This window comes from Thermosynechococcus sp. M3746_W2019_013, from assembly GCF_015296045.1.
Classification (GTDB): Bacteria; Cyanobacteriota; Cyanobacteriia; order Thermosynechococcales; family Thermosynechococcaceae; genus Thermosynechococcus.
In genome coordinates this window covers 1-41,786 of sequence record NZ_DVDW01000005.1, presented here as the reverse complement: position 1 = coordinate 41,786, position 41,786 = coordinate 1, and the positions used below count along the sequence as shown (strand labels likewise).

The window sequence follows — 41,786 nt, the reverse complement described above, 5'->3', positions numbered from 1 at the left end:
TTTTTCGTAGGCGATCTCTTATTATTCTTGCTTTGGTGAAGTTCTGTCAACTCACTTGCGTCTAAATGTGAGCACAAAGGGCTGACCATCTAATTGACCATGACCCACCAAGTTGAGAATGGATTGCTGAGGGCCGTAACGGATCTTGAGGGTGCCATGGGCATCAGCCATACCCGAACTGGTTAAGCGAATCCGCAGATTGTAGGCATCCTGCTGAATGAGATTGCCAGAGAAGCCAATAGAGTGGCCATCCGCAAGTTGCATATTGATATCCGCCACCTTTTGCGAATCAATGACAATACTCATAAACGTTACTTTTTGCCTCGGACGGCCACTGATGCGAAATAGTCCCTCCCCTCTATCGGCGTAGAAGGTGATTCCTGTGGGTTGGATTTGCTGCGCAACTATTGCGGGTAGTTGGGGGGCGATCGCAGGGCTGAGCATCGCAGCGCTGAGGGTAAAAAGTGTTGCTATAATCATACGGTTGGCAGTTCCTGTCTATTCATGCTGATCATGACGCTCAAAAAGTGTAAGTTTTAGCCAAACAACCGGATCCTACAACCAGACTTAATGCAATAAGCCTGAATATCCTAGATGGGTTCTCGATTTACAACCGCTCAAGGGGCGTCAGCCGGGGATCAACGACCCTTTGCCCGCGTCGCGGAAAGCGAACCACCAAAGAGAGTTTCGCCCCCACATTGAAGACATGGGTAATTTCCCCTTCGCCATAGACGGGATGGACAATGCGATCGCCCACCCGCCAAGGCGAGGCAGCAGCCTTGCTTAACCGCGAGGGGGATACCTTCATGACAGTGGCCCTTGGGGGGCGGCGTTGAACATTGCCCGTGAGCAGTTCTGGGGGTAGCTCCGTCAGAAATTGCGACGGTATCGTGTCTTCCCTGCCATTGTAAAGACGACGGCTTTGGGCAAAGGTCAGAAAGAGGCGCTCCTGGGCACGGGTAATGCCCACATAGCAGAGGCGGCGTTCCTCTTCTAGGGCCATGGGATCGTTGAGACTGCGGAAGTTGGGAAACAGTCCCTGCTCCATCCCCACCAAAAAGACCACGGGAAATTCTAGCCCCTTGGCAGCATGTAAGGTCATTAGGGAGACGCCCCCCTCTCCCTCTTGCAATGTATCCAAATCTGAGGCAAGGGCAGAACTGTTGAGGAAATCGCTGAGGCTGGCCCCCTCATTCTCCTCGCTAAATTGCTGGGCAGCGTTGACCAATTCCATCAGGTTTTGCAGTCGCTCTAAGCTTTCGTCGGTGCCTGCGTTTTCGAGTTCGCGGCGGTAGCCTGTCTCTTCAATCACGGTTTTCACCAGTTCAGGGAGTTCAATATCGTCTACTAGCGATCGCAGGCGGGTCATGAGGGTCACAAACTGCTGCAGTGCCCGGCTGGCTCGCCCAGCCAACGGTGTCATGGATTCGGTATCAGCAATTAAGTCCCACAGGGAAATGCCAAGGGTTTGGGCAGCATCGCTGAGGCGCTCTAGCGTGGTTTTGCCAATACCGCGGCGCGGCACATTGATAATTCGCCGCAGATTCACGGTGTCTTGAGGATTTTGCAGCAGCCGCAGGTAGGCGAGAATATCCTTGACTTCTTTGCGCTCATAGAACTTGAGACCACCAACCACGGTGTAGGGAATATTTGCGCGAACTAAAGCCTCCTCAAAGGGGCGAGATTGGGCATTGGTACGGTAGAGAATCGCAAACCGTCCCCATTGGGGTTCGAGGGATTGACTGCCCAAGGCTTTAATCTGTTGGGCAATGAAATAGGCTTCATCGGTTTCGGTGTCGCAACATTCACAGTGAATGGGGGGACCGGCATCCTTGGTGGGACGTAGCACTTTATCAATGCGTTCACTGTTGTGCTCAATGAGATAATTGGCGGCCTGCAAAATGTTGGCAACGGAGCGATAGTTTTCTTCCAACTTGATCATTGTGCGGGTATCCTGATCGGGTAGGCGATCGCCAAAATCCTGCTGGAAATTCATCAGGATAGTGAAATCGGCACAGCGAAATGAATAGATGGATTGATCTACATCGCCGACCACAAAAATTGAGCGATTGCCCCAATTCTGAAACTGTTGAGGGGGGGTGCCATTGGTGGCCAACAGCCGAATGAAATCGTACTGGGTGCGATTGGTATCTTGGTACTCGTCCACCAGGATATGCTGGAACTGCTGATGCCAATAGTCAAGACGCTCAGGGCGCTGTTGCAGCAGATGCACTGTTCGCAAAACTAAATCATCAAAATCAAGGGCATTATTCTTGGCAAGAGCTGCCTCATAGCGACGATAAACCTCTGCTGCTACACGACCAGCGGGCGATCTCTGTTCCTGCTCCAATTGATCTGGGCTGAGTCTGCGGTTTTTGGCATAGCTAATTTTGTAGCGGATAGCGCGCGGATCATGCCTGCGCTCATCGAGATTGAGTTCACCCGTAATAATTCCCTTGATTAGGGTTTGTACATCTGACTCATCAAAAATTGTAAAATGCCGCGTCCAGCGATACCCTTGGGGATGTTGATAGGCCTCAATTTCCAAGCGCAGAAGTCGAGCACATAGGCTGTGGAAGGTGCCAATCCATAGGGGCTTGGTGTAGGTGTGATAGACGCGCGATCGCACCCGCTGCTGTTCTGCAGGGGACAGATCCAGCCAGTCTCTGCCGTAGAGCTCCTTGGCCATCTCTTGGCTAAAAAGGGCTTCAATCCGCTCTTTCATTTCGCGGGCGGCCTTATTGGTAAACGTCACCGCCAAGATATTCTCTGGTGCTACCTGACGATGGCGAATCAAATGGGTAATTCGATAGGTGAGCGTGCGCGTTTTCCCAGAACCGGCTCCTGCCACCACCAACAGGGGACCCGAGTAGTGCTCCACCGCCTGCCGCTGTGAGGGATTGAGTCCTGCGAGAAAATCACTGCTCATGATCCTGCTATGCCCATGTGCCTAGAGTTTTATGATACCTGAGGATTGGGGGACAACCCATTGGTGGCCTCCCGCGCCTTCGTATCGCAGGAGTGCTATCAAGAATTCATGGCGAGAGACCCTCAGGCGTTTTCTGGCAGGCTGCCGTCGGTGAGCTTGCTTTTGGGGACTTCCACAGGTAGAACAGATCAGTTGTTTAGGCGATGTTATTCCCCTCTCAACCTGGGAATCCTCAGGGTACAATGGGGGTTCACCTCGGCGATGATACTTTATGGACAGCGTCCACTGGCAGCAGGTTCACAACTACACTGACATCCTTTACCACAAAACGACGGGCATTGCCAAAATTACGATTAATCGCCCCCACAAGCGCAATGCCTTTCGCCCTCAAACCATTGTTGAAATGAGTCAGGCCTTTGAGGATGCTCGCAATGATCCCACCATTGGGGTTGTCTTGCTCACGGGGGCAGGCCCCCACACGGATGGTAAGTATGCGTTTTGTGCAGGTGGTGACCAAAGCATTCGCGCTGAGGCAGGTTACCTCGACGAGCAGGGGGTGGCGCGGCTGAATGTGCTGGATCTGCAACGGCAAATTCGCTCCCTACCCAAGGTCGTGATTGCCCTTGTGGCCGGCTATGCCATTGGTGGTGGCCATGTGCTCCACCTGGTCTGTGACCTCACCATTGCGGCGGACAATGCCATTTTTGGCCAAACGGGGCCAAAGGTGGGGAGCTTTGATGGTGGTTTTGGAGCTAGTTACCTAGCCCGCATTGTGGGTCAGAAAAAAGCGCGGGAAATTTGGTTTCTCTGTCGGCAATACACCGCTCAGGAGGCGCTGGCGATGGGCTTGGTGAATGCCGTTGTCCCTGTTGAGGAGCTAGAGGCAGAGGGAATCCGCTGGGCACAGGAAATCCTCAGTAAAAGTCCCTTGGCCATTCGCTGCCTCAAGGCGGCCTTTAATGCTGATTGTGATGGCCAGGCCGGCCTCCAGGAGTTAGCGGGGAACGCAACGCTGCTGTACTACCTCACCCAAGAGAGTGCCGAGGGCAAGACCGCCTTTTTGGAAAAACGCCCCCCCAACTTTCGGCAGTTTCCTTGGCGACCCTAGGGGATGCGCTACAGTAGGAACATGTGGCATTGGGAGAATTCGCCATGTGTATTTGTGTTAACTGCGCCCTGGTGGATCGCTGCACCACTTATCATGCGGTTGAAGCGCAGCACCAGCAGCCCCATTTGACCCTGACGCCAGACTTTGACCCGATTGAGCCAACAATCAATGTCAATATCCGCACCCAAGGGGAAGAAATTCAATTGGAGTGGGATGTGGTCAGTTGTGCGAGTTTCGTCGAAGAACAGGGACGGTGGGCAAAACTGCGTCCAGGAGAACTGATTCCCACTTAGGTTCACTATTCGCTCATTAGTAGCCGGCGATCGCGCCAATTCAAATTTAATGCTCTCTTTTTGCTGCACCTATGGGACAAAGCCGGCTGAGACAGCAGCTTGATCTATTTTTGCACTCTCCACAGGTAGAAATTAGTCTGCTGGTTTTGATTTTAATATGGGTACTTTTGGTGGTTATTGATCTCTTCTGGATACAGCCCGGGTACCCTAATTTTTTTGTGATGCTGTCGGATTTACCCCTGCGGCTGTGCTTTGTTGTTGAGTTATTCCTACGATTTGCGATCGCCCGCAAAAAGCAACGATTTTTCCGCCACTACTGGCTTGATCTAGTTGCGATTCTCCCCACGCCGCCCCAGTGGACACTGTTTCGTTTGCTGCCACTGCTGCGTCTGCCCCGTGCCTCAATTCTGATGAACCGCAACTTCCACTACATTGCCCCCCAGATTTCTGGTCTCTACAGTGCCCAAATTTCAGCACTGTTAATCATTGTGTTGATCATGCTCTTTGGGGGCCTGGCTTTTTATATTATCGAAGGAACCTCAAACCCAAACATCAAGACCCTTGGGGATGCCCTGTGGTACAGCTTCTTTTCTTTAGTGTCTGCCGAACCCATTGGTGCCTATCCTCAAACCCATGCCGGGCGGATCGTTACCCTAGTCGTGGTTTTGTCGGGGCTGACCTTGTTTGCCGTGTTTACAGGGGTGGTGTCTGCCTTCATGGTGCAGCGGTTGCAGTCGGTCATGAGCATTAAGAACCTTGACTTGGATGAGTTGCGCAACCACATTATTCTTTGTGGCTGGAATCGCAGTGCCCCCCTTGTGCTGGAGGAGTTACAAACCGATCCCCAAACCCGCTATGCGCCGATTGTCGTTATTGCTGAACTGGCACAGCTGCCTGTGAATGAATTGCGGACAGCGGATCAAAATCGCCTCTACTTCTATTCGGGAGACTATACCCGCATTGACGTTTTAGAGAAGGTGCAGATTTACCATGCCTCCCGTGCCATTCTCTTGGCGGATACCAGCCAGCCCCGCAGTGATCAAGACCGCGATGCCCGCACTGTTCTTGCTGCGCTGACCATGGAAAAGCTCAATCCAACGATCTACACCTGTGCTCAGCTTTTGGATCGCAATAACAATGTCCAACTTCAAGCGGCAGGGGTGGAGGATGTGGTTGTAGCTGATGAAATGGCAGGTCACCTCATTGGCAATGCAGTGCGCAATCAAGGGGCGATGGACGTCTTTGCGGAGCTGCTGACGGTACAGGTGGGGAACCAATTTTATCGGCTGCCTTTGCCGTCAACGCTGGCAGGCAAAACCTTTTGGTATGCGCAACGACACCTTAAGGAGCAGGACGATGCTCTCCTGATAGCTGTGGAACGTCGCATTGAGGGGCGTCGCCAAACGTATATTAATCCACCGATGAACTATGAGTTGCAGGTGGGGGATTACGTGGTTGTGATTGCGCGGCAGTCTCCACAGTGGGGATAAGGTCATGGAAATTTCTTCCCAAGTAGAGCTACCCTTTCCCCGTGACGCTGTCTATCGCACCTATCGCGATCGCCTGCCAGAACTGGTGAACTGGATGCCCAATGTGCGAGCAATTGAAGTACAGGCGCGCCACGAACAGCCCCAAGGCCTAGAAATGGTTTTGGTTTGGCATGGTGGCGGTGACATTCCAGCGGCGGCACGGGCATTCTTGAGTGAAGCAATGCTCTCATGGACGGACTATAGCTATTGGGACAATCGCCACTATCTCACCCGCTGGCGCATTGTCCCCCATGCCTTTACGGAGGCCGTTGACTGTCAGGGGGAAAATCAATTTATTGCCAATGGTTACTCAACGATCATCACGAGCCGTGGCCATCTCAGGATTGATCCAAAACGCATTACCGGTGTCCCCTTCTTTTTAGCAAGTATGATTGCTCGGGTAGTTGAAGAGTATTTAGGACAACGAATTGAACCCAATTTTCAGCAGTTAGCCACAAGCGTGGGATTATTTTTACATTCTCAGGAGGATTAGCCGTGAAAATACTGGCGCAAACGGACAATTCCCTGCGCTTGCGGCAGAGATCTTTGGGGAATTGGTTTATAGGCGGGATTTTTTGTCTTGTATCTATGCTAACATTGAGCCTCTTCCCAGTTGGACAAATTCACCGTCAACGCCAAACCCTGCCCTATGGATGTAGTGTCACAACAACGTATTTTGTAATCTAAGAGCGAGTGAATATTCCGCTTCCCCTCCTACGACAGGCAAAGTTGGAGGAGGATATTGACAGTGAGAGCGATCGCATATACCGCATTGTTCTTGATTGTTCTTGATGTGGCGGGCAAGTCAACCGTATTGGGTAGTGCTATCTCACAGCCGAGCGATCGCGCCGCCATAGTACAGCAAATTAACCAATTCTTAGGGGATCCCAATCAAACCGAACTTTCAGCGCGTGCGGACGATCGCTAGATAGTAGGGATCATGGCAGGGGTGTTCTTTTTTGTAGGGTTTGTAGGGATGAGTCTAATTTCCTGCACCGGTGTTTTAACGCTGGATTGAGATCGGGGCAGTGGTACCTTGACAATTCTCCATGCAAATTTTTCTGCCGAACTCACAAGGAATTGCTCTTGCGCGAAATTAGGGACATTGCCATTGATATCCATAAGGATTCTGACGGCGATCGCCTCTATCGCGTCGTGGTCCAGATGACCTCTGGCGACACAGTCCCCCTGCAACCGTACTACAGCGGTGACTATAGCAGCAAGAAAAAACTGGCTAATCTCCTGCGGGCGTTTCTCTATTTGCCACCTCTGTAAATCATCCTGTGGGTGGGGTGGTGGCCTGTTGATTACACTGGAGATGATGGCATAATGCATTCACAGTCGGTGGGGTTTTGCCCGCAATTATCACTATGCAACCAACGGATCCAACAAAGTTTACTGATAAGGCATGGGAAGCCATTGTTCAGTCCCAGGATGTGGCACGGGAATATCGCAGCCAATACCTGGAAACAGAGCACGTCATGATTGCCCTACTGCGGGAAGAGGGACTGGGTCAACTGATTCTTGAGCGGGCGGATATTGACACCGAATGGGTGCTCAAGCGGCTGATGGATTTTGCTAAGCAACAGCCGCGCGTTCCCGCAGGCAGCGAACTCTACTGTGGTCGCAGTTTGGATGCGCTCCTTGATGAGGCCAATCGCCTCCGCCAAGAGGAAGAGGATCAATTCATTTCCATTGAGCATCTTTTACTGGCTTTTGTGGGCGATCGCCGCATTGGTCAACGTCTTTTCCGGGCCCTAAATTGCGATCGCGAGCAGTTGGCTGCCACCGTCAAAGCCATTCGCGGTGCCCAAAAAGTTTTAGATCAAAACCCCGAAAATAAATACGCTGCCCTTGAAAAGTACGGTCGTGATCTCACCGAAGCTGCCCGCCAAGGCAAACTGGATCCCGTCATTGGCCGCGATGAAGAAATTCGCCGCGTTATTCAAGTTCTCTCCCGCCGCACGAAAAATAATCCCGTTCTCATTGGCGAACCGGGTGTTGGTAAAACCGCCATTGCTGAAGGTCTTGCCCAGCGGATTATCAACGGCGATGTGCCAGAATCCCTAAAAAATCGGCGCTTGATTTCCCTCGACCTGGGGAGTCTGGTGGCGGGTGCCAAGTTTCGCGGTGACTTTGAAGATCGCCTCAAGGCTGTTCTTCACGAAGTCACCCATTCCGAAGGTCAAATTGTTCTTTTTATTGATGAACTGCACACAGTTGTTGGCGCTGGTGCCAATCAAAACTCGTCGATGGATGCCAGCAACCTACTTAAACCGATGTTGGCGCGGGGAGAGCTGCGCTGCATTGGCGCCACCACCCTAGATGAATATCGCAAATACATTGAGAAAGATGCTGCCTTAGAACGCCGCTTTCAGCAGGTGTATATTGGCCAGCCCAGTGTTGAGGATACGATCTCAATTTTGCGCGGCCTCAAGGATCGCTACGAAATTCACCACAACGTTAAAATTACCGATTCGGCATTGGTGGCCGCGGCCATGCTTTCGGATCGGTATATTAGCGATCGCTACCTCCCCGATAAGGCCATTGACCTCGTGGATGAGGCAGCCGCCAAGCTAAAAATGGAAATCACCACCAAGCCCGCTGAACTGGAAGCCCTTGAGCGGCGCCTGCGGCAACTGGAAATGGAAAGACTGTCCCTCAAACAGGAGGAGAGCCTGCCCCTCAGCCAAGCGCCACTACAGGCCACCCGCGATCGCCTGCAGCGCATCGAAGCGGAAATTGCCCAACTGCAGCCGCGACAACAGGCCATGCAAGCCCGCTGGCAAGCAGAAAAAGAACTGCTGGAGCGCATCAACAGCCTCAAGGAAGAAGAAGACCAAGTGAAGTTGCAAATTGAGCAAGCAGAGCGGGACTACAACCTCAACAAAGCCGCGCAACTCAAATATGGTCGTTTAGAAACCCTCCAACGGGAACTGGAGGCCACCGAAGCACAACTTTTGGAACTTCAAGCCGCAGGTGGCACCTTTTTGCGCGATCAAGTCACCGAAGCTGACATTGCCGAAATTGTTGCCAAGTGGACGGGAATTCCCCTGCAAAAACTCATGGCCTCAGAACGCCAAAAACTCCTGCAGCTGGAACAAGTCCTCCATCAGCGGGTGATTGGTCAAACCGATGCCGTGGCCGCCGTGGCCGCTGCCATCCGCCGCGCCCGAGCTGGCATGAAAGACCCTGCCCGTCCCATTGGTTCATTCCTCTTTATGGGACCCACAGGCGTTGGCAAAACGGAACTGGCCCGTGCCCTTGCCGAAGCCCTCTTTGATGATGAAAATGCCTTGGTGCGCATTGATATGTCGGAGTACATGGAAAAACATGCCGTCTCCCGCATGATTGGCGCACCGCCGGGATATGTTGGCTTTGACAGTGGCGGTCAACTCACCGAAGCTATCCGCCGTCGTCCCTATGCCGTGGTTCTGTTTGACGAGGTGGAAAAAGCCCATCCCGAGGTTTTTAATGTGCTCTTGCAGGTGCTGGATGATGGCCGCATTACTGATTCCCAAGGGCGGACGGTGGACTTCCGCAACACTGTGATCATTATGACCAGTAACCTGGGCAGCGAGCATATCTTAGATTTGGCAGTGGATGACAGCCGCTATGAGGAAATGCGGCAACGGGTGCTCCAAAGTGCCCAAAAGTATTTTCGCCCCGAATTTCTCAACCGCATTGATGACGTGATTCTCTTCCACGGGCTAGGGCGGACGGAACTGGCTCAGATTGCCCAAATTCAACTGCGACGGGTGGAAAAACTCCTTGCGGATCAAAAACTTCACCTGCACCTCACCCCAGCAGCGCTCGATCATTTAGTGGCGGTGGGCTTTGATCCAGTCTATGGGGCACGTCCTCTCAAGCGCGCCATTCAACGGGAATTGGAGAACCCTCTGGCCGTGAAGCTTCTTGAGGAGGTCTTTACCCCTGGCGATACGATTTTGGTGGATTTGGTGGGTAGTGAGTTGACCTTTAGTGCAGTCAGCCCTGCGGGGACAGGCGATCGCCACACCGTCAGCGCCTCCTAAAATACAATGATCAATACTCACAATGATCAATACTCAGCGTGTTCAGTTAACAGCAACTGAACTTGCCTCTGAGGATTCTCCCCAAGATCAAGCGACAATTAATCACCGTGCTGGCCGAGTTCTCAAAGCACCTGTTTGCTTTTCACCCCCAGTGCTGCGCCGATTGTGCAATCCCTTTTTGCCCTGTTATCCCTTCAGGCTTCTATTTGGCCGCCACCAATACTATGCCACCTCAAAGCGAATCCATCTTAAAAACCAAGACACTCTTTCAGCAGCTTCTACAGCAAAATCAAGCTATTCAATTAATCAAGGCTCCGCAGCCGGCACCCAACAGTGGCTTACAAGTGGAGGAGCAAGTGAAAAAAACAATGGAAAATGTATCAAAAAATTATTGAACATCGTGCTCAATCTCGTCTTAAGGAAAGTTTGACACTAAAGTCTCAGACCCCTCGAAAACTCGAGGGCAAGCTTGAGTTTTCCTCGCTAGGCGGTGCCGGTTAACCACTGGCCGCCGAGTAATCCAACTGTTGCTCCCACAGCGAGGGCGATTGCTGGATGCCATTTGAGGCGCGTAATCGCCACAAGGGAAAAGACTAAGAGCAAACTATTCAGAATGAGACTGATGGGCTGGGGATGGACAATTGCAGGAGCAAGGTTAATCGCTGCTGACAACACCATACCCACCACTGCAGGATTCACTCCCGCCAAAAATTGCTTCACCCGTTGGAGATGCTTCACCACTTGATAGTAGTGGGCGAGAGCAAACATCAATAGTAGGGATGGCAAAAATAAGGCCACGGTTGCCAAAAGGGCACCACTAATACCAGCGACACGGAATCCGGCAAAGGTGGCAATGACCGCGATCGGTCCCGGTGTCAATTGACTAATAGCCACACCATCAATAAATTCCTGCTGCGTCAGCCAATGCAACTGATCGATCAAGAGTTGTTTCAGCACGGGGATTAGGACAAAGCCACCACCAAAGAAAACAATCCCCACCTTCAGGAAGGTCAACACTAGAGTTAGCCACTGAACGGGTTGAGAAGAGGCAGTGGCCATTTGGGCAGCTTGGTGGGGTAGGGTTTGGATGGCCAGGGGTAAGCCAACGAGGGCTGATTTTTGGGAAGTTTGGAGTTTCGTGGTTTTTGTGGGTGGGCCAAGTTGGAGAATGAGACCAATGATGCCGCCACTGCCAAGGATGAGCAAGGGATTGATGCGGGTCAAACTACCGAGACAGGCCGCAATGGCGATCGCGATCGTTACCGTCGAGCGCACGGACTTTTGCCCCATTGACCAGACCGCTGCCAAGATAATGCCAATGACCACTGGCGTTAGTCCCGCAAGGGCACTTTGCAATGAGGGAATCTTATGAAACCCGAAATAGAGCCAAGATAGTAAAATCACCGCCACAACGGACGGCAGCAAAAAGGCGAGACTGCCCAACAGACCTCCCCAAAATCCATGGAGACGATAGCCAACAAAGAGCGCTGTATTTACCGGAAACGATCCTAGGATTTGGCTGAGGGCAACTCCGTGTAGGAATTCATCAATGGCCAAGAGCCGCCGTCGCTTGACAAACTCATGTTCCATGAGGGCAATCATGGCGATTCCACCGCCAAAGCCAATACTCCCCAACTTGAGAAATACAGCGGTCATTTCCCAAAGATTAAGGGGCAAAGGAGATGACTCTTCAACCTCCGACTCCGGCATGGGTTCCTCCCTGGCGATGACTATAGCTAATTGTAGTTTTTATATTATCATATAGTTAAATAATCAAGCAAGAACCTCAGTTGTGGATGAGGTCAAAAATGTGAAGTAAATCCTGACAGGCTTTTGGTACTTAATTTATATTTCTGGTTAAATTATGTTATTCACAAATTTTATTACAAAAATTTATGATTACTAAGATCATTTACTATTGGCATAAGCTACAGCAAAAAATTTAGTCAAAGCACTTTGGAATAATATTGGAATAATATTTCAGACGCTAATTAACCCTGACCGCCAGTCAAGGCTCCAAGTACTGTATCTCTACAGGATCATTGACCTTGAGTCCCAATTCAGCAGCGCGGCCACCCGCCAGTTCTAAAACCGCATCCACTGGAACCCCAGACTCATAGGTGGGGCAAGGGAGGGTTGGGCAAGGGGGGGCTTGGGGGGCGATCGCCACCACTTTGCCGTGCCGGAGAAAAATTAAGTCGAGGGGGATCAGGCAATTTTTCATCCAGAAGCTGGCCACTTGGGGCGGAGACATTGGAAACAGCATCCCGCGATCGCCCGGCAATTGGGGACGAAACATCAAGCCCAACTGCTGCTGGGCTGGCGTGCGCGCCACTTCCAATTGAATCCAGGTATCGTGAATGCGCGCCTTCGCCGTAATGGGTAGATATTGCGGAACGGCGCGAACCATTGGAGGCGGGGTTGCCGGATCCCCTTGGCTCCGGTTTTGACACCCTAGCAGAAACCCCAACGTCACCAATGCCAGAACCAGCCAGCGTAACTTAGGCTTCACGGAGAACATAGCCCACTCCTCGCACTGTGTGAATCAACCGTTTTTCACCATCGGGTTCAATCTTCAACCGCAGGTAACGAATATAGACTTCAATGACGTTGGATTCACCCAAAAAGTCATAGCCCCAGACGTTTTCTAAAATTTGCTCACGGGTGAGGACTTCGCGGGGGTGCTCCATGAGAAACTTCAGCAGTTCATATTCCTTCATGGTAAGGTCGATGATCCGCCCATTGCGCTCTGCTCGCCGCGTCAACAAATCGAGGGTCAAATTATCAAATCGCAACACCTCACTTTGAGTTACCGGTGGCTTCAGGTAGAGCTGAATCATCTGGAGAAAAGACTTGGGACTGTAGGGCAGCAATAGATAATCATCAGCCCCTGACTCCAGGACAGCGACCCGATCTTCGAGGCGATCGCTCTCCAGCATTAGTAGAATCGGCAGACTGATCCCCTGCTGACGCAGCTGCTGGCACAACTCCATACTGTTGAGCCGCCCCAAATAGCGATCCATGATAATCAAGGCAGGCTGCCATTCAGCACAGGCCAAGTGACATTCTTTTTCTGTTGTCGCAATCACTGGATCGTAACCCGCCGCCTGAAGGTCTTGCCCCATGCGTTGCGACAGGTGGTTGTCAGCGCAGACCAAAAGCAAACGAGAAGGAGGAGAAGTTAGATCCATCGGCATCGTCCTAACTAGCCAGATATTATCTTCAGCTTATGCCGTGTGGGAAAATATTGAAAAATGCGCCCGTAGCTCAGCGGAATAGAGCACTCGCCTTCTAAGCGATTGGTCGTTGGTTCGAGTCCAACCGGGCGCGTCTAACCTGCTATCGTTGATGGGGAGCGTATTGGAGTGCAAGAATCCTCGCAATGAATCCTAAATATCGCCGCGTATTGCTCAAATTGAGCGGTGAAGCCCTCATGGGCGACCTGAACTACGGCATTGATCCAAAAGTGGTGCAGGCATTTGCCAGTGAAATTGCTCAGGTGGTGCAGGCGGGAGTTCAAACCGCTATTGTGGTGGGAGGTGGCAATATCTTTCGTGGTATGAAAGGAGCGGCGGCTGGCATGGATCGGGCAACCGCAGACTACATCGGTATGATTGCCACGGTTATGAATGCCATGACCCTTCAGGATGCCCTTGAACAGATGAATGTGCCCACACGAGTGCAAACTGCGATCGCCATGCAGGAGGTGGCCGAACCCTATATTCGCCGCCGTGCCATTCGTCACCTGGAAAAGGGAAGGGTGGTGATCTTTGGGGCAGGGTCAGGCAATCCCTTTTTTACCACGGACACAACCGCGGCCCTGCGCGCTGCCGAAATTGATGCCGAAGTGATCTTCAAAGCCACTAAGGTCGATGGCGTCTATGACGCTGATCCCCACAAAAATCCTAACGCGCGTCGCTACCGTAGTCTCACCTACACCCATGCCCTCACCCATAACTTGGCAGTGATGGACAGTACAGCGATCGCCCTGTGTAAAGATAATGATATCCCCATTATTGTGTTTAGCTTAGAAACAGCCGGTAACATCTACCGCGCCTTGACTGGGGAACCCATTGGTACGATGGTTGGAGGCTCCTGTGAAATTAGCTGATGTCGAAGAGCGGATGCAAAAATCGGTTGAAGCAACCCAGCATGACTTCAATAGCATTCGCACGGGTCGCGCCAACGCGGCGTTATTAGACCGGGTGATGGTGGACTACTACGGCACTGAAACTCCCCTGCGCTCCTTGGCCAATATCTCCACCCCCGATGCGACCACGATTTTGATTCAGCCCTACGATCGCTCCACATTGGCCAGCATTGAAAAAGCCATTCAACTCTCTGACTTGGGCTTGACGCCCAACAACGATGGCTCTAGCGTCCGCCTCAACATTCCACCCTTAACCACGGAGCGACGCAAAGAATTGGTGAAAACCGCCGCCAAAATTGCCGAAGGGGGCAAAGTAGCGATTCGCAACATCCGCCGCGATGCTATTGATCACATCAAAAAGGCGGGTAAAGCCGGCGAGCTCACCGAAGATGAAGTCAAGGATTTGCAAGAGAAAGTGCAAAAGCTCACCGACAAATACATCGGCAAAATTGACGCCCTCCTTGCCGAGAAAGAAAAGGATATTATGACCGTATAGGTTAGGTGCCCGGCAGGTGCCGCAGTTCTGGACTCAGGTGCGATCGCTCCGCCAGAGCAAGGAGCAGTGGTCCACGGGAGGTATACTCCACAACACTGACACTGGCCACTGGGGCAGCAATGCGATCGCGAAACCGTCCCACATCAATACCCAGAAGGCCACAGAGCATAATCCGAATGGTGGCTTTGTGGGAAACAAGCAGAACATTGCCGTCGGGATACTCCCGTTCAATTTCTAAGAGGACGGCATTACTGCGGTAGTAGATGTCAATCCCCCGCTCACCCCCTGTGGGGGCATTCCAGCCCGGATCCGCCAGCCAGCGCACATAGTCATCGTGAAACTTGGCATTCACCTCTTCCGGAGAGAGGCCTTCCCACTGACCATAGTGAATTTCCCGCAGACCGTCGCGGATCTGCATCTGGAGACCCAGGCGATCGCACAGGGGCTGTGCCGTGGCTCGAGTTCGCACCATTGGGCTGACAAAGACTGCCTGCCAAGACAACTGGGCATAGTGCTCGGCAAACGCTTCAGCCATCGCTAGGCCAGCATCCGTCAAGGGTGGATCCAGTTCTCCACAGTAGGCATTGGCACGACTAAAGCTAGTTTGCCCGTGGCGCAAGAAATAGAGTGTTAAGACCACAACCTTGACTCCATACCGCTAGGGGCAGCATAGTCGAGGGACATAAAGCTCGTCAACGCTCAGTTGTGTCCAATACACTCAATGTAACGCCTTGGTAATAATGCCCTAAAATTTGGTCGTAGGTGTAACCCTGCAAGGCCATACCGTAGGCCCCCCATTGACTCATGCCCAGGCCATGGCCGTGACCCCGTCCAGTAATTGTAAAAGCCACTGGCACACTTTGAGCCCTTTGGCTGGCCACATTACCATATTCTGGTGTGATCGTCAGTAGGGTACTGCGCAGTCCCAACGCGCGCCGTAGTTCACTGCCAGAAATTGTGCGGCTACCGGCTGTGCCCACCACTTGCACTGACATGACTCGCCCTTGGGGGGTCAATTGTAAGGGGCGAAAGCCAACAATTGAACCAATACCGGGGAGGCGTTGCTGCAGTTGTGCGGCTGTAAAACGAACCGTCCATTGAAAGTTGGGGGAGACTTGGTCAAAGTCAGGAGTACCCCGCAGGTAGGGAATCACAGTTTGCCAAAGGTCTTCTGAATTTTCTGTGTGCCCGCCAGAGGAGGCATGAAAGAGCGCTTCAATAATTCGGCCATTGTAGGTCAGCACTTGACCGCGGGTAGCGGCAACGGCGGCTAGGGTACTGGCGGTTTCTGAACTGACCCCCCCATACACCTGATGAGTAACGGTGGCACCCACATCAAAAAGGCTGCCCGGCCGACGGCGGGCGCGATCGCGCCGAAAGAGAACAAAGGAACGGGAAGCCACTGCTTGGGCTTTGAGGGCTTCTAGCGGCCAAGAGGGATACATTTCCTTACCCACTACACTGGGCAGATACGCCTCTAAATCCACAAGATTGATGGCGAGAATCCCCTCATTGGTACTCACCAATTGCAACCGCCCGCGATACCAGCGATCGCCCACTCGCACGAGGCCATTGTCTCGAGGTTCGAGGAAAACTTGCCGGCCATGCACACCCCCTGCTTGTAGGCCAGTCCCTGTGAGGACAGCGGTAATACTCTGCTGCGGTGCCACTGTCAGGACCCGACCCACCTCATCCCGTAATTGCGCTGGGGTGGAGCTACTAATTGTTACTTGACGCACCCGATCCAAAACCGCGACCCGCAATTCCACTGCTGCGGCCGTCAGTTGTAGGAGCAAACTGATCAAGCAGCCAAGACCCACCGACTGCGACAGAAAGCGCCAAGGCACGATGAGGTAAACCATAGTTCACTCCTCAGGTAGGTGGCAATGGTAACAATGCCTAGCGGTGCTCGCGCAGACCACTCCAACCAATGGTAATAAAGCCCACTGCCAATAGAAAACTACGAATGCCTACCCTTAAACGATTCAAAAAAGCTTCCTGTTGTGCCCGATTGACCGCTTCCTGTTGTTGACTGCGGATGCGCTCCCGTGCCTGACCCGCTTGTTTGTCGAGGGCTTGGGGGTCTTTTTGTAACTGCTCAAGAATCGCCCGTTGATCGGGAGGCAGTTGATTGCTTTTCAGGAGTTGCTGCAATTGACCGCTACTGGCCAGTTGTTTGATTTGTTGCTGTTCCTGCTCCAGCCGAATTTCTGCCTGTGCCGCCTCTTGATTGATTTGGTTGACCGCCTGTTCCGTAATTTGGCCTGTAATGGATAGGTAGAGAGGAATCGCCAGCAGGCACAGTAATCCCAGCAAACTCGAGAGGACAAAAACCCAAAATCGCCAATCCTTCAGGGCAGGTTCCCCTGGCTCCGGCTGCGTAGCACTCCCAGAGACCGCTTGAATCCAAAAGCCAGTGTAGATAAAGACAAACCCAATCAAGGGGGTGGCGCCGCGGTCAATGAATTGGTTGACAACCGTGAGTTGCCACTGGCTGTTATTGAACTGGGGAGTAATAAAGAGAATACCCCACTCGACCAAAAAGGTGAGGAGTAGGATAATTCCCACCAGTTTTAGGAACTGAGCTGCCAAGGGGACAGGTCGCTTGGTTGATTTTGAAGCGGTCATGGACGGTGAGTGACTCGTCAACTACTGCATCAACCTTACTGGATTTTGGTGCGCTTGATTCATCTTAGGGGCATTGACTCGCCCGTGGGGCTGCTATCTTTGGCTACCGCAACCTTGGTATACTCCAATTGTGGATGGCGCTGATGCTGGGCGGCTTCCCCCCGGGAGTGCCAGTTCGCCATCCCTTTGCTCATTGAGGCACAACAAATCCATGGTCATTGTGGCAGTCTTAGCGGCAGGACGAGGCACACGGATGAAATCCTCACTGCCAAAAGTTCTCCACCCCTTAGGTGGGCGATCGCTGGTGGGCTGGGTTTTACACCAAGTTCAATCTCTGCAACCGCAACGGCAGTTTGTGATCATTGGCTATGGAGGAGAGGCCGTCCGTGCCGCTTTAGCGGATCAGCCCCACGTGGAATTTGTCGAGCAGCGGGAACAGTTGGGAACAGGTCATGCTGTGCAGCAGCTTTTGCCCTACCTCAAGGACTATGAAGGCCATCTTTTGGTGCTCAATGGCGATGTGCCCCTATTGCGTGGCCAAACACTGGCACACTTGCTCGCAGTTCACCAGAAACACAACAATGCGGCCACTATTTTAACGGCACAAATTCCCAACCCCCAAGGCTATGGCCGCGTGATTTGCGACAGTCAGAATATGCTGAAGCAAATTATTGAGGATCGTGACTGCACCACAGCCCAAAAGCAAAACCGCCGCATTAATGCTGGGGTGTATTGTTTCCATTGGCCCCAACTTGCTGCTGTGTTGCCCCATCTCCAGTCCAATAATGATCAGCAGGAATACTACCTGACCGATGCCGTCAATGCCCTAAGTCCTGTGATGGCAGTGGACGTGGAAGACTATGAGGAGATTTTGGGCGTCAACGATCGCGTGCAGTTGGCGACAGCCTATCAAGTGCTCCAAAATCGAATCAAAAAAGCTTGGATGCAGGCGGGGGTGACCCTAATTGACCCGGCCAGTATCACGATTGAGGATACCGTTGAGCTAGCACCGGATGTGGTGATTGAACCCCAAACTCACCTGCGCGGCCAAACCCGTATTGGCAGTGGCAGCATTATTGGCCCCGGCACCTTGATTGAAAATAGTGTCATTGGCGAACGGGTGACCGCTCGCTATGCCGTGATTACCGACAGTGAGATTGGCGAGGATACCCAAGTAGGGCCTTTTGCCCACATCCGCCAGCAAAGTGTGGTTGCCGATCACTGCCGCATTGGCAACTTTGTGGAGCTAAAAAAAGCGCAGTTGGGCAGTGACACCAAGGCCTCCCACTTGTCCTACCTGGGGGATGCCACCTTGGGCGATCGCGTCAATATCGGGGCAGGAACAATCACCGCCAACTACGATGGTGTTCGCAAACACCCCACCCATATTGGTAGCGGCACCAAGACAGGGGCTAACAGTGTTTTAGTGGCACCAGTAACCCTTGGTAACAATGTCACAGTAGCGGCGGGTTCGACCGTCACAGAAGATGTACCGGATAATGCCCTTGTCATTGCCCGCTGTCGTCAAGTGGTCAAACCCAACTGGGAACCCAAAGCTTAGCCCACTCCACAGCAGGGTTCAATGCCCAGTCGCCGCAGGAGCAGATCACTCACCGCATTGGCAACCGCAAACTCGCTATAGAAGCTTTGGGAAAAATCAAACTCTTGCAACTCCGTGACCAAGGCCAAGAGAATGCCCCCAAGATCGTGCTCCCCTTCCAGCCGCTGACGGCGGTACACTTGAGCTGCCCGCTGGGCAATCACCAGATTCACAGCTTCCGGTAAATACTCGGTATTGAGCCAATTGAGAAGGGCTGCCTCCAACCATTCCGCCTCCGCAGTGCAGTCACCACAGGGGGGAAGCTGAATCGGCGGAATTGGGGTATCCATGGCAGAGTCCTAAACTCGTCTAATGAAGTCCAATGAAGTTGATCTTATAACTTGTAACTGGCAACGAGCAATGGGCGATACTGGATTCGAACCAGTGACCCCTTCCGTGTGAAGGAAGTGCGCTACCACTGTGCTAATCGCCCTAGTTCAGCAACTTCTAATCATATCTTGGTTTGCAGGCTTTTGTAAATTGCTTAAACAAGGCTGCAGCAAATTTCATCAAAGGCTGCGGCGGGATCCGCTGCTTGTAAAATCGGGCGGCCAATGACAAGGTAAGAGGCACCGGCAGCAAAGGCAGCATTAGGCGTCAGGGATCGCGCTTGATCGCCCGTTGCGCTACCAAGGGGGCGAATCCCCGGACAAATTCTCAAGAAATCCTCGCCCCAGCGTTGTTTCACCCGTGCAGCTTCCTGCGGTGAGCAGACAATGCCCGCCAGTCCTGCTTGATGGGCAAGACTAGCCATGCGCTCTACATAGGTAGCCGGATCAAGGGGAATTTGGAGTTCCTGCTGCAGGGTGTCTGCGCCAATGCTGGTGAGCAATGTGACACCAATGAGTTGAGTGGCGCTTTCCCTGAGAGCTGCCTGAGCAGTTTTCAGACCGACTAAGCCAGTGGCAGTGTGGATGGTTACAAAGTCCACCCCATAGGGAGCGATCGCTCGTGCGGCGGCCGCTACCGTATTGGGAATATCATGAAGCTTTAGATCGAGAAAGATACGCTTCCCCTGATCCTTGAGGACATCAAGAATAATCGGCCCACTGGCGCAAAAGAGTTCTAGCCCCACTTTCCAAAATTGCACTTGGGGCAGCCTGTGGATAGTGGCGATCGCTACCTCCAAATTGGGCACATCCAAAGCCACAATAATTTTGCTAGCAACAGCCGCTTGAGAATTAAACAAGTCTCGTGGATCTCCTCAGATCATTCACACTGGACGGCGCACACAGCGCAACAACCACAGCGCCACAATAATACCCGTCAACTGAGCAGCAATCGTGTTCACCTTCGCCTGAATTACAAAAATCTCCAACGGCTCAATCAATACATTAGTGGCATAGACCGCTGCCCCTTGGGGAATGGACAACACCTTGAGTAATAACATCCCCACATTCCACTCTGCGGCGGCCACGGTAAAAATCATGCCAGCGATATTTACCCAAAGACCAATATTCAAGCTGCGGATCACGTGCTCCTTAGTTGGGCGCTTTTCTGGTTGATCCAAGCGTCGGCCCAGTTGCGGATAGCGATAGCAGCAGTAAATACTCACACCCAAAAACACTAGGCCAATAATCGCCAACACTAAGCCCAGGGTGGGACTGTTCATGCCGTTTTGCAGACGATTGATATTAAATTGGCGGCTAAAGATAACAATAATAATAATCAACAGCGAGACAAAGCCAAGGACGACCTGGATCCAAAAGCCAATCCAGCCAAAGCGTTGCAGTTCACGGCCAAGACGGTGGAGCGGTTGGGTAGTACCTCGATGGGACGGCGGGGGAGCATTACCGGGAAGACGTTCCATAGCCAAGTGAGGAAGAGGGCTTAGGCTATCATAGCGAACGGTTGTTAGGTGCCGTCAAATAGGAACACCAATCGCTCCAACTGCCTGCATAGAGTTTGGTTTGATGCAGGCCAGCGATCGCCAGCCCCAAAATATCCACACAGGCCGTTACCCCCGATCCACAATAGACAATAATTTGCTTAGCCCTAGCCAAGGGCTGCCAGTGGGCTTGCAGTTCCGCAACCGATTTGAGTCGCCCCTGCTCATTGGCGATGGCCTGCCATGGATAGTTCACCGCTCCGGGAATATGACCCGCTATCGGATCAATGGGTTCAATTTCACCGCGATAGCGACGGGGTTCGCGGGCATCCACAATCACCGTTTGGGGGTCGCCTTGAGCAGCAATCACAGCAGCGCGATCCACTACCCACTCAGGATGAGGCTGGGGCTTGAAGTTTCCCTGCCGAGGCGGTGGCACAAGGCTCGTGATGGCATGGCCCGCTGCTACATAGGTGCGATAGCCACCATCGAGGACCGCCACGCGATCGTGTCCCAACCAGCGCAAGAGCCACCAGCAGCGAGCAGCATAGGCAAACCGCGAATCATCATAGGCCACCACTAGCGTTTCTGGAGTGACCCCCATTTGGTTGAGCCGTACTGCTAATTTCTCGGGATCGGGCAAAGGATGACGCCCGCCATGTTCTTGCCGGGGGCTAGAGAGATCCTGCTCTAGGTCAAGATAATAAGCGCCCGGTAGGTGTCCCTGGGCATACTCCCGTTGCCCCCGCGTCGTGTCCATAAGGTCAAAGCGGCAGTCCACAATCACAACGCTTGGATCTGCCAAATGCTCAGCCAGCCAAGACGCCGTTACAGCATAGGGAGTCATCACAGCTTAGGCGCGCCACTTCACTTTCGGGAGAATGTGGTTGACATCCACCCGGTCTTTGTATTTGATGGCAAAGTTCAAGAGTGAGTCAAGGAGGGAATCCGACAGATAGTGGGGCTGTAGTCCCAAATCCAGCAGCTTGGTGTTTTTGGCGTTGAAGTAGTGCTCTTCTTTTTCAACGCGGGGGTTTTCGAGGTGTTGGATTTCCACCTTGAGGCCAAGGGCTTTACCCGCTTCTTGGACCTTGTGGGCAAGGTCACCGACACTAAATTGTTCGGTGAATTGGTTAAGGACGCGGAATTCACCCGGCGCTGCTGGATTGTTAACGGCCAACTCAATACAGCGCACCGTATCGCGAATGTCTAAGAAACCGCGAGTTTGCCCCCCCTTGCCATAAACCGTCAGTGGATGGCCAATGGCAGCTTGAATGCAGAAGCGATTGAGGGCGGTGCCAAAGATACCGTCGTAGTCAAGGCGGTTAATCAACAGTTCATCCATGCCCGTTTCTTCGGTGAGGACGCCATAAACCACCCCTTGGTTCAAATCGGTGGCTCGCAAGCCCCAGGTGCGGCAGGCAAAGTGGATATTGTGACTATCGTGAACTTTACTGAGGTGATAGAAGCTACCGGGCTGCTTGGGATAGGGCAATGTATCTTTGCGACCATTGTGTTCAATGGTGATGTAGCCCTCTTCAATGTCAATGTTGGGGGTGCCGTATTCACCCATCGTACCCAGTTTGACAAGATGGCAGTCGGGATTGTGGGTATGGATGGCGTACAGCAGGTTGAGGGTGCCGACAACGTTATTGACTTGGGTGAAGACGGCGTGTTCACGATCAATCATGGAGTAAGGGGCAGAGCGCTGTTCACCAAAGTGGACAATTGCCTCCGGCTGAAACTCGAGCATGGCGCGCTCAAGGAAGTGATAGTTACAAATATCGCCAATATAAAGGCCAATCCTTTTGCCAGTGAGATCCTGCCAGCGTTGCAGACGGTGCTGAATGGGGGCGATCGGCGTGAGGGTTTCCACACAAAGTTCAGCATCCCAATGCCGCCGAATTAGGCTATCCAAAATTGCAACATCATGACCCCGATTCGAAAGGTACAGGGCTGTCGCCCAGCCACAATAGCCATCACCGCCAATTACAAGGACTCTCATGCTAACCGTGCTCAAATCAATAACTACTCCGCCAGCCATAACATGGCTTCCATACCACGTTACCAGTAATGGGGACTTCGTTGATCCACTGGCTTAGAATTCAGGGGGAGAATTGGGGCCACGAGTTTCACCCTCAGAAAAGATATGTACTTTAACGGTTTGTCCCGCCAGGTCAATTTGCACAATATCGCCAGAGAGAAAATCTAGGGCCTCTAATAGCGCCTGTAATTGTGGCGTGCTGGCACCCGTTTCTTGGTAGAGGCGATCGCTCAGATGGCTGAGGCGCTGCCAGGTGGTATAAAGCCGAGCAATGGTACTTTCCAGTTGCGCTGCCTGCTGCAGGAGATCGACAACGGTTTGTAGTTGCTCAAGGCGCTGGGCTTCGATCAGGACCTGTTCCAAGTCCACCGGGTGAGCGTTGAGGGCTTGAATTTGGGGGGCGGCCTCAAGATAGCGGCTGAGTTGGCGAGCTGTTGCCGTGATTTCCTTAATAGTTTCCACGCTGGGGTCGCTAGCGAGGGCTTGGGAGAGTTCCTGCTGCTGCTGGGGGGGAAGCTTTTCTAGCTCTTTGACCAGGGGGGCGAGGTAGCGGGGGGCAAGGGTGCGATCGCTGGCCTTTTGGCGTACCACTGGCGGTAGAAAAGCAGAGTGCAGGGCAGTCCATTCCTCTTGCAGTTGACGCACTTCGCGGTGGGTAATGCGATCGCCAGCTGCTGCTGCTTGGGTAATCAGGGCCTGCACCTCGGGATCCGCTGCGGCAGTTTCCAAAAAGGCGCGTTTACTAAAACGAGAAATGGCTTCAGGGGGTAGGGGGCGTTCCTTGAGCAATTCATCGGCGCGATCGGCCAACTGCATCAAATCATAGGCACGGCGTTTAGTAATCTCCTGTTCCTGGAGCCACTGCCGAAAGCCGATGCCCTGCTCATCTCCTTGACGGCGATAGCGATCGCGCACTGTCCGTAGAATTTGCCCCCGCCAGATCTCCGTTTGCAGGTCAAAGCGCTCACACACCTGCCACGCTTGGCGCACCTGTTGGAAAAATTCCTCCTCAGACAGGGGGGTATCTGCAGCCGGAATCGGCAAAACAAAGTCAGGCGTTGGCTCCATCGGTCGGAGAAAACCACAGCTTCAGCAGTATAGCCTATTGCCCACAGGGGCGATAACCACCCTACCTTCTGAAGGGTTAGGAGAAAAAACCATGATGGCTGTAGCCTTGGAAACAGAGATCAGGCATCTCACCCCTGCCCCTGACTGAGCTCAAGAAGAGATAGCAATCGGAATCGCAGGCCAACGTTTTTTGACTATCGCCAGATTCCAACCCCTCAGGAATATCTACTCATTAACCCAAAGCGCCCCTGTGTCGAGCAATACGTGCGGCAAGCTGAAAATCAATGGCTGCTAACGGTTTGGCAAGGAATTTCCCAGAAACTACCGCTGCCCTCCCTCCAGATAGCCCTAAAGATCTCCATGCTGGCGTTGAGTTAAGTGGGTGCCAAACATTGTGGAATTGTTTATCAGGGGGGTTCTCGGTCAATATCTGAATAGTCCTGAATAGTCCCTTACCACCCCCACCAAAGTCTCCACCAAAGGCCCATGACTCCTACCACTGCTGATGCCTCCCCGACTTTTGGCCTGATTATTGTCGAAGGAGAAGATGTTATCCGCCTTGGCCTCTGGACAGGCATTCGACAGCAGTTGGGAATTGAGCCGCTGGTCTTTCACGATGGCCACAGCCTAATCACCTATCTGGAAAACACGCCCCTCGATGAGGAACGCACGCCTTGGATTGTTCTCTGTGATGCCCAACTCACGGTCAATGATGCCACCACCCCTTGGCTGTGGCAGTGGCTGAAACAACACTATCCTGCCCTGCGGATCATTCTCACCGTCCGACCCGCTGCCCTTGAGTTAGTCTCCCTTGCTCAACAGGCCGCTGTCGAAGGCATTTACCATCGCAATACGGCGCTGAGTGATCTGTTGGCGGGAATTCTGGCCATTGCCCAAGGGGAAATCGTTCACACAGTAACGCCCCCGAAGCCGCCTTTGAGGGTGCTGTTTCCCAATCCGTGGGATCGTTGGCGGTACCAGGTTCTCCAGCAAGGACTGGGGGAAATGGATGCATGGTTGCAGGCTTTGGATCAGCATCTGGGTCGGGCGAGCCTGTCGCCCCTTGAACGGCTTGTGTGTGAAGGCCGCCATCGGGAAATTCGGGCCGCCCGCTGGTTGGTGTCCCGTTTCCTGCCACAGCCAAGTCAAACACCCCTTAGGCCGGTGGCATCCCCCGTGCGTCCGCAGATTGAAATCATTTCCCAACTGGTGGATCGCTGCTTACAACGGCTGCAGTCGGATCTGTTGAACCTAACATCGCAGCCTTTGGAGCTAGAGGTGCTCATCCTCCAACAGCGGCGGGAACTGCTCTATACTATCCTGCGGCAGTGGGATGTCCTGGTGCGCACTCTACAAGCGACACCCCCTAGTATTGAATTTCTGCACCAGCGGGGCAACCCCCTACTACAGGACCTGTGGGAGCAGAGCCTGCGGGAGTTTTTTCGTCCCTATCGTTTTGCCCTCGGCAGTAACGCCGACCTCATTGAGGAATTGCTCACAGAAAGGGAAACCGTGGTCAGCGTGTATCTGAAGCGAATCCCGTTTGTGGCGGAGATGCTGGCTCATTTACTGGTCCAGCAGCCCCTCACCCTCCATCAGCAAACCTATCGCTACGGCACCGCTGCGGCCTTAGAGATCCTCGATGCCCTCCTTGATCACTGGTTGCTCACTATTGCCAATGGCATCGTCTATCCACTCCTGAATCGGTGTTGCTATAGCGCGGTGATTCAGCAGACATTTTTCCAGTCGCAATACATCTCAACGCGGGAAATAGAACGCTTTCGCAACGCTCTCTCTTGGCATTACCGCTGGCAATGTTGGGTCAAGGAACCGCAAAACATCTTTGAAAGTCGCTTGGTTTTACTGCGGCTAACGGAGCGAGGGATTCAGGAACTGGCGCTGACTGTCCCCCGTCAAAAGGAACTGATGCAACTAGAAGGGATTCCCTACGCTCTGACCTTGGCTCTTGAGGCTCGCGATGCTTTAGCCCCCCCAGTGCGTGCAGTGGTGGCTTGGGTCGGCAAGGGGGTGGTCTATCTGCTGACGCAGGTGATTGGTCGCGGTTTGGGGCTGATTGGCCGAGGCATTTTGCAGGGAATTGGTCAATCCGTTGGCAGTGGCTGGAGTCGCGCTGAAGCCCAAAAAAATTCATCTAAACCTTGAAGCAGCCTATTCTTAAACCACTTCTAACCTTGAGATAACCTTGAGCCAACAAATACGGTGTTAGAATTTGGCTGTTAATTAACTATCCCTATCCTTTAGGGGATAGTTTCTATGAGATGCGCTAAAGTCTCTGTCGGTAAGTCTGATAGCTCAGCCTACTAGCAGATGGATAACTTTAGCGCTCATCTCGGTTAGGATGAACAAAATCTATTCTTAGGGATTCATTCCCTAGGAGAAGCTCATTGAGGAGTGAAGGAGTACAGTGTTATGTCCCGTATTTTCCTAGGCTTGGCCTTGGCCTCCCCTGCTGTGTTGTTAGGAACCTTTGTAGGGTCGGCTATGGCAGCCGATACTGTAGCGGCTAATTCTGGTGGTGCACAGTTGCCAGCCCCAACCGCAGCGGCTGAATCCTTAACCCCGCTGCCCCAAAACACGACGTTAATTGCTCAGAACCACGGTAACAAGCTGCCCCTACCCTCGGTGGCGAATCTAAAGGTAGATGATGCTGCCACCTCCACTATGGGGCAAGTGACTTCTGTGTCCCAGCTTTCGGATGTCAGCCCCACCGATTGGGCCTATCAAGCCTTGGCGTCACTGGTAGAGAAATACGGCTGTATTGCCGGCTATCCCGATGGCACTTTCCGGGGTAATCGGGCAGCCACCCGTTATGAAATGGCTGCGGCTTTGAACGCCTGCTTGGACGTGATCAGCGATCGCTTTGCCACCAAGGAAGACCTCGCCACCCTGCGGCGCCTGATGGATGAGTTCAAGGCTGAATTGGCGACCCTGCGCGGTCGGGTAGATAAGCTAGAGGCTCGCACTGCTCAGTTGGAAGCACGGCAATTTGCAACCCTCACGAAACTCAATGCCACGGTAATTTTCAACATTTCAGATGTGTTGACGGATGGCCAAGCGCTGCGTCCCGGAGCACCTGGACCTCAAGCAACATTCCAGAGCAACGTTGTTGCTAACACCCGCGTACGCCTGAACTTTGATACCAGCTTCTACGGCAAAGACCGTCTGCGGTTGCGGTTGCAGGCAGCCAATATTACTCCCTACTCAGCATTAACGAATACCAACATGGGGCGCCTCGGCTATGATGGCAATAACAATAACCAATTTGAGCTGCAAAAAGCATTCTACAGCTTCCCGGTGACCTCTCGGGGTCAGATGATTCTTGACTTTGTAGGGGGTGAGTTCAACGACAACATCAATAACTTCAATCCCTTCCTACAATCCAGTGACACCGGTGCCCTGTCTCGCTTTGGCCGCTTTAACCCCATCTACCGCGCAGGCAGCGCTGCCAATGCGGCGGGCGTGACCTTTAAGTACAACGTTCTGCAAAACAAAAAGCGCGGTACGGGCGTTACCCTTAACGTGGGCTACCTTGCCCCAAATGCAAATGCTCCCGATGCAAACGCTAACAATGGTTTGAATGGCTTCTTTGACGGTGCCTATGCGGCTCTGGCGCAGGTGGATGTTCAACCCATTAAGAATTTAGCCCTCGGGGTCACCTACGTCCACTCCTACGGTTTAGATCCCTTTGGGGGTACAGGGAGTTCGCTTGCGCGCTCTGCAGCGAATCCGCTTAATCTTGGTGTGGCTGCTCAGGCGGCTGATTCAGTGGGTTTCCAGTTTACCTACCGGCCGATTAAGCAGTTGAATCTGGCAGGCTGGGCTGGCTACGCCAACGTCTATCAGGTGCGACTGGCAGGACCACGGCGCGAAGCGGAGATCGTCAACTGGGCTATTACCTTTGCTTCGCCAGACCTCTGGCGCAAGGGCGACTTGGCGGGCTTGGTCTTTGGTCAGCCGCCGCAGCTCATCAGCATTACCAATGTCCCGGGTGTTCCTGGAGAGAGCTACACTCAGTTTAATTCCTATCACCTAGAGGGCTTTTACCGCTTTGCCGTCTCCAAGAATCTCTCGGTGACGCCGGGGGTAATTGCCATTTTTAACCCCAACAGTAACTCAAATAACGATGCCATTGTTGTGGGTGCTATCCGCACGACCTTTAGCTTCTAGCTTTTAATGCCTTCCCCCTCCCCGTGAGGGGGATTTTTTATGGGGGAACGATAGAATAAATAGGAGCGAGGCGTTTTAGATGGATTTGGCGGGTGAAACACTGGGCACTTTTGGGAGTGGGTGTTGCGCTATTGGGGATGCCGCCAGCAGTGGCGGGTACCTCTACGCTCAAGGATGCCCCCAAGGCCTTGGTGGATGAGGCGTGGCAAATTATCTATAGAAGCTATCTAGATCGCAGCTTTAATCGTCTTGACTGGCAGGCCCTTCGTCAGGAATTGCTCTCCCGATCCTATGGCGATCGCGAAGCTGCCTATCGGGTGATTCAGCAAACCCTTGTCCGTCTCAATGATCCCTACACCCGCTTTCTGCCCCCTCAAGAGTACCGTCAACTGCTCCTGCAAACCCAAGGCCAGCAGGTGGATGTGGGTCTTGCCCTCGTGGAGTCGGGGGAACTCTTTCGCATTCAGGCCATTGAAGCGGGGTCGGTGGCGGCCAGGGCCGATCTGAAGGTGGGGGATGAAATTCTAGCTATCAATGGTCGTAGTAGCGATCGCTTAACATTGGAGCGGGCCACATTGATGCTGCGGGGGCCGGCGGGCAGCAAGTTGCATCTGCTGGTGCGCCGTGAGGGCAGGCCTCAACCCTTTAGTGTTGAATTGACGCGCGCTGGCGAGATTCCCCGTACGGTGAATTTTCAAATCCTCAACTCTCCCCGTGTGGGCTACATCCGCCTCAGTGGTTTTAATAGCCGCTCCCATCAACAGATGCAAGAGGCGATCGAAATCTTACAACGGGAGAAGGTGCAAGGCTTTATCCTGGATCTGCGCCATAATCCGGGCGGACTCCTCGAAGCAGGGATTGAAATTAGCCGCCAATGGCTGGATTCTGGGGTAATCGTGCGCATTCAACAAAACCAGCGGGAAGAGACGATTCGTGCCCGCCAACGTGCCTTGACTCAGTTGCCCCTTGTGGTTTTAGTGAATCAGGCCTCTGCCAGTGCCAGTGAAATTTTGGCGGGTGCTTTGCAGGATCAGGGGCGAGCAGTCGTTGTGGGCACGCCTACATTTGGTAAGGTGCGCGTCCAAGCGGTTCATGAACTGGGGGATGGGTCTGCCCTCCTGGTGACGGTGGCGCGCTATCTGACCCCCAAGGGTCGGGATATTACAGGGGCGGGCATCACTCCCGATGTGCTGGTGACGGGCGATCCCAGGAGCGATCTGGAATTGCGCCTCAATCCTAACTTGGTGGCACGACCCACGGATCCAATGGTGGCCAAGGCTTTAGAATTATTGAACAGCGAAATCCGCCATGCCCGTCATGTCGAGTGAGGCTCTGGTTGTGCCAGCGGCACCCGAAAATACTCTTCCTTGCCGCCCCCTGCGATTGGGGGTGTTGGCCTCCGGGAGTGGGTCCAATTTTGCTGCCCTTGCGGAGGCGATCGCCGCTGGTGAACTAGCTGCCCAGATTCAAGTGTTGATTTACAACAATCCCAACGCCTTTGTGGCCGAGCGAGCAAAACAGTGGCAAATTCCTAGCGTTCTCCTTAACCATCGCCACTATCCCAACCGTGAAAGTCTGGATGCCGCTATTGTCGAAACCCTCAAGGCCTATGAAGTAGAGTGGGTGGTCATGGCCGGTTGGATGCGCATTGTTACACCGGTACTGCTGAATGCCTATCCCCAGCGGGTCATTAACCTGCATCCTAGTTTGCTGCCCAGTTTTCGCGGGCTGCATGCCGTTGAGCAGGCCCTTGCTGCTGGCGTCAAGATTACGGGCTGTACGGTACATCTGGTGGCAGAGGAAGTGGATAGTGGCCCGATTTTGGTTCAGGCAGCGGTGCCTGTTCTCCCCGATGATACCCCTGCAACCCTCCATGCCCGCATTCAAGTCCAGGAGCATCGCATTCTCAAGCAGGCGATCGCTGACATTGCCGCACGGCAAGCACAATTTTCCTGTTGAGCTTTGGCCAATAGGGTAGGTCATTGGAGAATCGCTCTAATTCAATTCTTTCAATTCCTCAGCTTCCTAAGGATGATTCTGAAGCCACCGTTCTAGGCCAGCAACAAAGCGATCGCTCTCCTCCGGCAACGTAAAGTAATGGACACAGGCACGCACCGAGGGAGGATAGAGCAATTCCCGCACCAAGATATTCTCTGCCTCAAGGTCTTGTACCAATTGGCGATGCTGACCATTGGCCAGCTGAAAGGCTACCAAGCCGGAGGGGGGCGGCACAGGACTAAGACAGGTCAAACCCACCATACCCCGTAACCGTTGCCAGAGGTGATGGCTCAGCTCACAAATGCGCTCATATCGCCCTTGGGCGGTCCCCCATTGATCATGCACTCGCAGGGCAGTCATTAGCCCCGGTACCAAGGAAAAGGCGGTTGTGGCCACCTCAAAGCGACTGGCATCCTCCTTCCAGCCCGCCGGTTGGGCATTACGGGTCTGATGAATGCTGCGCCAGCCAATAAAGGTGGGTTCCAATGTGGCTAGGCGATCGCGCCGAATATAGAGCCCTCCGAGTCCTGCGGGCCCACAGCACCACTTGTGTCCCGTAAAGGCATAGTAATCTACGCCCAAGGCTGGTAAATTTAGGGGTACCATGCCGACACTTTGGGCGCCATCCGCCAAGACTTGGATGCCGCGACGGTGGCAAACGTCAACAATCTTCTCCAACGGCAACAGTTTCCCTGTATTCCACAGCAAATGACTGAGGACGACTAAGCGGGTGCGGGGGTGGAGTTGGGCTTCAATGGCGGCTACTTCATCGTCACACCACGGCCAAAAGGCAACCCGATCCACAACCACCCCCAATCGCCGCGCCAATTGCTCGGTAATCGCCACTACCCCCGGATGCTCACAGTTGGAAATCAGCAGATGATCACCCGCTTGCCAGTTGAGGCCCCACAAAACAATGTTGCAGCCAGTGGTAACCGAATCGGTGAGGGCAATCGTTTCTGGGGTTGTTCCCAATAGCTGTGCTAGGGCTGTGCGCAGGCTGTGCAGTTGTTGGCTTAACCACGGAAAGACCCGATTGGCAAAGGGACCCTGTTGTTGAATGTGGCGATCGCTTTCGCGAATAGCCTGCCAGGTGTCTTGGTGCAGCGGCCCTTGACCCCCATAGTTGAGGTAGATCTTATTCAGTAGGGCAGGGTAGGTGTCATGATAGGCGCGCAGTGTTTCTAGGTTCATTGAGAGTTATTTCAAAGGAAAGTGATAGATAGATGCTACCGCAAAGGATTTAAAAGGATTTAAGATAAAAGATATTTTCTAAGTTCCCTTTTCATTTCCTCACTCAAGGTGCGCAGCTTTCAAGCAAGGCCCAGTAAATTAATCCCGTCAATCAAGCAATGACAAAGCCATACACCCCTGAAGATGTTTGGCGATTATTAGGGGAGCTGTTAGAAGCTCAAAAGGAAACCGAACGTCGCTTTCAAGAAACGGAACGCCGCTTTCAAGAAACGGATCGGCGATTTCAGGAAACTGACCGACGTTTCCAAGAAACGGAGCGATTGCTGCGGGAAGAAGCTCGTCAACTCAACCAGCAACTGGGGAAACTGGGCAATCGTCTAGGAGAGTTTGTGGAATGGCAGGTACGACCAGCGGTACTACGTTTATTTCAAAGTCGAGGGATTGCCGTCTCTCAACTTTACAGCGATGTCATTCTCCAAGATGGCAACGAGAGTTTAGAAGTTGATCTGCTGGTGGTCAATACAGATGAAGCGGTTCTCGTCGAGGTAAAAACGAAACTGAGCCAAGGGGATGTGGATGAGCATCTAGAGCGCATTGCTAAATTTCGTCATTTGGCTCACCAGTATCGTGACACCAGACTCTTGGGAGCAGTGGCGGGGATGATTGTGCCGCCTGAGGTAGCTCGCTATGCCTATCGGCAGGGATGGTTTGTGTTGGCACAGTCGGGAGACGGGGTGGTGATTCTCAATGATACGCAGTTTCAGCCCCGTGCATGGTAGCTCAGTTGTGGATCGTGCCCAGTCATTTGGGAATATATAAATTAATTACAATAAAATTACAACAGTTACAAATTAATTATCAGTTATAGCTGCGGGTCAGGGGGTGCCAGTGTTGATCTTGCGGTTTGCAAACGGGTATCGAGCCATTGTTGCAAAATCAGGGCAGCGGCAATTTGATCCACTAAATCCTTGTGCTGACGGGGCGATCGCCGGCGTTGTTTAAGGATTTCCTCCGCTTGAAAGGAGGTGAGCCGCTCATCTACATATTCCACCGGCAAGTTCAAGGCTGCGCCAATTTTTGCCGCCAAATGTTGCACCTGGCGGGCCTGGGAACCCAATTGACCATCCAGGGTGTAGGGCAAGCCCACAATTAACTTTTCCACCCCTCGCTCTTGACAAATCTGCCGAAGCTGCGCCACATCACTGGCAAAATTGCGGCGATGAATCGTTGTAATGCCTGCGGCCAACTGCCCCAGGCGATCGCACCCGGCCACGCCAATACGCTTGCGCCCCAGATCCAAGCCTAGAACGGAAATCATCCTTGAGTGAATCAGAACAGTTCCCCTACAATTGAATCCATTGCCAAGTTTTTCTTGCCCTGAAACAATCATACCCCGCTGTACCCACCCATGACTGATGCGACCCCCGACTACAAAGACACCGTCAACTTGCCCCAAACCACGTTTGAAATGCGGGCAAATGCAGCAACACGGGAACCCCAATTGCAGGCCTTTTGGGCACAGCACCAAATTTATGAAACGCTTCAGCAAAGGAATCCGGGGGAGGTCTTTATTCTTCACGATGGCCCCCCCTATGCCAATGGCGCCCTCCACATTGGCCATGCCCTCAATAAAATTCTCAAGGACATCATCAACAAGTACCAACTGCTGCGGGGACGCAAGGTTCACTACCGCCCTGGCTGGGACTGCCACGGCCTACCCATTGAACTCAAGGTGCTGCAAAACCTGAAACCGGAACAGCGGGCGCAGCTAACGCCCCTCACTCTCCGCCAACAGGCCAAGGAATTTGCCCTCAAAACCGTCGCCGAGCAAAAGCAGAGCTTCCAGCGCTATGGGGTTTGGGGCGACTGGGCACACCCCTATCTGACGCTTACCCCCGACTATGAGGCCGCCCAAATCGGTGTCTTTGGCGAAATGGTGCTGCGGGGCTATATCTATCGCGGCCTGAAACCGGTGCACTGGAGTCCCAGCTCAAAAACTGCCCTCGCCGAAGCCGAACTGGAATATCCCGAAGGGCACACCTCCCGCAGTCTGTATGCCGCTTTTGAGGTGATTGAGCTGCCCCAGGGGCTAGCCAAGGCTTGGTATCAAGCCCTAGGGAAATTGGGGGTTGCCATTTGGACAACAACCCCCTGGACGATTCCGGCGAACTTGGCTGTGAGTGTCAATCCCGATCTCACCTATGCCCTTGTGGAGGCTAAGCCCAGTGGCCGCTACAAGTATTTAATTGTTGCCAAGGCTCTCGTAAAGCGGCTGAGTGACATCCTTGGTGGCATGCTCACGGTGGTGGCCACCGCCAAAGGGGCTGACTTGGAAAATGCGCGCTATCGCCATCCCCTCTTTGAGCGCGAGGGCAAAATTGTTATTGGCGGTAACTATGTGACCACGGAATCGGGCACCGGTCTGGTGCACACTGCTCCTGGCCATGGCTTAGAAGACTATGCTGTCGGTCAGCGCTACGGTTTGCCAATCCTGTCGCCGGTGGATGAGAATGGCTGCTTTACGGCGGAAGCAGGACCATTTGCCGGTCTCAATGTTCTCCAGGAAGGCAATGAAGCGGTCATTGCGGCTTTGCAGGAGTGTGGGGCGCTCCTAAAGGAGGAACCCTATGTGCATAAGTATCCCTATGACTGGCGGACAAAGAAACCCACTATCTTCCGCGCCACGGAACAGTGGTTTGCTTCCGTTGAGGGCTTTCGCGATGCGGCACTCAGGGCGATCGCTGAGGTGAAGTGGATTCCTGCCCAAGGGGAAAACCGCATTACGGCAATGGTGGCGGAGCGGTCCGATTGGTGTATTTCGCGTCAGCGCAGTTGGGGCGTGCCCATCCCCGTCTTTTATGACAAAGAAACCGGGGAACCCCTGCTAACAGCAGAAACCATTGCCCATGTGCAAGCCATTATTCGCGATCGCGGGTCCGATGCTTGGTGGGAACTCTCCGTTGCTGAATTGCTTCCCGAATCCCTGCGAGATCAAGCGGATCGCTACGAAAAGGGAACGGACACCATGGATGTCTGGTTTGACTCCGGAACCTCTTGGGCAGCGGTTCTCGGCGATCAGCAGGCAGACCTCTACCTCGAAGGCTCTGATCAGCACCGCGGCTGGTTCCAATCCTCATTGCTGACACGGGTTGCCGTTAAAGGTCAAGCTCCCTACAAGGCCGTCCTGACCCACGGCTTTGTCCTCGATGAGCAGGGGCGAAAAATGAGCAAGTCCCTCGGCAATGTCACGGATCCCCGCGAAGTGATCGAGGGGGGTAAAAACCAGAAGCAAGACCCTCCCTATGGTGCCGATGTACTGCGGCTGTGGGTTTCCTCCGTGGACTACGCCAACGATGTGCCCATTGGTAAAAATATTCTCAAGCAGTTGGCGGACGTCTATCGCAAGATTCGTAACACGGCTCGCTTTCTCCTAGGGAATCTCCACGACTTTAACCCCAATCAGGATGCCATTCCCTATGCTCAACTGCCGGCCTTGGATCGCTATATGCTGCATCGACTGCACGAAGTCTTCAGTGAAGTGACTGCGGCCTTTGATAGCTTTCAGTTCTATCGCTTTTTCCAAACCATTCAAAATCTTTGTGTTGTTGATCTTTCGAACTTTTATCTCGATATTGCCAAGGATCGGTTGTACATCAGTGCCGCCACGAGCGATCGCCGCCGCAGTTGTCAAACCGTACTTGCCATTGCCGTTCAAAACTTAGCCCGTGCCATTGCCCCAGTGCTCCCCCACTTAGCCGAGGATATTTGGCAGCATTTACCCTTCAAAACCCCCTATCTTTCAGTGTTTCAAAGTGGTTGGGTAGAGCTTCCGGCCCAGTGGCACGATCCGGGGCTAGCTAGTGAGTGGCAACACCTGCGGCAATTGCGCCTCGAAGTGAACAAGGTGCTCGAACAGGCCCGTGCAGAAAAGCTGATTGGCTCTTCTTTGGAGGCAAAAGTGTGGCTCTACATTGCCGATTCTGAATGGCGCGATCGCCTCGCACAGATGAATCCCAGGGACGCCCTCAGGGGTAATGGGGTGGATGAACTGCGCTATCTCTTCTTGGTGTCCCAGGTGGAGCTGATGCCGCAACGGCAAGCGGTGGACGTGCCCTATGTTCTTGAAGCGGAGGGGCTATGGATTGGCGTTGGCCATGCCCAAGGTCAGAAATGTGTCCGCTGCTGGAATTATTCTGAAAGTGTGGGACAATCCGCCTTGCATCCCCAGTTGTGCGATCGCTGTGAAAGCGCCCTGCAAGGGAAATTTTAGATATCAGCTTTCGCGAGGGGGAAGTTGGCCCTTGCACACCGTGGCTAGGCGGGTGGACTGAGGCGTGCCACTAGTGTTTCAGGATGTAAGGCTGAGAGGACGATCATCTCGCCATCCAACACCAGTACGGCACGAGTTCGCCGCCCGTGGGTGGCATCAATGAGATGATGGTGCTCCCGTGCCTCAAGAATCAGGCGTTTGATCGGGGCAGAGTCAGGACTCACGATCGCCAGCAGGCGCTGCGGTGAGACGTAATTGCCAAAACCAATGTTTAGCATTCCACCCGATGGTAGTCTTGAAGTGCCCGTACCCCTAGGGTTGAGGTTTGCAGGGTTTTAATGGCGGCAGCCGTTGCCTTCGCACCGGCAATCGTCGTCACAATCGGAATTTTATAGGCAAGGGCAGTGCGACGAATCAATTGGGCATCGGTACGGGCTTCCTGACCGGAGGGTGTATTCAGAATCAGGTGAATTTGCCCATTTTTAATGGCATCGAGGACATGGGGACGCCCTTCATGGAGCTTGAGGATGAGTTCTATATTGCTCAGCCCTGCCTCAAGCAAGGCATTGCGGGTTCCTTCAGTGGCAATAATCTGAAAGCCAAGAGACTGCAACTCTTGAACCACAGGCACAATTGCTGCTTTGTCGCGATCGCCCATCGACACAAAAACGGTTCCCTGCAAAGGTAACCTTTGATTGGCTGCCAGTTGGGACTTGGCATAGGCAGCCCCAAAGGTCATATCAATCCCCATGGCCTCACCCGTGGAGCGCATTTCTGGCCCTAGCACCGTATCGGTACCGGCAAATTTTTCAAAGGGGAGGACAGCTTCCTTGACGGCGACATGGTTGGGAATCTTCTCATTGAGGAAATTGAGTTCCGCCAGGGTTTTCCCTGACATCAGCCGAGCAGCAACTTTAGCCAGGGGAATGCCGATCGCCTTCGAGACAAAGGGCACCGTCCGGGAGGCCCGCGGGTTGGCCTCCAAAATATAGACTTGCTCCCCTTGTACTGCCAGTTGGAGGTTCATCAGCCCCACCACTTTGAGCGCCTTGGCAAGGGCAATACTCCAGGTGCGGATGGTCTCCAAAACCGCAGGAGACAGCGATTGGGTGGGCAAGCTACAGGCAGAATCCCCAGAGTGAATCCCCGCTTGCTCGATGTGTTCCATAATCCCACCAATGACTACCCTGCCCGTTGCATCGGCAATGGCATCCACATCCACTTCAATTGCGTTTTCCAGATACTTATCAATGAGGATGGGTCGCTCTGGCTCCACCTGCACCGCTGCGTTCATATAGTGTTCCAGTTCCCCATTGGAATAGACAATTTCCATTGCCCGACCACCGAGCACATAACTGGGGCGCACCACCACTGGATAGCCAATCCGCTGGGCAATGCTCAGGGCTTCGGCATAACTGCGAGCAGTGCCGTTGGGGGGTTGGGGGATGTTGAGCTCCCGCAAAATTTTCTCGAAACGTTCGCGGTCCTCAGCAATATCAATGGAGTCAGGTGAAGTGCCCCAGATTTGGGTTCCGAGGCGATCGCCCTGCTGTTCAAGGTACCGTTGCAAGGGTAACGCCAGCTTGAGGGGGGTTTGACCGCCAAACTGAATAATGATGCCGACGGGCCGCTCCACTTCAATAATGTTGAGGACATCTTCCTTAGTCAGAGGTTCAAAGTAGAGGCGATCGCTGGTGTCGTAGTCAGTAGAAACCGTCTCAGGGTTGGAGTTGACCATGATGGTTTCATAGTCATCGGCCCGCAGCGCGTAGGCAGCATGGCAGCAGCAGTAATCAAATTCAATTCCTTGGCCAATGCGGTTCGGCCCTGATCCTAGAATCATCACCCGCGGCTTGCGGGGGGGCAGCACTTCCGATTGTGGCGGTAGCAGCTCAACGTCGCCGCTCTCAGGGTTAATTTGCTCCACAGGTCGCTCGTAGGTGGAGTAGTAGTAGGGGGTATAAGCCTCAAACTCGGCGGCACAGGTGTCTACAGTTTTATAGACGGGAATGACACCCAAGGATTGGCGATAGGTTCGCACCTGATCGTCAGTGGTTTTCGTAGCATAGGCAATTTGGGCATCACTAAAGCCCTGTTGCTTGATCCGCCAGAGATCATCGGCCGTGAGTTGCTCCAGTTTGCTGCGCTTAAGAAATTTCTCTGTTTCTAGGAGTCCCTGCATCTGCCGCAAAAACCACGGATCAATGGCCGTTAGTTCATAAACTTCCTCAACGGTCATCCCCAAGAGGAAGGCGTGGCGAATGGCAAAGATGCGATCTGGATTTGGCGTGCGCAGTTTCCCCCGCAGTTGCTCAAGGCTAGGGAGTTTTTCGGGGCGATCGCACCCCCAGCCGGCTCGACCTATTTCCAGCGATCGCAGGGCTTTTTGCAAGGACTCTTGGAAGGTGCGGCCAATGGCCATGGCTTCACCCACAGACTTCATTTGGGTAGTGAGGACGGGCGGGGAGCCGGGAAACTTTTCAAAGGCAAAGCGGGGAATTTTGGTAACCACATAGTCAATCGTGGGTTCAAAGCTGGCGGGAGTTTTTTGGGTAATGTCGTTGGGGATTTCCGGCAGCGTATAGCCCACAGCCAATTTTGCTGCGATTTTGGCAATGGGAAAGCCTGTTGCCTTTGAGGCCAGTGCCGAAGAACGGGAAACCCGGGGATTCATTTCAATGACAATCACTTCCCCAGTTTCGGGGTTAACAGCAAACTGAATGTTCGATCCGCCGGTCTCTACACCAATTTCACGAATAATTTTGATCGAGGCATCCCGCAGCCGCTGGTATTCTTTGTCCGTCAGGGTTTGGGCCGGGGCAACGGTGATCGAGTCGCCGGTGTGGATGCCCATGGGGTCCAGGTTCTCAATGGAGCAGATGATGACCACGTTATCAGCCATGTCCCGCATCACTTCCAGCTCGTATTCTTTCCAGCCAATGAGGGACTGCTCAATGAGAATTTGCGAGACAGGACTGGCATCGAGACCAGCAGCGGCAATTTCTTCAAATTCTTCTTGGTTGTAGGCAATGCCGCCACCGGTGCCCCCTAGGGTAAAAGCCGGTCGAATAATCAGGGGATAAACCCCAATCTCTTGGGCGATCGCCCGCGCCTCTTCCAGGGTATTGGCCAAGCCCGACGGACACACCCCCACGCCAATTCGCTGCATGGCCTCCTTAAAGAGCTTGCGATCCTCGGCCATCTCAATAGCGGGCAATTTGGCGCCAATCAACTCCACCCCATAGCGATCGAGGACACCGGATTTGGCCAGCGCTACCGCTATGTTCAGCGCCGTTTGTCCTCCCATTGTGGGCAGCAGGGCATCGGGGCGTTCAGCGGCAATGACCTTTTCCACCATTTCCGGGGTGAGCGGCTCAATGTAGGTGCGATCGGCGATCTCGGGATCCGTCATGATGGTGGCGGGGTTGGAGTTAATCAAGACCACCTCGTACCCTTCCTCGCGCAATGCCTTACAGGCTTGGGTGCCCGAATAGTCAAATTCACAGGCCTGACCAATGACAATGGGACCCGAACCAATCATGAGAATCTTTGAAATGTCGGTACGACGAGGCATAGGGACAATGCAGCCAAATAGTTTAAATGACGCCTTCCCTATCCTACACTCCCGCTTGCGATCGCGCCTGTCCTCCCCTATCAAGAATGACCAACCGGGAAACCTTTGGAGCGATCAGTGTTAGAGTTCGCTCACAATGCAAAGAGAATGAGACAAATTGCAACCTCTGCGCCAATCACTTGAACTGCCAGCGCACCGCCACTGCCCTAAAATAGGGAGTCTCAAGACTCGGCGCTGTCTCTAGGGAGTAGCAGATCCGGATCGCACCGCTGCGAGGGTATCCGCTTGGTAAACAACACCTGTTGACGCCACCAAACCAGCAATACACAGCTTGACGTTACGGTTATGCTGCACAAAAACCCGAAATCCACCCTTGTTGGTGCCACTATCAATTGCACCCGGCAAGTTATTAGTGCAGGTGGGGCTGGTGTTGGCAATGCCATCAATGAGCGCATTGGGGGTCGAATCGCCAATTTTCTGGCGATAGAGAATTATCGGGCCTCGCCACACCACACTACTCGTCTTGGGGCGAGTGTAGTAGGCCACACGAGTTGTGCTGGCCAAATTGCCGTTCTCCTGCTCCTCGAGGTTATCTGTTGGTTTTTCGATAAACATTACCAACTGGTAGCCACCACTGGGAATTGTCCAATCTGAGGGTGCCGTTGTTGAAATGCGAATGGCTGAGCGAATGTCATCGGAGATAAAGTCAAGGGCACGGCTCAGGTTCATGCGGGTAGTTGCCTGTTCTTCAATACGGCGATTGTTTTGCAGAATGGCTACCATTGCCCAACCACTCATGGCCACCACAATACCGCCAACGGCAGCCGCCACAAGTAGCTCCGTCAGTGTAAAGCCCCGATCGCCTCTGCGCCAACCTTGCATCTTGCTGCTCCTTAATTGCGCTCTCGACAGTTATCGGCAGTTGTACCCGTGGTGTCGGTTTCAACGTAATTGCCGGTGCGCATGATGCCCAACCCCAAGGAAACCACCAAACAGCGTTGAAGGGTCGGATGATTGGTGGCAGCAATCACAATCGTACCGGTACTACTGGTGCGCCCCTGAAAGCCAAACTGCACTGAGGCAGTTCCATCATTGCGACGCAGGGTCACATGTTGCAGTTGGCGCGGACCATTGGGCAGACATTGGGGTGGCTGGCCGGCAATGATGGGATTGACGCCGGTATTAATGGCTACCCGACAGGTTTGATTGCGCCGCATCGCTTCCCGCTGTGCTTCCCGCAGTGCCCCCTCTAAGCTATCAAGGGCCTGGTTGACCCGCTGCGTTTCCAGCCAATAAAGAAAGCTAGGGGTGATAGCCAGCGCTAAAATAACGGCCACCGTCAGCACAATCAGGATTTCAATCAGGGTCATGCCCTGCTTATGGACAGCGAAAAAATGCATTGGGCACCACCTCGGTTGATAGTTGAGCAACAATGCGATTCCTACTATTGCGCACAGCATAGGCCAGCTCTAAAGTTTGGAAGGGTGCTTGGGCACGGGTAGTCAGTGTGCGCGTCATCGTATACGTCTCATTGACAATGGGGCGACTATTATTGCTGCTATTCATCGGTGGAATCAAGGTTTGCAGGTAGGCGCCAAAGCCACCATCAATGCCATTGGTTTCATTGGGCTGAATCCGACAGCGGGCATAGACACGAGTCCCCACCCCCCGATAGACCCCTACTGGCGAGTCTAAGGTAATGGTGTTGGGTGTTGATATAGAGACAATGCGGCGTGTGCCCGCGTCCGAACCAATGAGAACACGATCGCCCACTCGAAACCCAGCCGTGGCTGAAGTGACCTCACAGGCACCCCTGGGCCGATACTCTGGAGGCATGGCTTGATCGTAATCGCTTTCACCAGGTGAAATGAGTGCCAGGGTTAAGGTAGTGTCACTCGGTTGAGCAGATGTTGCTAGCTTGCGTTGGGCATACTGGGTTTGGCAGAGGTCGTAGGCAACAATTTTAATATTTTCCAGATCGTCTTGGATCCAGTTGCTAGCCTCGGCAAATTTACGGGCATCGGCTTGGAAAAAGGCAGCGACAACAATGGCCTGCATTGCCGCTAGGGTAAATAGGCCAATCACCAAAATAGAAGCCAAGACCTCCCCCAGGGTAAACCCGCGCCCCCGCTGCTGCACCAGCCAGTGGAAATAGAATTTAGGATGAGCCATCAACACTGCAACACTGCCTCCAAAGTTTAGTACTGTGCTAGGCGGTTCCAGTTGCTAGCCTCTGTGGTTCGTGCCACAACAATTGAGGCATTGGCATACTGACCGCCCAAGGCTTCCGGCAGGCGATCGGGCACCCGAATTTCAGCGTTATTGGAACTTGAGCCATTCCATTCCTTGGCCCACACGGCTCCGAAAATATCGGGATTGTTACTGCCACCGTTAATCCCCACTTTATCGGGATTGTTACTGCCACCGTTAATCCCCACTTTGGCATCCGGAGCATAGACAAAGAGACTGCCGGCGGTAGCACCGCCACTGAGGGTAAATACCTGATCCGGCCTGGCATTGTCGGGATCGGGAGGATTGCCATAAATCCGTAGGCGATCCGGTGTACCTATACCCCTGGGAAGACCCATATTGGCACCGGTACCACAGGTGGAACTATCGGGGTCACAGATGTTTTGAATCGCTGCTTGACCTGTAAGGGCGATGTTGCCGCTGACATAGAGGCGGATAGCATACTTGCTGGTGTTGAACTCAACGGTTTGATTTCCGCTAAGGTTGATATCCTTAACCCAGTAGGCGTAATAGACCTTTTCAGGGTTGACTATCTTCTGCCCAGGTTGCAGGGGATCGGGGATAAAGAAGGGAATGTCGGGGTTAGGATCGATGTAGGGACGATC

Annotated in this window: 38 protein-coding genes, 2 tRNA genes and 1 pseudogene; 18 read left to right on the top strand and 23 right to left on the bottom strand. The window is 53.3% G+C overall.

Annotated features, from left to right (window positions below; all coding sequences use genetic code 11):
* Nucleotides 1-51: 51 nt before the first annotated feature.
* Both IGQ16_RS00725 and IGQ16_RS00720 read right to left on the bottom strand, forming a co-directional pair.
* A complete protein-coding gene (locus IGQ16_RS00725; RefSeq protein ID WP_297059856.1) occupies nt 52-480 on the bottom strand; it encodes a hypothetical protein in 429 nt (142 codons plus the stop codon).
* A 127-nt stretch (nt 481-607) separates the two neighbouring features.
* Nucleotides 608-2,929 carry a UvrD-helicase domain-containing protein gene (locus IGQ16_RS00720; RefSeq protein WP_297059854.1) on the bottom strand — a complete coding sequence of 774 codons (2,322 nt, stop codon included), beginning with the start codon at nt 2,927-2,929 and terminating at the stop codon, nt 608-610.
* A gap of 271 nt (nt 2,930-3,200) precedes the next feature.
* On the opposite strand from IGQ16_RS00720, the gene menB reads away from it, so the two are divergent.
* The 8 genes from menB to IGQ16_RS00680 all read left to right on the top strand — a co-directional run bounded on the left by menB (nt 3,201) and on the right by IGQ16_RS00680 (nt 10,323).
* A complete protein-coding gene (gene menB, locus IGQ16_RS00715; RefSeq protein ID WP_297041007.1) occupies nt 3,201-4,037 on the top strand; it encodes a 1,4-dihydroxy-2-naphthoyl-CoA synthase in 837 nt (278 codons plus the stop codon).
* Between the two features lie 44 nt (nt 4,038-4,081).
* Nucleotides 4,082-4,330 (top strand): Ycf34 family protein, encoded by a 249-nt coding sequence (locus IGQ16_RS00710; protein WP_024125468.1) that lies wholly within the window; start codon nt 4,082-4,084, stop codon nt 4,328-4,330.
* A gap of 71 nt (nt 4,331-4,401) precedes the next feature.
* On the top strand, nt 4,402-5,820 hold the full coding sequence (locus tag IGQ16_RS00705; RefSeq protein ID WP_297059852.1) for an NAD-binding protein: 1,419 nt from the start codon (nt 4,402-4,404) through the stop codon (nt 5,818-5,820).
* A 4-nt stretch (nt 5,821-5,824) separates the two neighbouring features.
* On the top strand, nt 5,825-6,352 hold the full coding sequence (locus IGQ16_RS00700) for a hypothetical protein (RefSeq protein ID WP_024125466.1): 528 nt from the start codon (nt 5,825-5,827) through the stop codon (nt 6,350-6,352).
* Nucleotides 6,353-6,607: 255 nt separating this feature from the next.
* Nucleotides 6,608-6,787 (top strand): hypothetical protein, encoded by a 180-nt coding sequence (locus tag IGQ16_RS00695; RefSeq protein ID WP_297059849.1) that lies wholly within the window; start codon nt 6,608-6,610, stop codon nt 6,785-6,787.
* A gap of 158 nt (nt 6,788-6,945) precedes the next feature.
* Nucleotides 6,946-7,134 carry a hypothetical protein gene (locus IGQ16_RS00690; RefSeq protein ID WP_162147184.1) on the top strand — a complete coding sequence of 63 codons (189 nt, stop codon included), beginning with the start codon at nt 6,946-6,948 and terminating at the stop codon, nt 7,132-7,134.
* 95 nt (nt 7,135-7,229) lie between these two features.
* Nucleotides 7,230-9,893, top strand: a complete 2,664-nt coding sequence (gene clpB / locus IGQ16_RS00685; RefSeq protein WP_024125465.1) for an ATP-dependent chaperone ClpB — start codon at nt 7,230-7,232, stop codon at nt 9,891-9,893.
* A gap of 22 nt (nt 9,894-9,915) precedes the next feature.
* Complete coding sequence (locus tag IGQ16_RS00680; RefSeq protein ID WP_297059847.1) at nt 9,916-10,323, top strand: hypothetical protein; 408 nt, start codon at nt 9,916-9,918, stop codon at nt 10,321-10,323.
* A gap of 53 nt (nt 10,324-10,376) precedes the next feature.
* Here the strand turns inward: IGQ16_RS00680 and chrA are convergent, their stop codons facing one another.
* The 3 genes from chrA to nblR form a co-directional block, all read right to left on the bottom strand.
* Nucleotides 10,377-11,603, bottom strand: coding sequence for a chromate efflux transporter (chrA, locus tag IGQ16_RS00675; protein WP_297059845.1), 1,227 nt, complete (start codon nt 11,601-11,603; stop codon nt 10,377-10,379).
* A 298-nt stretch (nt 11,604-11,901) separates the two neighbouring features.
* A complete protein-coding gene (locus tag IGQ16_RS00670; protein ID WP_024125463.1) occupies nt 11,902-12,414 on the bottom strand; it encodes a DUF192 domain-containing protein in 513 nt (170 codons plus the stop codon).
* Nucleotides 12,395-13,084, bottom strand: a complete 690-nt coding sequence (gene nblR, locus IGQ16_RS00665; protein WP_024125462.1) for a response regulator transcription factor NblR — start codon at nt 13,082-13,084, stop codon at nt 12,395-12,397. The genes IGQ16_RS00670 and nblR overlap by 20 nt, the downstream gene beginning before the upstream one ends.
* A gap of 65 nt (nt 13,085-13,149) precedes the next feature.
* On the opposite strand from nblR, the gene IGQ16_RS00660 reads away from it, so the two are divergent.
* From IGQ16_RS00660 to frr, 3 genes are all read left to right on the top strand, one after another.
* Nucleotides 13,150-13,223 (top strand) — tRNA-Arg (locus IGQ16_RS00660).
* Between the two features lie 52 nt (nt 13,224-13,275).
* Nucleotides 13,276-14,004, top strand: a complete 729-nt coding sequence (gene pyrH, locus IGQ16_RS00655) for a UMP kinase (RefSeq protein WP_024125461.1) — start codon at nt 13,276-13,278, stop codon at nt 14,002-14,004.
* A complete protein-coding gene (frr, locus tag IGQ16_RS00650; protein WP_024125460.1) occupies nt 13,991-14,539 on the top strand; it encodes a ribosome recycling factor in 549 nt (182 codons plus the stop codon). The genes pyrH and frr overlap by 14 nt, the downstream gene beginning before the upstream one ends.
* A 1-nt stretch (nt 14,540) precedes the next feature.
* Here the strand turns inward: frr and IGQ16_RS00645 are convergent, their stop codons facing one another.
* From IGQ16_RS00645 to IGQ16_RS00635, 3 genes are read right to left on the bottom strand one after another with little or no spacing between them, the layout of a single operon-like run.
* Nucleotides 14,541-15,179: a histidine phosphatase family protein gene (locus tag IGQ16_RS00645; protein ID WP_024125459.1), complete on the bottom strand. Its 639-nt coding sequence runs from the start codon at nt 15,177-15,179 to the stop codon at nt 14,541-14,543.
* 52 nt (nt 15,180-15,231) lie between these two features.
* Nucleotides 15,232-16,401, bottom strand: coding sequence for a SpoIID/LytB domain-containing protein (locus tag IGQ16_RS00640; protein WP_297059843.1), 1,170 nt, complete (start codon nt 16,399-16,401; stop codon nt 15,232-15,234).
* Between the two features lie 37 nt (nt 16,402-16,438).
* On the bottom strand, nt 16,439-17,167 hold the full coding sequence (locus IGQ16_RS00635) for an HpsJ family protein (protein WP_024125457.1): 729 nt from the start codon (nt 17,165-17,167) through the stop codon (nt 16,439-16,441).
* Nucleotides 17,168-17,378: 211 nt separating this feature from the next.
* Here IGQ16_RS00635 and glmU point away from each other — a divergent pair, with 211 nt between their 5' ends.
* On the top strand, nt 17,379-18,728 hold the full coding sequence (gene glmU / locus IGQ16_RS00630) for a bifunctional UDP-N-acetylglucosamine diphosphorylase/glucosamine-1-phosphate N-acetyltransferase GlmU (protein WP_024125456.1): 1,350 nt from the start codon (nt 17,379-17,381) through the stop codon (nt 18,726-18,728).
* Here the strand turns inward: glmU and IGQ16_RS00625 are convergent.
* The 7 genes from IGQ16_RS00625 to IGQ16_RS00595 all read right to left on the bottom strand — a co-directional run bounded on the left by IGQ16_RS00625 (nt 18,725) and on the right by IGQ16_RS00595 (nt 23,707).
* On the bottom strand, nt 18,725-19,057 hold the full coding sequence (locus IGQ16_RS00625) for a hypothetical protein (RefSeq protein WP_024125455.1): 333 nt from the start codon (nt 19,055-19,057) through the stop codon (nt 18,725-18,727). The two genes, glmU and IGQ16_RS00625, sit on opposite strands and share 4 nt — an antisense overlap.
* Before the next feature lie 71 nt (nt 19,058-19,128).
* Nucleotides 19,129-19,200: transfer RNA gene (locus IGQ16_RS00620), tRNA-Val, on the bottom strand.
* 51 nt (nt 19,201-19,251) lie between these two features.
* Nucleotides 19,252-19,956, bottom strand: coding sequence for an orotidine-5'-phosphate decarboxylase (pyrF, locus tag IGQ16_RS00615; RefSeq protein ID WP_024125454.1), 705 nt, complete (start codon nt 19,954-19,956; stop codon nt 19,252-19,254).
* A 24-nt stretch (nt 19,957-19,980) separates the two neighbouring features.
* Entirely contained in the window at nt 19,981-20,577 is a 597-nt protein-coding gene (locus IGQ16_RS00610) for a DUF3611 family protein (RefSeq protein WP_024125453.1), read from the bottom strand.
* Between the two features lie 28 nt (nt 20,578-20,605).
* The gene (locus IGQ16_RS00605; RefSeq protein WP_041429206.1) at nt 20,606-21,442 is read right to left on the bottom strand and encodes a sulfurtransferase; all 837 of its coding nucleotides are present in this window, start codon (nt 21,440-21,442) and stop codon (nt 20,606-20,608) included.
* Nucleotides 21,443-21,448: 6 nt separating this feature from the next.
* Complete coding sequence (locus tag IGQ16_RS00600) at nt 21,449-22,600, bottom strand: NAD-dependent epimerase/dehydratase family protein (protein ID WP_041429804.1); 1,152 nt, start codon at nt 22,598-22,600, stop codon at nt 21,449-21,451.
* Between the two features lie 93 nt (nt 22,601-22,693).
* Complete coding sequence (locus IGQ16_RS00595) at nt 22,694-23,707, bottom strand: hypothetical protein (RefSeq protein ID WP_297059840.1); 1,014 nt, start codon at nt 23,705-23,707, stop codon at nt 22,694-22,696.
* Between the two features lie 486 nt (nt 23,708-24,193).
* Between IGQ16_RS00595 and IGQ16_RS00590 the strand changes: the two genes are divergently transcribed.
* The 4 genes from IGQ16_RS00590 (at nt 24,194) to purN (ending at nt 29,854) form a co-directional block, all read left to right on the top strand.
* Nucleotides 24,194-25,870, top strand: a complete 1,677-nt coding sequence (locus IGQ16_RS00590) for a DUF3685 domain-containing protein (RefSeq protein WP_024125448.1) — start codon at nt 24,194-24,196, stop codon at nt 25,868-25,870.
* 267 nt (nt 25,871-26,137) lie between these two features.
* Nucleotides 26,138-27,895 carry an iron uptake porin gene (locus IGQ16_RS00585; RefSeq protein ID WP_297059838.1) on the top strand — a complete coding sequence of 586 codons (1,758 nt, stop codon included), beginning with the start codon at nt 26,138-26,140 and terminating at the stop codon, nt 27,893-27,895.
* Nucleotides 27,896-27,987: 92 nt separating this feature from the next.
* Complete coding sequence (locus tag IGQ16_RS00580) at nt 27,988-29,223, top strand: S41 family peptidase (RefSeq protein ID WP_024125446.1); 1,236 nt, start codon at nt 27,988-27,990, stop codon at nt 29,221-29,223.
* Nucleotides 29,213-29,854, top strand: a complete 642-nt coding sequence (gene purN, locus IGQ16_RS00575; RefSeq protein WP_225871810.1) for a phosphoribosylglycinamide formyltransferase — start codon at nt 29,213-29,215, stop codon at nt 29,852-29,854. The genes IGQ16_RS00580 and purN overlap by 11 nt, the downstream gene beginning before the upstream one ends.
* 66 nt (nt 29,855-29,920) lie before the next feature.
* Here purN and IGQ16_RS00570 read toward each other — a convergent pair whose 3' ends face one another.
* On the bottom strand, nt 29,921-31,087 hold the full coding sequence (locus IGQ16_RS00570) for an aminotransferase class V-fold PLP-dependent enzyme (protein ID WP_297059834.1): 1,167 nt from the start codon (nt 31,085-31,087) through the stop codon (nt 29,921-29,923).
* Between the two features lie 158 nt (nt 31,088-31,245).
* Between IGQ16_RS00570 and IGQ16_RS00565 the strand changes: the two genes are divergently transcribed.
* Nucleotides 31,246-31,866 carry a hypothetical protein gene (locus IGQ16_RS00565; protein WP_297059833.1) on the top strand — a complete coding sequence of 207 codons (621 nt, stop codon included), beginning with the start codon at nt 31,246-31,248 and terminating at the stop codon, nt 31,864-31,866.
* 83 nt (nt 31,867-31,949) lie between these two features.
* On the opposite strand, the gene ruvX is transcribed toward IGQ16_RS00565, so the two are convergent.
* Nucleotides 31,950-32,405: a Holliday junction resolvase RuvX gene (ruvX, locus tag IGQ16_RS00560; RefSeq protein WP_297059832.1), complete on the bottom strand. Its 456-nt coding sequence runs from the start codon at nt 32,403-32,405 to the stop codon at nt 31,950-31,952.
* Nucleotides 32,406-32,495: 90 nt separating this feature from the next.
* Between ruvX and ileS the strand changes: the two genes are divergently transcribed.
* Nucleotides 32,496-35,357, top strand: coding sequence for an isoleucine--tRNA ligase (gene ileS, locus IGQ16_RS00555; RefSeq protein WP_297041276.1), 2,862 nt, complete (start codon nt 32,496-32,498; stop codon nt 35,355-35,357).
* Nucleotides 35,358-35,401: 44 nt separating this feature from the next.
* Here the strand turns inward: ileS and IGQ16_RS00550 are convergent, their stop codons facing one another.
* The 6 genes and pseudogenes from IGQ16_RS00550 to IGQ16_RS00525 all read right to left on the bottom strand — a co-directional run.
* On the bottom strand, nt 35,402-35,635 hold the full coding sequence (locus tag IGQ16_RS00550; protein WP_024125440.1) for a DUF370 domain-containing protein: 234 nt from the start codon (nt 35,633-35,635) through the stop codon (nt 35,402-35,404).
* The gene (gene carB, locus IGQ16_RS00545) at nt 35,629-38,931 is read right to left on the bottom strand and encodes a carbamoyl-phosphate synthase large subunit (RefSeq protein WP_024125439.1); all 3,303 of its coding nucleotides are present in this window, start codon (nt 38,929-38,931) and stop codon (nt 35,629-35,631) included. The genes IGQ16_RS00550 and carB overlap by 7 nt, the downstream gene beginning before the upstream one ends.
* 240 nt (nt 38,932-39,171) lie before the next feature.
* On the bottom strand, nt 39,172-39,813 hold the full coding sequence (locus IGQ16_RS00540; RefSeq protein WP_024125438.1) for a type II secretion system protein J: 642 nt from the start codon (nt 39,811-39,813) through the stop codon (nt 39,172-39,174).
* 11 nt (nt 39,814-39,824) lie between these two features.
* The gene (locus IGQ16_RS00535) at nt 39,825-40,331 is read right to left on the bottom strand and encodes a GspH/FimT family pseudopilin (protein WP_024125437.1); all 507 of its coding nucleotides are present in this window, start codon (nt 40,329-40,331) and stop codon (nt 39,825-39,827) included.
* Nucleotides 40,309-41,103, bottom strand: a complete 795-nt coding sequence (locus tag IGQ16_RS00530; protein ID WP_297041278.1) for a hypothetical protein — start codon at nt 41,101-41,103, stop codon at nt 40,309-40,311. Before IGQ16_RS00530 ends, IGQ16_RS00535 begins: the two co-directional genes overlap by 23 nt.
* A gap of 26 nt (nt 41,104-41,129) precedes the next feature.
* Nucleotides 41,130-41,786: pseudogene (locus IGQ16_RS00525) on the bottom strand (hypothetical protein); the annotation flags it as partial.

Bases quoted from the DNA above. Each gene is read 5' to 3' on its own strand.
- IGQ16_RS00530 (WP_297041278.1), bottom strand. From the start codon at position 41,103: ATGGCTCATCCTAAATTCTATTTCCACTGGCTGGTGCAGCAGCGGGGG.
- purN (WP_225871810.1), top strand. From the start codon at position 29,213: ATGTCGAGTGAGGCTCTGGTTGTGCCAGCGGCACCCGAAAATACTCTT.
- IGQ16_RS00600 (WP_041429804.1), bottom strand. From the start codon at position 22,600: ATGAGAGTCCTTGTAATTGGCGGTGATGGCTATTGTGGCTGGGCGACA.
- menB (WP_297041007.1), top strand. From the start codon at position 3,201: ATGGACAGCGTCCACTGGCAGCAGGTTCACAACTACACTGACATCCTT.
- IGQ16_RS00590 (WP_024125448.1), top strand. From the start codon at position 24,194: ATGACTCCTACCACTGCTGATGCCTCCCCGACTTTTGGCCTGATTATT.
- ruvX (WP_297059832.1), bottom strand. From the start codon at position 32,405: ATGATTTCCGTTCTAGGCTTGGATCTGGGGCGCAAGCGTATTGGCGTG.
- nblR (WP_024125462.1), bottom strand. From the start codon at position 13,084: ATGGATCTAACTTCTCCTCCTTCTCGTTTGCTTTTGGTCTGCGCTGAC.
- IGQ16_RS00710 (WP_024125468.1), top strand. From the start codon at position 4,082: ATGTGTATTTGTGTTAACTGCGCCCTGGTGGATCGCTGCACCACTTAT.
- IGQ16_RS00670 (WP_024125463.1), bottom strand. From the start codon at position 12,414: ATGTTCTCCGTGAAGCCTAAGTTACGCTGGCTGGTTCTGGCATTGGTG.
- ileS (WP_297041276.1), top strand. From the start codon at position 32,496: ATGACTGATGCGACCCCCGACTACAAAGACACCGTCAACTTGCCCCAA.
- IGQ16_RS00680 (WP_297059847.1), top strand. From the start codon at position 9,916: ATGATCAATACTCAGCGTGTTCAGTTAACAGCAACTGAACTTGCCTCT.
- IGQ16_RS00605 (WP_041429206.1), bottom strand. From the start codon at position 21,442: ATGACTCCCTATGCTGTAACGGCGTCTTGGCTGGCTGAGCATTTGGCA.
- IGQ16_RS00635 (WP_024125457.1), bottom strand. From the start codon at position 17,167: ATGACCGCTTCAAAATCAACCAAGCGACCTGTCCCCTTGGCAGCTCAG.
- IGQ16_RS00725 (WP_297059856.1), bottom strand. From the start codon at position 480: ATGATTATAGCAACACTTTTTACCCTCAGCGCTGCGATGCTCAGCCCT.
- IGQ16_RS00595 (WP_297059840.1), bottom strand. From the start codon at position 23,707: ATGGAGCCAACGCCTGACTTTGTTTTGCCGATTCCGGCTGCAGATACC.
- clpB (WP_024125465.1), top strand. From the start codon at position 7,230: ATGCAACCAACGGATCCAACAAAGTTTACTGATAAGGCATGGGAAGCC.
- IGQ16_RS00550 (WP_024125440.1), bottom strand. From the start codon at position 35,635: ATGCTAAACATTGGTTTTGGCAATTACGTCTCACCGCAGCGCCTGCTG.
- IGQ16_RS00585 (WP_297059838.1), top strand. From the start codon at position 26,138: ATGTCCCGTATTTTCCTAGGCTTGGCCTTGGCCTCCCCTGCTGTGTTG.
- IGQ16_RS00720 (WP_297059854.1), bottom strand. From the start codon at position 2,929: ATGAGCAGTGATTTTCTCGCAGGACTCAATCCCTCACAGCGGCAGGCG.
- IGQ16_RS00565 (WP_297059833.1), top strand. From the start codon at position 31,246: ATGACAAAGCCATACACCCCTGAAGATGTTTGGCGATTATTAGGGGAG.
- carB (WP_024125439.1), bottom strand. From the start codon at position 38,931: ATGCCTCGTCGTACCGACATTTCAAAGATTCTCATGATTGGTTCGGGT.
- pyrH (WP_024125461.1), top strand. From the start codon at position 13,276: ATGAATCCTAAATATCGCCGCGTATTGCTCAAATTGAGCGGTGAAGCC.
- IGQ16_RS00610 (WP_024125453.1), bottom strand. From the start codon at position 20,577: ATGGAACGTCTTCCCGGTAATGCTCCCCCGCCGTCCCATCGAGGTACT.
- IGQ16_RS00625 (WP_024125455.1), bottom strand. From the start codon at position 19,057: ATGGATACCCCAATTCCGCCGATTCAGCTTCCCCCCTGTGGTGACTGC.
- IGQ16_RS00570 (WP_297059834.1), bottom strand. From the start codon at position 31,087: ATGAACCTAGAAACACTGCGCGCCTATCATGACACCTACCCTGCCCTA.
- IGQ16_RS00640 (WP_297059843.1), bottom strand. From the start codon at position 16,401: ATGGTTTACCTCATCGTGCCTTGGCGCTTTCTGTCGCAGTCGGTGGGT.
- IGQ16_RS00700 (WP_024125466.1), top strand. From the start codon at position 5,825: ATGGAAATTTCTTCCCAAGTAGAGCTACCCTTTCCCCGTGACGCTGTC.
- IGQ16_RS00535 (WP_024125437.1), bottom strand. From the start codon at position 40,331: ATGCATTTTTTCGCTGTCCATAAGCAGGGCATGACCCTGATTGAAATC.
- glmU (WP_024125456.1), top strand. From the start codon at position 17,379: ATGGTCATTGTGGCAGTCTTAGCGGCAGGACGAGGCACACGGATGAAA.
- chrA (WP_297059845.1), bottom strand. From the start codon at position 11,603: ATGCCGGAGTCGGAGGTTGAAGAGTCATCTCCTTTGCCCCTTAATCTT.
- IGQ16_RS00705 (WP_297059852.1), top strand. From the start codon at position 4,402: ATGGGACAAAGCCGGCTGAGACAGCAGCTTGATCTATTTTTGCACTCT.
- IGQ16_RS00540 (WP_024125438.1), bottom strand. From the start codon at position 39,813: ATGCAAGGTTGGCGCAGAGGCGATCGGGGCTTTACACTGACGGAGCTA.